General features: G+C 66.3%; 57 protein-coding genes (2 of these 57 only partly in view). 28 read left to right on the top strand and 29 right to left on the bottom strand.

Annotation, left to right across the window (positions count from 1 at the left end):
• Nucleotides 1-959: the 5' portion of a leucyl aminopeptidase gene (locus AABF56_RS03920; protein WP_272804987.1), read on the bottom strand. Its footprint begins 532 nt before the window's first position; the window shows 959 of its 1,491 coding nt (coding positions 1-959); its start codon is at nt 957-959; its stop codon lies off the left edge, out of view.
• A 267-nt stretch (nt 960-1,226) separates the two neighbouring features.
• On the opposite strand from AABF56_RS03920, the gene lptF reads away from it, so the two are divergent.
• The 6 genes from lptF to rsmA all read left to right on the top strand — a co-directional run bounded on the left by lptF (nt 1,227) and on the right by rsmA (nt 8,854).
• Nucleotides 1,227-2,411, top strand: a complete 1,185-nt coding sequence (gene lptF / locus AABF56_RS03915) for an LPS export ABC transporter permease LptF (RefSeq protein WP_272804986.1) — start codon at nt 1,227-1,229, stop codon at nt 2,409-2,411.
• Entirely contained in the window at nt 2,408-3,490 is a 1,083-nt protein-coding gene (gene lptG / locus AABF56_RS03910; RefSeq protein ID WP_272804985.1) for an LPS export ABC transporter permease LptG, read from the top strand. The genes lptF and lptG overlap by 4 nt, the downstream gene beginning before the upstream one ends.
• Nucleotides 3,490-5,826, top strand: coding sequence for an LPS-assembly protein LptD (locus AABF56_RS03905; protein ID WP_272804984.1), 2,337 nt, complete (start codon nt 3,490-3,492; stop codon nt 5,824-5,826). The genes lptG and AABF56_RS03905 overlap by 1 nt, the downstream gene beginning before the upstream one ends.
• Before the next feature lie 145 nt (nt 5,827-5,971).
• Nucleotides 5,972-6,910, top strand: a complete 939-nt coding sequence (locus AABF56_RS03900; RefSeq protein ID WP_244765970.1) for a SurA N-terminal domain-containing protein — start codon at nt 5,972-5,974, stop codon at nt 6,908-6,910.
• An 82-nt stretch (nt 6,911-6,992) separates the two neighbouring features.
• Nucleotides 6,993-8,027, top strand: a complete 1,035-nt coding sequence (gene pdxA, locus AABF56_RS03895; protein ID WP_272804983.1) for a 4-hydroxythreonine-4-phosphate dehydrogenase PdxA — start codon at nt 6,993-6,995, stop codon at nt 8,025-8,027.
• Nucleotides 8,027-8,854 carry a 16S rRNA (adenine(1518)-N(6)/adenine(1519)-N(6))-dimethyltransferase RsmA gene (gene rsmA, locus AABF56_RS03890; RefSeq protein WP_272804982.1) on the top strand — a complete coding sequence of 276 codons (828 nt, stop codon included), beginning with the start codon at nt 8,027-8,029 and terminating at the stop codon, nt 8,852-8,854. The genes pdxA and rsmA overlap by 1 nt, the downstream gene beginning before the upstream one ends.
• A 181-nt stretch (nt 8,855-9,035) precedes the next feature.
• On the opposite strand, the gene gmk is transcribed toward rsmA, so the two are convergent.
• The 7 genes from gmk to fabD all read right to left on the bottom strand — a co-directional run bounded on the left by gmk (nt 9,036) and on the right by fabD (nt 15,953).
• The gene (gene gmk, locus AABF56_RS03885) at nt 9,036-9,695 is read right to left on the bottom strand and encodes a guanylate kinase (RefSeq protein WP_244765973.1); all 660 of its coding nucleotides are present in this window, start codon (nt 9,693-9,695) and stop codon (nt 9,036-9,038) included.
• Between the two features lie 3 nt (nt 9,696-9,698).
• On the bottom strand, nt 9,699-10,586 hold the full coding sequence (locus AABF56_RS03880; RefSeq protein ID WP_272804981.1) for a YicC/YloC family endoribonuclease: 888 nt from the start codon (nt 10,584-10,586) through the stop codon (nt 9,699-9,701).
• 240 nt (nt 10,587-10,826) lie between these two features.
• Entirely contained in the window at nt 10,827-12,008 is a 1,182-nt protein-coding gene (gene mltG, locus AABF56_RS03875; RefSeq protein WP_244765975.1) for an endolytic transglycosylase MltG, read from the bottom strand.
• 235 nt (nt 12,009-12,243) lie between these two features.
• A complete protein-coding gene (gene fabF, locus AABF56_RS03870) occupies nt 12,244-13,503 on the bottom strand; it encodes a beta-ketoacyl-ACP synthase II (protein ID WP_272804980.1) in 1,260 nt (419 codons plus the stop codon).
• 106 nt (nt 13,504-13,609) lie between these two features.
• Nucleotides 13,610-13,846, bottom strand: a complete 237-nt coding sequence (locus tag AABF56_RS03865) for an acyl carrier protein (RefSeq protein WP_003531676.1) — start codon at nt 13,844-13,846, stop codon at nt 13,610-13,612.
• Between the two features lie 307 nt (nt 13,847-14,153).
• Nucleotides 14,154-14,891, bottom strand: a complete 738-nt coding sequence (gene fabG / locus AABF56_RS03860) for a 3-oxoacyl-[acyl-carrier-protein] reductase (protein WP_244765977.1) — start codon at nt 14,889-14,891, stop codon at nt 14,154-14,156.
• A 117-nt stretch (nt 14,892-15,008) separates the two neighbouring features.
• Nucleotides 15,009-15,953: an ACP S-malonyltransferase gene (fabD, locus tag AABF56_RS03855; RefSeq protein ID WP_272804979.1), complete on the bottom strand. Its 945-nt coding sequence runs from the start codon at nt 15,951-15,953 to the stop codon at nt 15,009-15,011.
• A 193-nt stretch (nt 15,954-16,146) separates the two neighbouring features.
• Here fabD and AABF56_RS03850 point away from each other — a divergent pair, with 193 nt between their 5' ends.
• Complete coding sequence (locus AABF56_RS03850) at nt 16,147-17,190, top strand: aldo/keto reductase (protein WP_272804978.1); 1,044 nt, start codon at nt 16,147-16,149, stop codon at nt 17,188-17,190.
• 117 nt (nt 17,191-17,307) lie between these two features.
• Here AABF56_RS03850 and AABF56_RS03845 read toward each other — a convergent pair whose 3' ends face one another.
• Complete coding sequence (locus AABF56_RS03845) at nt 17,308-17,610, bottom strand: hypothetical protein (protein WP_272804977.1); 303 nt, start codon at nt 17,608-17,610, stop codon at nt 17,308-17,310.
• A 424-nt stretch (nt 17,611-18,034) separates the two neighbouring features.
• Between AABF56_RS03845 and rpsF the strand changes: the two genes are divergently transcribed.
• From rpsF to AABF56_RS03815, 6 genes are all read left to right on the top strand, one after another.
• Complete coding sequence (gene rpsF, locus AABF56_RS03840) at nt 18,035-18,487, top strand: 30S ribosomal protein S6 (RefSeq protein ID WP_023515802.1); 453 nt, start codon at nt 18,035-18,037, stop codon at nt 18,485-18,487.
• A 24-nt stretch (nt 18,488-18,511) separates the two neighbouring features.
• Nucleotides 18,512-18,760, top strand: a complete 249-nt coding sequence (gene rpsR, locus AABF56_RS03835; RefSeq protein ID WP_023515801.1) for a 30S ribosomal protein S18 — start codon at nt 18,512-18,514, stop codon at nt 18,758-18,760.
• Nucleotides 18,761-18,972: 212 nt separating this feature from the next.
• Nucleotides 18,973-19,947, top strand: a complete 975-nt coding sequence (locus tag AABF56_RS03830) for a YybS family protein (RefSeq protein ID WP_245082793.1) — start codon at nt 18,973-18,975, stop codon at nt 19,945-19,947.
• A 20-nt stretch (nt 19,948-19,967) separates the two neighbouring features.
• Nucleotides 19,968-20,543 carry a 50S ribosomal protein L9 gene (gene rplI / locus AABF56_RS03825; protein WP_245082791.1) on the top strand — a complete coding sequence of 192 codons (576 nt, stop codon included), beginning with the start codon at nt 19,968-19,970 and terminating at the stop codon, nt 20,541-20,543.
• A gap of 224 nt (nt 20,544-20,767) precedes the next feature.
• On the top strand, nt 20,768-22,054 hold the full coding sequence (locus tag AABF56_RS03820) for an SAM-dependent methyltransferase (RefSeq protein ID WP_245082789.1): 1,287 nt from the start codon (nt 20,768-20,770) through the stop codon (nt 22,052-22,054).
• Nucleotides 22,055-22,241: 187 nt separating this feature from the next.
• Nucleotides 22,242-23,741 carry a replicative DNA helicase gene (locus AABF56_RS03815; RefSeq protein WP_245082787.1) on the top strand — a complete coding sequence of 500 codons (1,500 nt, stop codon included), beginning with the start codon at nt 22,242-22,244 and terminating at the stop codon, nt 23,739-23,741.
• A 157-nt stretch (nt 23,742-23,898) separates the two neighbouring features.
• On the opposite strand, the gene AABF56_RS03810 is transcribed toward AABF56_RS03815, so the two are convergent.
• Nucleotides 23,899-24,501 carry a hypothetical protein gene (locus AABF56_RS03810; protein WP_272804976.1) on the bottom strand — a complete coding sequence of 201 codons (603 nt, stop codon included), beginning with the start codon at nt 24,499-24,501 and terminating at the stop codon, nt 23,899-23,901.
• 104 nt (nt 24,502-24,605) lie between these two features.
• Here AABF56_RS03810 and alr point away from each other — a divergent pair, with 104 nt between their 5' ends.
• The 5 genes from alr (at nt 24,606) to AABF56_RS03785 (ending at nt 30,493) form a co-directional block, all read left to right on the top strand.
• On the top strand, nt 24,606-25,775 hold the full coding sequence (gene alr / locus AABF56_RS03805) for an alanine racemase (RefSeq protein WP_272804975.1): 1,170 nt from the start codon (nt 24,606-24,608) through the stop codon (nt 25,773-25,775).
• A 122-nt stretch (nt 25,776-25,897) separates the two neighbouring features.
• Entirely contained in the window at nt 25,898-27,301 is a 1,404-nt protein-coding gene (gene radA, locus AABF56_RS03800; protein WP_245082781.1) for a DNA repair protein RadA, read from the top strand.
• A gap of 143 nt (nt 27,302-27,444) precedes the next feature.
• Nucleotides 27,445-28,053 carry a CvpA family protein gene (locus AABF56_RS03795; protein ID WP_272804974.1) on the top strand — a complete coding sequence of 203 codons (609 nt, stop codon included), beginning with the start codon at nt 27,445-27,447 and terminating at the stop codon, nt 28,051-28,053.
• Nucleotides 28,054-28,247: 194 nt separating this feature from the next.
• The gene (gene purF, locus AABF56_RS03790) at nt 28,248-29,741 is read left to right on the top strand and encodes an amidophosphoribosyltransferase (protein ID WP_245082771.1); all 1,494 of its coding nucleotides are present in this window, start codon (nt 28,248-28,250) and stop codon (nt 29,739-29,741) included.
• A gap of 11 nt (nt 29,742-29,752) precedes the next feature.
• Complete coding sequence (locus AABF56_RS03785) at nt 29,753-30,493, top strand: SDR family NAD(P)-dependent oxidoreductase (RefSeq protein WP_245082768.1); 741 nt, start codon at nt 29,753-29,755, stop codon at nt 30,491-30,493.
• 332 nt (nt 30,494-30,825) lie between these two features.
• Here the strand turns inward: AABF56_RS03785 and AABF56_RS03780 are convergent, their stop codons facing one another.
• The 5 genes from AABF56_RS03780 to AABF56_RS03760 form a co-directional block, all read right to left on the bottom strand.
• Nucleotides 30,826-31,863, bottom strand: a complete 1,038-nt coding sequence (locus AABF56_RS03780) for an HlyD family secretion protein (protein ID WP_272804973.1) — start codon at nt 31,861-31,863, stop codon at nt 30,826-30,828.
• Nucleotides 31,864-31,868: 5 nt separating this feature from the next.
• The gene (locus AABF56_RS03775) at nt 31,869-33,443 is read right to left on the bottom strand and encodes an MFS transporter (RefSeq protein WP_272807431.1); all 1,575 of its coding nucleotides are present in this window, start codon (nt 33,441-33,443) and stop codon (nt 31,869-31,871) included.
• A 125-nt stretch (nt 33,444-33,568) separates the two neighbouring features.
• On the bottom strand, nt 33,569-34,024 hold the full coding sequence (locus tag AABF56_RS03770; RefSeq protein WP_245082762.1) for a MarR family winged helix-turn-helix transcriptional regulator: 456 nt from the start codon (nt 34,022-34,024) through the stop codon (nt 33,569-33,571).
• A 138-nt stretch (nt 34,025-34,162) separates the two neighbouring features.
• Nucleotides 34,163-35,014, bottom strand: a complete 852-nt coding sequence (pssA, locus tag AABF56_RS03765; protein WP_245082758.1) for a CDP-diacylglycerol--serine O-phosphatidyltransferase — start codon at nt 35,012-35,014, stop codon at nt 34,163-34,165.
• Between the two features lie 121 nt (nt 35,015-35,135).
• Nucleotides 35,136-35,834: a phosphatidylserine decarboxylase gene (locus AABF56_RS03760; RefSeq protein ID WP_272804972.1), complete on the bottom strand. Its 699-nt coding sequence runs from the start codon at nt 35,832-35,834 to the stop codon at nt 35,136-35,138.
• A gap of 274 nt (nt 35,835-36,108) precedes the next feature.
• Here AABF56_RS03760 and AABF56_RS03755 point away from each other — a divergent pair, with 274 nt between their 5' ends.
• Entirely contained in the window at nt 36,109-36,756 is a 648-nt protein-coding gene (locus AABF56_RS03755) for a VOC family protein (RefSeq protein WP_272804971.1), read from the top strand.
• On the opposite strand, the gene AABF56_RS03750 is transcribed toward AABF56_RS03755, so the two are convergent.
• Nucleotides 36,757-38,652 carry an ABCB family ABC transporter ATP-binding protein/permease gene (locus AABF56_RS03750; RefSeq protein WP_272804970.1) on the bottom strand — a complete coding sequence of 632 codons (1,896 nt, stop codon included), beginning with the start codon at nt 38,650-38,652 and terminating at the stop codon, nt 36,757-36,759.
• Between the two features lie 189 nt (nt 38,653-38,841).
• A complete protein-coding gene (locus tag AABF56_RS03745; protein WP_272804969.1) occupies nt 38,842-41,256 on the bottom strand; it encodes a LysM peptidoglycan-binding domain-containing protein in 2,415 nt (804 codons plus the stop codon).
• 159 nt (nt 41,257-41,415) lie between these two features.
• Between AABF56_RS03745 and AABF56_RS03740 the strand changes: the two genes are divergently transcribed.
• On the top strand, nt 41,416-42,036 hold the full coding sequence (locus AABF56_RS03740; protein WP_245082744.1) for an LOG family protein: 621 nt from the start codon (nt 41,416-41,418) through the stop codon (nt 42,034-42,036).
• A gap of 36 nt (nt 42,037-42,072) precedes the next feature.
• Here the strand turns inward: AABF56_RS03740 and AABF56_RS03735 are convergent, their stop codons facing one another.
• From AABF56_RS03735 to cysS, 10 genes are all read right to left on the bottom strand, one after another.
• Nucleotides 42,073-42,606, bottom strand: coding sequence for a GNAT family N-acetyltransferase (locus AABF56_RS03735; RefSeq protein ID WP_272804968.1), 534 nt, complete (start codon nt 42,604-42,606; stop codon nt 42,073-42,075).
• A 3-nt stretch (nt 42,607-42,609) separates the two neighbouring features.
• Nucleotides 42,610-43,554: an EamA family transporter RarD gene (gene rarD, locus AABF56_RS03730; protein WP_272804967.1), complete on the bottom strand. Its 945-nt coding sequence runs from the start codon at nt 43,552-43,554 to the stop codon at nt 42,610-42,612.
• A 108-nt stretch (nt 43,555-43,662) separates the two neighbouring features.
• Nucleotides 43,663-45,279, bottom strand: coding sequence for a citramalate synthase (gene cimA, locus AABF56_RS03725; protein ID WP_272804966.1), 1,617 nt, complete (start codon nt 45,277-45,279; stop codon nt 43,663-43,665).
• A gap of 182 nt (nt 45,280-45,461) precedes the next feature.
• On the bottom strand, nt 45,462-46,421 hold the full coding sequence (gene pip / locus AABF56_RS03720) for a prolyl aminopeptidase (protein ID WP_272804965.1): 960 nt from the start codon (nt 46,419-46,421) through the stop codon (nt 45,462-45,464).
• Nucleotides 46,418-46,900 (bottom strand): GFA family protein, encoded by a 483-nt coding sequence (locus AABF56_RS03715; protein ID WP_245082733.1) that lies wholly within the window; start codon nt 46,898-46,900, stop codon nt 46,418-46,420. Before AABF56_RS03715 ends, pip begins: the two co-directional genes overlap by 4 nt.
• Nucleotides 46,901-47,026: 126 nt before the next feature.
• Nucleotides 47,027-47,524, bottom strand: coding sequence for a GFA family protein (locus tag AABF56_RS03710; protein ID WP_272804964.1), 498 nt, complete (start codon nt 47,522-47,524; stop codon nt 47,027-47,029).
• Entirely contained in the window at nt 47,521-48,003 is a 483-nt protein-coding gene (locus AABF56_RS03705; protein ID WP_272804963.1) for a GFA family protein, read from the bottom strand. Before AABF56_RS03705 ends, AABF56_RS03710 begins: the two co-directional genes overlap by 4 nt.
• Nucleotides 48,000-48,413, bottom strand: coding sequence for a type II toxin-antitoxin system VapC family toxin (locus AABF56_RS03700; protein ID WP_272804962.1), 414 nt, complete (start codon nt 48,411-48,413; stop codon nt 48,000-48,002). The genes AABF56_RS03705 and AABF56_RS03700 overlap by 4 nt, the downstream gene beginning before the upstream one ends.
• Nucleotides 48,410-48,682, bottom strand: coding sequence for an antitoxin (locus tag AABF56_RS03695; protein ID WP_272804961.1), 273 nt, complete (start codon nt 48,680-48,682; stop codon nt 48,410-48,412). The genes AABF56_RS03700 and AABF56_RS03695 overlap by 4 nt, the downstream gene beginning before the upstream one ends.
• 63 nt (nt 48,683-48,745) lie before the next feature.
• Nucleotides 48,746-50,179 (bottom strand): cysteine--tRNA ligase, encoded by a 1,434-nt coding sequence (cysS, locus tag AABF56_RS03690; RefSeq protein WP_272804960.1) that lies wholly within the window; start codon nt 50,177-50,179, stop codon nt 48,746-48,748.
• A gap of 303 nt (nt 50,180-50,482) precedes the next feature.
• Between cysS and AABF56_RS03685 the strand changes: the two genes are divergently transcribed.
• Together AABF56_RS03685 and AABF56_RS03680 are read left to right on the top strand one after the other, a co-directional pair.
• On the top strand, nt 50,483-50,608 hold the full coding sequence (locus AABF56_RS03685) for a hypothetical protein (protein WP_272804959.1): 126 nt from the start codon (nt 50,483-50,485) through the stop codon (nt 50,606-50,608).
• Nucleotides 50,609-50,783: 175 nt separating this feature from the next.
• Nucleotides 50,784-50,966 carry a hypothetical protein gene (locus AABF56_RS03680; protein ID WP_245082718.1) on the top strand — a complete coding sequence of 61 codons (183 nt, stop codon included), beginning with the start codon at nt 50,784-50,786 and terminating at the stop codon, nt 50,964-50,966.
• Nucleotides 50,967-50,997: 31 nt separating this feature from the next.
• Here the strand turns inward: AABF56_RS03680 and AABF56_RS03675 are convergent, their stop codons facing one another.
• Complete coding sequence (locus AABF56_RS03675; RefSeq protein ID WP_272804958.1) at nt 50,998-51,777, bottom strand: SOS response-associated peptidase; 780 nt, start codon at nt 51,775-51,777, stop codon at nt 50,998-51,000.
• Between the two features lie 60 nt (nt 51,778-51,837).
• Here AABF56_RS03675 and AABF56_RS03670 point away from each other — a divergent pair, with 60 nt between their 5' ends.
• From AABF56_RS03670 to AABF56_RS03655, 4 genes are all read left to right on the top strand, one after another.
• Nucleotides 51,838-52,272: an NUDIX hydrolase gene (locus tag AABF56_RS03670; protein WP_272804957.1), complete on the top strand. Its 435-nt coding sequence runs from the start codon at nt 51,838-51,840 to the stop codon at nt 52,270-52,272.
• Nucleotides 52,269-52,691: a TIGR02301 family protein gene (locus AABF56_RS03665; RefSeq protein WP_272804956.1), complete on the top strand. Its 423-nt coding sequence runs from the start codon at nt 52,269-52,271 to the stop codon at nt 52,689-52,691. The genes AABF56_RS03670 and AABF56_RS03665 overlap by 4 nt, the downstream gene beginning before the upstream one ends.
• 92 nt (nt 52,692-52,783) lie before the next feature.
• Nucleotides 52,784-53,053 (top strand): hypothetical protein, encoded by a 270-nt coding sequence (locus tag AABF56_RS03660; RefSeq protein WP_245082708.1) that lies wholly within the window; start codon nt 52,784-52,786, stop codon nt 53,051-53,053.
• Between the two features lie 16 nt (nt 53,054-53,069).
• A complete protein-coding gene (locus tag AABF56_RS03655; RefSeq protein WP_272804955.1) occupies nt 53,070-53,852 on the top strand; it encodes a hypothetical protein in 783 nt (260 codons plus the stop codon).
• 3 nt (nt 53,853-53,855) lie between these two features.
• On the opposite strand, the gene AABF56_RS03650 is transcribed toward AABF56_RS03655, so the two are convergent.
• Nucleotides 53,856-54,461: a nucleotidyltransferase domain-containing protein gene (locus tag AABF56_RS03650; protein ID WP_272804954.1), complete on the bottom strand. Its 606-nt coding sequence runs from the start codon at nt 54,459-54,461 to the stop codon at nt 53,856-53,858.
• Nucleotides 54,462-54,632: 171 nt separating this feature from the next.
• On the opposite strand from AABF56_RS03650, the gene ygfZ reads away from it, so the two are divergent.
• On the top strand, nt 54,633-55,478 hold the full coding sequence (ygfZ, locus tag AABF56_RS03645; protein ID WP_272804953.1) for a CAF17-like 4Fe-4S cluster assembly/insertion protein YgfZ: 846 nt from the start codon (nt 54,633-54,635) through the stop codon (nt 55,476-55,478).
• A protein-coding gene (locus tag AABF56_RS03640; RefSeq protein ID WP_272804952.1) for an HD family hydrolase crosses the window boundary here: on the top strand, nt 55,475-55,485 show its 5' end (the start). The gene runs 619 nt beyond the window's last position; 11 of the gene's 630 nt are visible here — the first part of the coding sequence; its start codon is at nt 55,475-55,477; its stop codon lies off the right edge, out of view. The genes ygfZ and AABF56_RS03640 overlap by 4 nt, the downstream gene beginning before the upstream one ends.

The following is a 55,485-nucleotide window of genomic DNA, read 5'->3' as shown; positions in this document are numbered from 1 at the left end:
TCGGGCATGTTTTCCACAAGGCCGAGGATGCCGACGACATTCGCCTTCGCCTTGCGGGCGGCGAGCGTGTGCATCAGGCCGATGACGGCGGCCGCCCCGCCCATGTCGCCCTTCATGTCCTCCATGCCGGCGGCCGGCTTGATGGAGATGCCGCCCGTATCGAAGACGACGCCCTTGCCGATGAAGGCGATCGGCCGGTCCTTCTCCTTGCCGCCCTTCCAGTGCATGACGGCCAGGCGCGGCGGGCGCACGGAACCCTGCGCGACGCCGAGCAGCGCGGCCATGCCGAGCTTCTTCATCTCGCGCTCGGTGAGGATGTCCACCTCGACGCCGAGCTTTTCGAGCGCCTTGGCCTTGTCGGCGAATTCGACCGGGCCGAGCACGTTGGCCGGCTCGTTGACGAGGTTGCGGGCGAGAATCACGCCCTCGGCAACGGCATCGGACACCTCGTTCGCCTTCCTGGCGGCGCTGGCGACGGCGGTGACGATCGTCACCTTCACGGCCTTGCCGTTCTTCGCCTCGTCGTCCTCGTCCTTCTTCGTCTTGTAGGTGTCGAAGCTGTAGGCGCCGAGCTGCATGCCGAGGGCGAAGTCGGCGGCGTTCTTCGCCGTCACCGTTACGCCCGGCGCGTCGAGATAGACCGTCGCCTTCTCCGCGCGGCCGATCCTGGCGGCAGCGGCGCCGCCGGCCTTCAGCCAGTCGTGGGGGCCAAGCTTTTCCGCCTCGCCGAGGCCGAGCACGAGGATGCGGTCGGCCGGCGCCCCGTGCGGCGCCAGAACGTCGAGCGTCTTCAGGGCCTTGCCGGTGAACTTCGCGACATCGGCGGCGCGGGCGACGACACCTTCCGGATCGACCTCGCCAAGACCGGCCGCCGCCTGGCCGGCAATCTGCAGGAGAACCGCAAGGCCGCCCGAAGCGCGCGCCGTCTTTGCGAAACCGATGTCGAATCTGGAAGCCATGACCTACTCCGAATGTAATGCCGGCGGGCCTGCCGCCCGTCCGGGAGGCCGCCAATCTCATCAATTCCTTGTCGCTTTTGCGGCGCTTGGCAAGATGCGACACCTTGTTTACAGATGGTCGGGCATGCTTGTTCGCCATAAATTTTCCTTGGCCGGTGAGACTCCGGCCTATGGCATCGGCCTGCGGAAACCTTATATGCCCCTGGCCGCTCCGACGGGTGCCCCTGCACGAGACCGGAGCCATTTGTCGCAAACGCGGACGAAACGATGAAACTGATCGAGCGCTATATCCTGCGGCGGGCGTCGCTCATGTTCGTCGCCACGCTCGTTCCCCTGCTCGGTATCGTCTGGGTCACGCAGGCGCTCGGCAGCATCAACCTCGTCACCGACAGCGGCCAGTCGATCTTCGCCTTCCTGAAGCTCGCAACGCTGATCCTGCCTTCGGTGATCCCGATCATCCTGCCCTTCGCGTTCGTCATCGGCGTATCGCAGACGCTGACCGTCATGAACTCCGATTCGGAGCTGACCGTGCTGAACTCGGCCGGCGCCTCGCGCATGACGATCATCCGCCCGGTGATGATCCTCGCCGTGGCGATGAGCCTCGTCTCCTTCGCCGTCGACAATTTCATCGAACCCTATTCGCGCACCGCAGTGCGCAAGATGATCGCCACGGCCCATGCCGACATGCTCTCCTCCGTCGTGCAGGAGAACACCTTCCGCAAGATCACCGACGGCCTCTACGTGCAGGTGGCCGAGCGGCGCAATGGCGGCGTGCTCTCCGGCCTCTTCGTCGCCGATACGCGCGATCCGCGCTTCGAGCTCGTCTACTATGCCCGCGAGGGCGCGGTGGACGAGAACAGCTCGGCGCTCGTCATGAAGGACGGCGAGGTGCACCGCAAGCTGCCGGACGGCAACGTTTCGATCATCAAGTTCGATTCCTACGCCTTCGACCTTGCCGACCTCACCCAAAGCGTCGGCAAATCCAACGTGCGGGCCAAGGATCGCGACCTCATCTATCTCTTCGATCCAGACCCCAACGATCCGCAATACAAGAAGAACCCCGGGGCCTTCACGGCCGAGATCCACCGCCGCTTCACCGAATGGCTCTTCCCGGCGGTCTTCGGCCTTATCGCGCTCGTCGTCAGCGGCGATGCCCGCTCGCATCGCGAGGCGCGCGTGCATCCGATGATCACGGCGCTGGTGACCGCGCTCTTCGTGCGCTGGGCCAGCTTCTACGCGTCGAACAATGCGGAAGATTCCGGCTATTACATCCCGATCATGTATCTCATTCCCATCGTCACGGCGGCGCTGGCGATCCGCTACCTGCGGCGCAACAAGAGCCTCGACATTCCCGCGACGCTGGGCGAGCGGCTGACGGACCTGCGCGAGCGCGGGCTCGCGCGCCTCACCCGGATGGGCTCGACCTCCACCGGCGGGAGCGGCCAGCCATGATCCCCACGCTCGGCTTCTATTTCTTCCGCCGCTACATCACCACCACCATCTGGTTCCTGCTCGGCATCTTCTCGCTGATCTTCATCATCGATTTCAGCGAGATGTCGAACCGGGTCGGCGTGCTGCCGGGGTACACGCTGACGAGCGGCCTCATCGTCACGGCGCTGCGCATCCCGATGATCCTCATGCAGACCGTACCTTTCGTGGCGCTCTTTGCCGGCATGGCGGCGCTGATCTCGCTGAACCGGCGCTACGAGCTGGTCGTCACGCGCGCGGCCGGCATCTCCGTCTGGCAGTTCCTGCGCCCCTTCGTCATCGGCGCCTTCCTGTTCGGTGTCATGGCCGTGCTCGCCATCAACCCGATCGCCGCCTGGGGCGCCAAGAAGGCGGGGGAGCTGGAAGCGGGCTGGGGCGCCAGCAATGCCGCGCGCGCCGAGACCGCCGTGCCGTGGCTGCGGCAGATCCACGGCAACGACCAGGCGATCATCGGCGCCAAGGCCGTTCTCGACGGCGGCACGCGCCTTGCGAACGTCACCGTCATCCACTTCGATCCCGACGGCCGCATCGTGCTGCGTCAGGATGCCGATTCGGCAACCTTGGAAGATGGTTACTGGTTGCTTAAGAACGTGCACGAGACGCGCAACGGCGAACTGCCGGTCCGTCTCGATGAGGTACAGCTTCGTACCAACCTGAAACGGGAATTCGTCCAGGAGAGCCTCGAAAAGCCTGAATCCATTCCGTTTTTGAGCCTTGGACGGAAGATCGAGGCGGCAAAATCCTTCGGTTTCCCGACGGATGCGATGGAAACGCAGTTCCATTCCCTGCTGTCGCTGCCGCTGCTTCTGGTTGCCATGACGCTGATCGCAGCCTGTGTATCATTAAAATTTAGCCGGTTTAATCAATCGCGTGCGGTGATTCTGGGTGGAATCCTGTCGGGCTTCATGCTTTATGTCGTCACCGTGCTTGTGAAGGCATTCGGAAGCAGCGGTGTTGTTCCTCCGTTCGTTGCGGCCTGGCTCCCCGTGGTCGTCGCAATGTCCTTGGGTGCGACGATTCTTCTGCATCAGGAGGACGGCTAGTGGCGGCAGGCGACCGCAAAATGAACAGGTGGTCGAGAGCCGCCCTGCTTGCAGGTGCGGCCATCTGTGCCATCGTGTCCGCCTCCACGCTCCCCGCCCGGGCGCAGGCACCCGATATCCAGTCGATGGAGCCGAAGATCCCGGACGACGCCAAGCTCCTGCTGGCGGCCAACGAGCTCGTCTACAACAACGACACGGAGAAGGTGATCGCCCGCGGCGCGGTGCAGATCAACTATGGCGGCTACAAGCTCGTCGCCCGCCAGGTGGAATACAACCAGAATACCGGCCGGCTGACGGCGCATGGCAATATCGAGCTCATCGAGCCGACGGGCAACCGCGTCTATGCCGACGAGATGGACCTGTCGGACGATTTCGCCAACGGTTTCGTCAATGCGCTGCGCATCGAAACCACGGACCTCACCAAGCTGGCGGCGACCAGCGGCGAGCGCGTCAACGGCGAGGAGATGATCCTCAACCACGCCGTCTATACCGCCTGCACGCCCTGCGCCACCAACCCGACGCACCGCTCGCTCTGGCAGATCAAGGCCGAGCGCGTCGTGCAGAACGGCCGCACGAAGACGATCCGCCTCGAACGCGCCCGCTTCGAGATGTTCGGCAGGCCGATCGCCTATATTCCCGTGCTGGAGGTGCCGGACCATACGGTCAAGCGCAAGAGCGGCTTCCTCTTCCCGCAGTTCAGTTACGAGCAGAAGCTCGGCCTCGGCATCACGACGCCCTATTATTTCGCGATCGCGCCGGACATGGACGCGACGCTCTCGCCGACCGTCTTGACCCGCCAGGGTTTCCTCGTCGAGGGCGAGTTCCGCAAACGCTTCCACAACGGCCAGATCACCCTGCGCGCCGCCGGCATCGACCAGTGGAACCCGGGCGTCTTCACGGCCGGCACGAGCGACCGGCGCGACGACTTCCGCGGCATGGTCGCCTCCGAGGGCCGCTTCAGGATCAATCCGCGCTGGGCGTTCGGCTGGGATGTCATGGCGCAGACGGACAACAACTTCTCGCGCACCTATGACCTCGACGGCCTGGAAGACCGCATCCATGTCAACCAGATCTACCTGACGGGCCTCGGCGACCGGAACGTCTTCGACCTGCGCTCCTTCTATTTCGACGTGCAGGACGCGGACCCGCAGGACCGGCTGGAGCGCAAGCAGGCGATCGCCCAGACGCTCGACCACGAATATATCGTGCCGCAGCCCGTGCTCGGCGGCGAACTCTCGATCACCACGAACATCACCAATGTCGAGCGCGACCTTGCCGATGTCTACAGCGTGCGCGGCAACGAGCGGTTCCGCGGCCTTGCCGGCGGCACGACGCGGCTGACCAGCGAAGTCGAATGGCGGCGCCAGCTCATCGTGCCCGGCGGCCTCGTATTGACCCCCCTTCTGGCGGCGCGCGGCGATATCCACCGCCTCGACATGAGCAATCCCGGCCCCGGCTATGCCGGCAACTACGTGGACGACAACAGCACGACCCGCGCGATGCTGACCGCCGGGCTCGAGGCGCGCTACCCGATCCTCGCGACGACCGACTACAGCACCCATCTCTTCGAGCCGATCGCGCAGATCTACCTGCGCCCGGACGAGGACCATGCAGGCGGCCTGCCGAACGAGGACGCCCAGAGCTTCGTCTTCGACGCCACCAACCTTTTCGAACGCGACAAGTTCTCCGGCTTCGACCGGATCGAGGGCGGCTCGCGCGCCAATCTGGGCCTGCGCTATACCGGCACGTTCGACAACGGCCTGCGCCTGCGCTCGATCATCGGCCAGTCCTTCCATCTCGGCGGCGTGAACTCCTTCGCGACGCCCGACCTCGTCAATGCCGGCGCCAATTCCGGCCTGGAGACGGATTCGTCCGATTATGTCGGCATGGCCGGCATCGACCTGCCGAACGGCCTGTCGCTCGCCCACAGCGCCCGCCTCGACAAGGACGACCTGTCGCTGCGCCGCGCCGACACCTCGGTGCGCTTCGACGGCGCCCGTTTCGAGACCGAGATCACCTATACGCGCATCGCCGCGCAACCGGCCTACGGCCTGGAGAGGGACGCCAGCGAAATCCAGAGCGCCGCGGCCTTCAAGTTCGAGGACTACTGGTCGGTGTTCGGGTCATTGACCTACGACATCAACAGCCAGAGCCTCTCGCGCAACGGCATCGGCTTCTCCTACGACGACCGCGACACGGTCTTCTCGATCGTCTACGAGCAGACGCGCGACAAATCCCGCACGACGGCGAACGACTGGTCGATCGGCGCGCGGCTGATGTTCCGCACGCTCGGCGACATCAATGTCGGCGACACGACGCTGACCGGCTTCGAGTAAGCGCTGCCGCGCTCTTGTCATCGTTTGGCCGCATGTATTATGCACATCCGGGAGAAACGCCCGCCGATGAATGCCGCCTGCAGGGACGGCATTCCCGCACGAACGACACCGGCGCGCGCGAAATGGGTTTGGGAAAGGGACTGGCATGACGGGCAGACACTCTCTGGTTCGCTCCATGATGATGGGCGTGGCGCTTGCCGCTGCGGCGACGATCGCGGCTCCGGCCGGCACGGTCCAGGCCGCAAGCGGGATCGTGGCCGTCGTCAACAACACGCCGGTGACCTCCGGCGAGATCGAGCGCCGCGCCGCCTTCCTTCGGCTGCAGCGCGCCGGCGGCAACCTGCGTGCCAAGGCCCGCGAGCAGATGATCGACGAAGTGCTGAAGCGTGGGGAAATCCTGCGCCTCAAGATGTCCGTCAGCAGCGCCGAGGTGGATGCCGCCTATGCCCGCTTTGCCGCCTCCAACAAGATGTCGACCCAGCAGCTCGGCGAGATCCTGAGCCGCGCCGGCGTCGGTTCGGACCACTTCAAGCAGTACATCGCCATCCAGATGAGCTGGCCGCGCGTCGTCAACGCCCGCTACGGCGCTGCCAAGGACAGCAAGACGCTGGTCCAGCGCATGCAGGAGAACGGCGGCAAGAAGCCGGTCACCACCGAATATTTCCTCAAGCAGGTCATCTTCGTCGTGCCGGAGAAGCGCCGCAACGCCATTCTCGGCAAGCGCAAGCAGGAGGCGGAGGCCTCGCGCTCGAAGTTCCCCGGCTGCGAACAGGCCAAGGTCTTCGCCGCGACCATGCGCGACGTCTCGATCCGCGACCTCGGCCGCGTGCTGGCGCCGGAAATGCCGGAGGACTGGAAGCCGCTTATCGAGAAGGCGAACGGCATGACGACGGGCACGCGCGTCACCGAACGCGGCGTCGAATATCTCGCCATCTGCAAGAAGCGCGAGGTCAACGACGACGTGGCGGCCGAGATGGTCTTCCGCGCCGAGGACCTCAGCAAGGCCAAGGGCAACGAGGGCGACGCGAACAGCCAGAAGTACCTCGCCGAACTGCGCAAGAAGGCGACGATCACCGAACGCTGATGCCGGAACCGCGGCCCGCGCCCGCTCACGGGCGCCGCGGCCGGGACGTTTCCCCCTTCCAACCCGCTGACGGCAGGGTCCCATGACGACGACAAGTTTTCCCCCGCTGGCGCTCACCATGGGCGACCCGGCGGGGATCGGGCCGGATATCACGCTCGCCCTGTGGTCGGCCCGCAAGACGCTCTCCCTGCCGCCCTTCCTCTTCATCGGCGATGCCGCGGTATTGCGCGCGCGCGCCGTCGCCCTCGGGCTCGATGTTCCCGTCGCGGCGGCGGAGCCGGAGATGGCGGCCGCCCTCTTCCCGGACGCCCTGCCGGTGCTCGCCTGCGATTGCGCCGTGCCGGCCGTGGCCGGTTCACCCGATTCCCGCAACGCCGCCGCCATCACCGGCGCGATCGAGACCGCGGTCGCCCTGACATTCGCCGACCGCACCGCCGCCGTGGTGACGAACCCGATCGCCAAGGCCGTGCTCTACGACGCCGGCTTCGGCTTTCCCGGCCACACGGAGTTCCTCGCCGACCTCGCCGCCCGGGCGACGGGCCGGCAAGCTTTGCCCGTCATGCTGCTGGCCGGGCCGAAGCTGCGCAGCGTTCCCGTCACCATCCACATTCCCCTGAAGGACGTGCCGGAGGCGCTGACGGAAGAGCTGATCGTGGAGACGGCCACCATCACCGAACGGGACCTGCGCCAGCGCTTCGGCATCGCCCGCCCGCGCCTTGCCCTTGCCGGGCTCAACCCGCATGCCGGCGAAGGCGGTGCGCTGGGCCTGGAGGACGACGCCGTCGTGCGCCCGGCCGTGGAGCGGCTCAAGGCAGCCGGCATCGACGCGGTCGGCCCGCTGCCGGCCGACACGATGTTCCACGACGCCGCCCGCGCCGCCTATGACGTGGCGCTCTGCATGTATCACGACCAGGCGCTGATCCCCGCCAAGGCGCTCGGCTTCGACGATTCCGTCAATGCCACGCTGGGCCTGCCCTTCATCCGCACCTCGCCGGACCACGGCACGGCCTTTTCGCTTGCCGGCAAGGGCGTCGCCAGGCCCGACAGCCTGCTTGCCGCCCTCCGTCTTGCCCACGACCTTGCCCGGCATGAGCGGGCCGCAAAGGAGACCGCCTGATGGCCGCACTCGACGGGCTGCCGCCGCTCCGCGACGTCATCCAGCGCCATGGGCTCGACGCGAAGAAGGCGCTCGGCCAGAACTTCCTGCTCGACCTCAACCTTACCCAGAAGATCGCCCGCACCGCCGGCCCGATCGAGGACCATACGGTGATCGAGGTCGGCCCCGGACCGGGCGGCCTGACGCGCGCCATCCTGGCGCTCGGCGCCAAGCGGGTGATCGCCATCGAGCGCGACGCGCGCTGCCTGCCGGCGCTGGTGGAGATTTCGGAGCATTATCCGGGCCGCCTGACGGTTATCGAAGGGGATGCGCTGAAGACGGATTTCGAGGCGCTGGCGCCGGGCGAGCCGGTGCGCATCATCGCCAACCTGCCCTACAATGTCGGCACGCAGCTCCTCGTCAACTGGCTGCTGCCGAAGGCCTGGCCGCCCTTCTGGGACTCGCTGACGCTGATGTTCCAGCGCGAGGTCGGCCTGCGCATCGTGGCGGAGGAGAATGACGACCACTACGGCCGGCTCGGCGTGCTCGCGGGCTGGCGCAGCCATGCCCGCATGGCCTTCGACGTGCCGCCCCAGGCCTTCACGCCGCCCCCGAAGGTCACCTCGTCCGTCGTGCATCTGGAGCCGGTGGCAAACCCCTTGCCCTGCGACGTCGCCGCGCTGGAGCGCGTCACCCATGCCGCCTTCGGCCAGCGCCGCAAGATGCTGCGCCAGAGCGTCAAGTCGCTCGGCGGCGAGGCGCTGCTGGCGCGCGCGGAGATCGATCCGCAGCGGCGGGCGGAGACGCTGAGCGTGGAAGAGTTCGTGCGGCTGGCGAACGCGTTGTAAGGTTTAAGCGGCCCCTCATCCGGCCTGCCGGCCACCTTCTCCCCGCAGGCGGGGCGAAGGGGATATGCCGTTCCGGTTTCCCCAAACAAGACCCGTTCGTGGGGCAAGTCCCCTCTCCCCGCCTGCGGGGAGAGGGTTAGGGTGAGGGGCAATCCCGCGGAAAGAGGATGCGGACGAACGCCTACAAAACCGGCTTCTCCGTCACCAGCTTCGTCACGAACTCGAACAGCCCGTGCCGCCGGTCGCGGCGCAGGCGTTCGGCCTTGACGATGCTCTGCACAGCGTCGAAGGCGACGGAGAGGTCGTCGTTGAGGATGACATAGTCGTATTCCCGCCAGTGTTCGATCTCGGCGCGGGAATTGGCAAGGCGCGTCTGGATGACCTCCTCCGTATCCTCGGCGCGGCGATGCAGGCGCGACTGCAATTCGGTCATCGACGGCGGCAGGATGAAGATCGAGACGACGTCGGCCGGCATCTTCTCCTGCAGCTGCTGGGCGCCCTGCCAGTCGATGTCGAACAGCATGTCGCGGCCGGCGGACATCGCCTCTTCCACCGGCTCGCGCGGCGTGCCGTAGAAATTGCCGTGCACCTCGGCCCACTCGAGCAGCGCTTCGCTGTCGCGCAGCCGCTCGAATTCCTTGTGGTTGATGAAGTGGTAGTGGCGGCCGGCGATCTCGCTCGCCCGGCGCTGGCGCGTGGTGACGCTGACCGACAGGCTGAGGCCGGGATCGGCTTCCAGGAGGTTGCGGGCGATGGTCGACTTGCCGGCGCCCGACGGCGAGGAGATGACGAGCATGAGCCCGCGGCGTTCGATATGGATATGCTTCGACGGCTCGGCCATGGCCTACTCCAGATTCTGGACCTGTTCCCTGAACTGGTCGATGACGACCTTCAGTTCGATACCCGCAGCCGTTACAGCAGCGGCGTTCGACTTGGAACAGATCGTATTCGATTCCCGGTTAAATTCCTGTGCGAGAAAATCGAGCTTGCGGCCGATCGGCCCGCCTTCGGCGATCAGCTCGCGCGCCGCCGCGACATGCGCCTTCAGCCGGTCGATCTCCTCGCGCAGATCCGCCTTGGTGGCGATCAGCGCCGCTTCCTGGTGCAGGCGGTCGCGGTCGAGCGCCGTCGTTCCCTGCAGGAGCATGGCGACCTGCGCGGAAAGCCGCTCGGCAATGGCGAAGACGCTGCGCGAGGGATCGGCCTCGACGGTTGCCGTCAGCGCCTCGATGCGGGCGATCTGGCCGAGCAGCACCCCGGCGAGCGCCACCCCTTCCTTGCGGCGCATCTCGGCAAGACAGCGGATCGCCTCGGACAGCCCCGCGCGGATATCGGCGTCGCGCGCCGCGCGCTCGGCCTCGCTCTCGTCCGCCTCGCGGAAATCGACGACGCCGCGCACGGCAAGCAGCGTGTCGAGCTTGAGCGGCGCCGGATCGACCATGCCGGCCAGCTGTTCGCGCAGCGCCAGCACGGCGGCAAGCGCGCCCTGGTTCACCACCGCCTCGACCTGCGCCTCGCTGACGCTCACGGAAAGCCCGATCTGGAGATTGCCGCGCGCAAGCGTTTCGCCGGCAAGGCGCCGCACGTCGCCCTCCAGCGCCTCGAAGCCGGGCGGCAGCCGCAGCCTGATGTCCAGGCCCTTGCCATTGACCGAGCGCAGCTCCCACGCCCAGCGCGTACGCCCGCTGGTTCCCTCGACCCGCGCAAAACCGGTCATCGATTGCAATGTCATGTCGTCCTCCAGTGGCGCCCGGCGACGGCAGGTCGAACCGGAAGGCGGGGCAGCCGAAACGCGCGGCGCGCGCGCAAAACCGTCCCCCAAAGTGGAGCAGTTTCACGGGGTTGGGAACGGGGCAGCGTCTGGAACGGTGCGCGATCCACATCAAAGGTGAAGATAAGCCGGGCAGAAGCCTCTTGAAAAGCAAAAGGCCCCGGAAATGCCGGGGCCTTTTGCAGGGAATGGCGGGCGTTCCTACTGCGACCCCGCGGCTTCCGCCTCTTTCGCGGCCTCGGCCGCCTTCTCCGCCTCCAGCTTGCGCCAGCGGCGGACGTTCTGGTTGTGCTCTTCGAGCGTCTCGGCAAAGACATGGCCGCCGGTGCCGTCGGCGACGAAGTAGAGGTCCGGCGTGCGCGAGGGGTTGGCGACCGCCTCCAGGGCGGCCCGGCCCGGATTGGCGATCGGCGTCGGCGGCAGGCCCTTGATGATATAGGTGTTGAACGGCGTCTGCTTTTCCAGATCCGACTGGAAGATCGGGCGGTTGGCCGGCTTGCCGTCGCCGCCGAAGATGCCGTAGATGATCGTCGGGTCGGATTGCAGGCGCATGCCCTTGTCCAGGCGGTTGAGGAAGACCGAGGCGACGCGCGGCCGCTCGTCGGCCCGGCCCGTCTCCTTCTCGACGATCGAGGCGAGCGTGACGAATTCCTCGCGCGTGGCGATCGGCAGATCGTCGTCGCGGCGCTCCCATATCTGGTCGATCAGCGCCTTCTGCGCGTCCTGCATCTGGTGGAGGATATCGGCGCGCTTGGTGCCGCGCGAGAACTTGTAGGTGTCGGGCATCAGCGAGCCCTCGACCGGCAGGTCCGCCGGCAGGTCGCCTTCGAGCACGGGATCGTCCTGCAGGCGCTTGAAGACCTGCTTGACCGTCAGCCCCTCCGGCACGGAGACGCTATAGAGGATCGACTTGCCGGATTTCAGGAGCTCGACGATCTCGCGCATCGTCGCGCCGGCCTTGATCTCGTATTCGCCGGCCTTCAGCGTCTCGCCGTCGAGATAGATGCGCGAGAGCACGCGGAAGACGCGGCTGTCGGTGATGATGTTGTTGCGCTCGAGATTGGCCGCGATCTCGTTCGTGCCGGCGCCGGCGCGCACGATGAAGTTCGTGTTGGCCGTCAGCGGGCCGGGCTCCTCATAGCTCTTCACGCCGTAGTAGAAGATGCCGATGCCAATGATCGTCGCGAAGACGACCACGGTCATGACGAAGTTCAGGAAGATGACGATCTGGCTGCGCGCCTTGCGCGAGCGCCGCCGGCTCGGCGGCTGCGGCACCTGCTCCGGCCGAAGGGCCTCGCTGGCGGATTTGGGGATGATGCGCGACTGGCCGGAGGCCTCGCCGCGGCCAAACTGCGTCTCGCCGGGTTCGTTCGTGTCGCTCACGGACTGTCCTCATGTTCGGGCATTGCTCGATGCTATCGATCAGAGCAATACGGCAAAAGCGGGATGAACCCGCTGCATATCGATGATCCGAGCCTCCCCCCTCATCCGGCCCTTCGGGCCACCGTCTCCCCGCGGGGGAGAAGGGAGGGAGGATGCGACGTTTCGGTTCTCCCCTTCCCCCCGCGGGGAGAAGGTGCCGGCAGGCGGATGAGAGGGCTTGCCGGCGGAAGGATGGTCAGGCGTAGCGCTTGAGAACCAGCGACGCGTTCGTCCCGCCGAAGCCGAACGAATTGGACAGCGCCACGTTGATCTCGCGCTTGCGGGCCTTGTGCGGCACCAGGTCGATCGCCGTCTCGACGTCGGGATTGTCGAGGTTCAGCGTCGGCGGGGCGATATTGTCACGAATCGCCAGCGCGGTGAAGATCGCCTCGACCGCACCGGCGGCCCCCAGGAGATGGCCGATCGCCGACTTGGTGGACGACATGGAGATGCGCGAGGCGGCATCGCCGACAAGGCGTTCCACCGCGCCGAGCTCGATCGTGTCGGCCATGGTGGAGGTGCCGTGCGCGTTGATGTAGTCGAGCTCGCTCGCCGGGATGCCGGCGCGCTTCAGCGCCATCTGCATGCAGCGATAGGCGCCGTCGCCGTCCTCGGACGGGGCGGTGATGTGATAGGCGTCGCCGGAAAGGCCGTAGCCGACCACTTCCGCATAGATCTTCGCGCCGCGCGCCTTGGCGTGTTCCAGCTCCTCCAGGACGACGATGCCGGCGCCCTCGCCCATGACGAAGCCGTCGCGGTCGCGATCATAGGGGCGCGAGGCGGCGGTCGGGTCGTCGTTGCGGGCGGTGGAGAGTGCCTTGCAGGCGGAGAAGCCGGCAAGCGCGATGCGGCAGATCGGCGATTCGGCGCCGCCCGCCACCATGACGTCGGCATCGCCGAGCGCAATCAGACGGCTGGCATCGCCGATGGCGTGCGCGCCCGTCGAACAGGCCGTGACGACGGAATGGTTCGGGCCGCGCAGCTTGTGCTTGATGGAGACCTGGCCGGAGGCGAGGTTGATCAGGCGGCCGGGAATGAAGAAGGGCGAGACGCGGCGCGGGCCCTTGTCGCGCAGCGTGTAGCCGGCCTCCACGATACCGTCGAGGCCGCCGATGCCGGAGCCGATGAGCACGCCGGTGGCGATCTGGTCCTCGTCGGTCTTCGGGTGCCAGCCGGCATCGGCCAGCGCCATGTCGGCCGCGGCGACGGCATAGACGATGAAGGGATCGACCTTGCGCTGTTCCTTGGGCTCCATCCACTGGTCGGCATTGTAGGTGCCGTCGGAACCATCGCCGAGCGGAATGGAGCAGGCGATCTTTGCGGGAAGGTCCTCGACCTCGAAGGTGGTTACCCTGGCGGCACCGCTGCGGCCTTCGAGAAGCCGGCTCCAGGTAACTTCGGTGCCACAGCCAAGCGGGGATACCATGCCGGTACCCGTGATAACGACACGCCTCATCGTCCGTGATCCACCCTTATGTATTCTATGTCTATTGCTCCAGGAGGAGGTGTGGTCCCGGCGGGACCGGGACGGGCCGCCCGAAGGCGGCCCGCCGGAATTCAGATCAGGCCTGGGCCTTCTCGATGAACTTGACGGCGTCGCCGACCGTCAGGATCGAGTCGGCGGCATCGTCCGGGATCTCGACGCCGAATTCTTCTTCGAACGCCATGACCAGTTCGACGGTGTCGAGCGAGTCCGCGCCAAGATCATCGATGAAGCTTGCGCCTTCGCTGACCTTTTCGGCGTCAACGCCCAGATGATCAATGACAATTTTCTTTACGCGTTCTGCGATATCGCTCATGTCGGATTCCTCGACCTTTGTTTTTGATCGGCGCCTGTCACGGCACCGGACACTCAACACGCCCGATGTGCCTCAAGAACACATCCGGCAATCCCTTCAACCGGGCCATTCAACTGGCAATGCGGCATCGGCGATATTGTTGCATACCGCCCGATCGCTCTGGCATTTACCGGTCGACTGCTGACAGTCATGGCCCGATTAACACGGTTTAAGTCTGCCGCAAAGTCCGAAAATGCCCGGTACGCCAGCGGTCAACATGCTATTCATGCTGCAACGCCGGACACTTGGGCCGGGCACCTGGCCTTCGTCAGATCATCGCCATGCCGCCGTTCACATGCAGCGTCTGGCCCGTCATGTAGGAGGCTTCCGACGAGGCGAGATAGGCGACGGCGGAGGCGACTTCCGCGCCGGTGCCCATGCGCTTCATCGGGATGGCGCCCATGATCGCCTCCTTCTGCTTGTCGTTCAGCTTGCCGGTCATGGCGCTTTCGATGAAACCGGGGGCGACGCAGTTGACGGTGACGTTACGCGTCGCGATCTCCTGTGCCAGCGACTTGGTGAAGCCGATCATGCCGGCCTTGGAGGCGCAGTAGTTCGCCTGGCCCGGATTGCCGGTGACGCCGACGACGGAGGTGATGTTGATGATGCGGCCGTAGCGGCGGCGCATCATCGGGTGGGTGAGCTCGCGCGTCAGGCGGAAGACGGCCGTGAGGTTGACTTCCAGAACCGCATCCCAGTCGTCGTCGCTCATGCGCACGAACAGGCCGTCCTTGGTGATGCCGGCATTGTTGACGAGGATGTCGACGCCGCCGAGCTCGGCCTCGGCCTTCTCGCCGAGCGCCTTGACCTCGGCGCGGTCGGAAAGGTTGGCCGGGAAGATGTGGACGCGCTCGCCGAGTTCATTGGCCAGCGTTTCCAGCTTCTCGACGCGCGTGCCGTGCAGGCCGACGGTGGCGCCCTGGGCATGGAGGATGCGGGCGATCTCCTCGCCGATGCCGCCGGAAGCGCCGGTAACGAGAGCCTTGCGGCCGGAAAGATCAAACATGGGGTGGTCCTCTTCTGGAGCGAATAGGGCAGGGAGTCGGGAATTAGGCAGTAGGAATTAGGCAGTAGGTTTGTGGCGGGCTGGAGGTCGGCTTTCAGTCCCCTACTGCCTACTTCCTCATCCAATGAGCGCCGCAAGCGCGCTGTCGATATCGGCGGGCGTGTTGATGGCGATGCCGGTGACGGACTTGTCGATGCGGCGGGCAAGGCCGGTCAGCACCTTGCCGGAGCCGACTTCGTAAAGCGTGGTGACGTTGTTTGCGGCGAACCATTCGACCGTCTCGCGCCAGCGCACCTGGCCGGTGACCTGCTCGACGAGCAGGCGGACGATCTCGTCGGGGTCGCTCACCGGCGCGGCGCGGACATTGGCAACGACCGGCACGACCGGCGCCTTCGCCGAAACGCCTGCCAGCGCCTCGCGCATGGCATCGGCGGCCGGGCCCATCAGGGCGGAATGGAACGGAGCGGAGACGGAGAGCATCAGCGCGCGCTTGGCGCCCTTTTCCGTCGCGAGCCGCGCGGCGACCTCGACGGCCGGCTTGGAGCCGGAGATGACGAGCTGGCCGCCGCCATTGTCGTTGGCGATCTGGCAGCTGCCGCCGGTGGAGGCTTCCTTGCAGATGGCTTCGACATCCGCCTGTTCCAGGCCGATGATGGCAGCCATGGCGCCCTCGCCCACCGGCACGGCGGACTGCATGGCATTGCCGCGGATGCGCAGGAGCCGCGCGGTATCGGCCAGCGAGAAGGTCCCGGCGGCACAGAGCGCCGAATATTCGCCGAGCGAATGGCCGGCGACATAGGAGACCTGGTCCTTCAGCGACAGGCCGCGCGCCTCGAGCACGCGCATGACGGCGATAGACACGGCCATCAGCGCCGGCTGGGCGTTCGCCGTCAGCGTCAGCGTCTCTTCCGGTCCCTCGAACATGATGGCGGAAAGCTTCTGGCCGAGGGCCTCGTCGACCTCCGCGAAAACGGCGCGCGCCTCCGGAAAGGTTTCGGCGAGATCCTTGCCCATGCCGACGGCCTGGCTGCCCTGGCCGGGGAAGGTGAATGCTACGCTCATAGGGGTCTCTCCCGTCTCATGTTTTCTTTTCCATTCACATTCCGGCACGGCGAGTCAAGGCGTGCGCCGGGCCTCCGCCGTCCCGAAGCCGGCATTTCCAAGGCCTTCGCACAGGGAAAAGGCGCTTTCCGTCTTGCGCTTCGCGGGAAGCCGCCTACAGTCGCGCCGTTTCCACAACAGGATTTCTCCTCCCATGAAATACAATCCGCTTGGCCGGACCGGCATCAGCGTGTCGGAGATCTGCCTCGGCACGATGACCTGGGGTTCGCAGAACAGCGAGAAGGACGCGCACGACCAGCTCGACTATGCGTTCGCCCAGGGCGTGAACTTTATCGATACGGCCGAACTCTACCCGACGACCCCGCTTTCCGCCGAGACCTACGGCGATACCGAACGCTTCATCGGGACCTGGCTGCAGGCGCGCGGCAACCGCGACCGGGTCGTCCTCGCCACCAAGGTCGCCGGCCCCGGCCGCCCCTATATCCGCGGCGGCGCGCCGATGAGCCGCGCCAGCATCCTTTCGGCGATCGACGGCAGCCTCCAGCGCCTGAAGACCGACTATGTCGACCTCTATCAGCTGCACTGGCCGAACCGCGGGCACTATCATTTCCGCAATGCCTGGAGCTACGACCCGTCGAAGCAGGATCGCGAGAAGGCCGCCGCCGAACTGACGGAGGCCCTCGACACCGTCGGTGAGCTCGTCAAGGCCGGCAAGGTGCGGGCACTCGGGCTTTCCAACGAGACGGCCTGGGGCACGATGCAGTTCCTGAAGCGCGCCGAGGAAAAGGGCCTGCCCCGCGTCGCCTCGATCCAGAACGAATACAACCTGCTCTACCGGGCCTACGACCTCGACCTTGCCGAGGTCTCGCACCACGAGGATATCGGCCTTCTCGCCTATTCGCCGCTCGCCGCGGGGCTCCTGACCGGCAAATATCTCGACGGCGCCCGGCCGGAGGGCTCGCGCCTGACGAAGAACGGCGACCTCGGCGGCCGCTACCAGCCGCTGCAGGAGCCGGCCGTGCGCGCCTACGTGGACCTTGCGAAGGAGCACGGGCTCGACCCCGCCCAGATGGCCCTCGCCTTCTGCCTGACGCGGCCCTTCATGGCCTCCGTCATCATCGGCGCGACGACGATGGAGCAGTTGAAGACGGATATCGGCGCTGCGGAGGTCACGCTCCCGCCCGACGTGCTGAACGGCATCCGCCGCATCCACCGGCTCTATCCCGCGCCGATGTGACGCGAGCGCCTGCCCCGTAAAGCACGGGAGTGCCGAGCACCTACCCGGCAGGCTCGACCAAAGATCAAAAAACCCGCCGTTTCCGGCGGGTTTTTCGTTTGCCCCATGCGGGTGACGTTACGGGTTTGTGGTGGTTGCACCACCCTCGGCACCGCCAGCGTCCGGCTGGCTTTCCAGCGGCTGCGTGCCGGTGGCACCGCCCGCCTGGCCATCCGTGGCCGTGCCGCCGGCGGGCGCCGTATCCGTCGTGCCGATGGCCGACGTGTTGGCGTTCGGGTCGACGTCGTCACCCGGCGTTCCGCTGCCGACGAAATAGAAGATGCCCACCGCGACGAGGACTGCGAGGATCACGGCGACGGCCCAGCCGCCCGTACCGCTCCCGCCGCTCTGGTTCACGACGGTCGGTCCGCGGTCATCCACCGGACGCGTCGTACGATCTTCCGGGGGACGATTGACAAGGTTCGGGTCTTGCATTTCGGTCACTCCATCTGGTTGGATCGGGATGAACAACGCGGCGTCTCGATTTTGGTTCCCGCCCTGTCGCAAAACGAGGCAGCGCGCATTTCCGGCCCGGGATCCTGTATTTGGCCCCGGGTCTTGCTTTCGGCCGGAAAATCCGTATAAGGCGCGCTGTTCAACACACCCGGTCAATCGGCTGGTGGCTGAACGGAGGGCCGGCGATCCGAAAGACCGCCGTTTGGAGCCAAGGGCTCCGGCCTCCCGTGTCTCCGCTCTCGACCGTCTGGATTAACGCTTTTCTTGCTTCGGCTTCTTGAAGCCCTTGGGAACTGTCGTTGAGGCTTGGCGCCGGTTTCGGGTGTAAACGCAAGAAAGGCAAAGCCACATGGCTCTTTACGAACATGTCTTCCTGGCCCGCCAGGACGTGTCCGCCCAGCAGGTCGACGCTCTCGTCGAACAGTACAAGGGTGTAATCGAATCGCTCGGCGGCAAGGTCGGCCGGGTCGAGAACTGGGGCCTCAAGTCCCTCACCTACCGCATCAAGAAGAACCGCAAGGCGCACTACGCGCTGATGGACATCGACGCTCCTGCCGCCGCCATCCACGAGATGGAACGCCAGATGCGCATCAACGAAGACGTTCTTCGTTACATGACCATCGCCGTGGAAGCCCACGAGGAAGGCCCGTCGGCCATGATGCAGAAGCGCGACCGCGACGACCGTCCGCGTCGTGATGGCGACGACCGCGGCCCGCGCCGCGATTTCGGCGACCGTCCGCGCCGCGACTTCGGCGACCGCCCGCCGCGTGGCGACCGTCCGGCTCGCGAAGACCGCGCGTAATCGAAGCAGAAGGAGTTTATTACAATGGCTGATGTTTCTTCCGCTCCGGCACGCCGTCCGTTCCACCGCCGCCGCAAGACCTGCCCCTTCTCGGGCGCGAACGCTCCGAAGATCGACTACAAGGACGTCCGTCTCCTGTCGCGCTACATTTCCGAGCGCGGCAAGATCGTCCCGTCCCGCATCACGGCCGTTTCCCAGAAGAAGCAGCGCGAACTCGCCAAGGCGATCAAGCGCGCCCGCTTCCTCGGCCTGCTGCCCTACGTCGTAGCGTAAGGACGTTACTCTGCGGCCTGACTCGACGTCGGGCCGGGATGCTTGACTCAAGGGGAAGACGGTCCGCCGCCTTCCCCATTTCCCTTCCGCGTTGGGCGCGGATCGGAGCCGCCGACCTTGAAAGAGGTCAAAATCCCATGTTGGGGAGACGGTCCTGAACAGGTTTGTCAGGAAACTCCTCTAACTGTCTGACCGGACAGGACAGCGAAGCCGTGAAGACCCTGACGCCGACATCGATTGCGACCGGCCTGATTGCCGGTGTGACCGCCGCTCTGCTTTCGCTGAGCGCGAATGCGCAGTCGACTCTCGCGATCGTGCTTTACGCCGCGTCCGCCCTTCCCATTCTCATTGCCGGCCTAGGCTGGGGCAATGCCAGCGCGCTGATCGCCGTCCTTGCCGGCGGTGCGACCGCCTCCATGCTGGTCTCCTCGCATTTCGCGCTTCTGATCGTCATCATTACGCTGATCCCGGCCGGCTGGCTTTCCAACCTCGCGAACCTCGCCCGTCCCGCCTCCGAACTCGGCGGCCCGGAAGACGCGCTCGCCTGGTATCCCCTGTCCAACATCCTCGCGCATCTCGCCGTCATGGTCACGCTCGGCATGATCGCCGTCGGTGCGATCGTCGGCTACGACAGCGCCATGGCGAGCCAGCTCGTCGACATCGTCATCCAGACGCTGAAGGCGCAGGAGCCGCTCTACAACCCCGACGCCGCCGCCGTCGCGCAGCTGAAGGCCATCTTCGCGCTGGCCCTGCCGCTGGTGCAGGGCGCGCTCTGGGTCTTCCTGCTGTTTGCGGCCTATTACATCGCGACCTTCATCGTGCGCGTCTCCGGCCGGGGCCTTCGCCCGCGCGAGGACATGCCCTCGACGCTGCGCATGCACCGCAACGCGATCTTCTTCTTCCTCGCCGGCCTTGTCCTCGCCTTCATGGGCGGCGTGCCGGCGATCATCGGCGCGCTCGTCTGCGGTACCTTCGGGGCCGGTTTCGTGCTTGCCGGCTTCGCGAGCCTGCACTTCAGGACGCGCGGCAAGCCGTGGCGGCTGTTTGCCCTGTGGTTCGCCTATCTCTCGGTATTGCTCTTCACGATACCGGTCTTCGCCATCCTCATTCTGGGCCTGATGGACACGCGGCGCACCATCGCGCTGACGCCCGCCGGCCCGGCAGAGAAGAAAAACCAGAACACCTGACATTCAGAAAGGAACTCGAAATGGACGTCATTCTCCTCGAACGCATCGCCAAGCTTGGCCAGATGGGCGAAACCGTGAAGGTTCGCGACGGCTTTGCCCGTAACTACCTGCTGCCGCTCGGCAAGGCGCTGCGCGCCAACGAAGCCAACAAGAAGCGCTTCGAATCCGAGCGTGCGACGCTCGAAGCCCGCAACCTCGAGCGCAAGTCGGAAGCCCAGTCGGTCGCCGAGAAGCTCGACGGCAAGTCCTTCGTCATCGTCCGCTCCGCCGGCGAAACCGGCCAGCTCTACGGCTCGGTCGCTGCCCGCGACATCATCGAGGCACTGGCTGCCGAAGGCTTCAACGTCGGCCGCAACCAGGTCGAGCTCAACACCCCGATCAAGGCGATCGGCCTGCACAAGGTCGTCCTGCACCTGCATGCCGAAGTCGAGATCACCATCGAAATCAACGTCGCCCGCTCCGCCGACGAAGCCGAGCGCCAGGCAAAGGGCGAAAGCCTGACCTCCGCCGACGCCATCTACGGCGTGGACGAGGACGCCCTGAAGCCGGAAGACTTCTTCGATCCGGAAGCCGACGGCGAAGACGACGAAGCCTGATATCGGATGTGGGCCGGCCCTGCCGGCTCCCCAATTGACAGCCTGACGGGCCGGCTCTGCCGGCCCGTTGTTTTTTCGATGGCCAAAAAGCACGGCTTGAAATCCGGCTTTTCACATCAATATTTATAGGTCGTTAGACTGGATTGGCGGTCGGGCCGCTTCCCAGGCCGGTTTCCGACCAGACCCGTTCCGCCAGATTTTTTAAGCGCGACGGAGTTTAGCGAATGAAATTCATTGTACAGGCTCTCGTTTCCCGCCTCGTCGAGACTGGAAATCTGACGATCACCTATCCGGACGGCACCCGCCAGCGCTTCGGCGACGGCACCGGAAACCCCGTCCATATGCGTCTCAACACGAAGAAAGCGGTCTGGGGCCTTGCCTTCGACCCTGCCTATTATCTCGGGCACCATTATGGCACCGGCGATATCGACATCGTGGAGGGCGACATCTACGGCCTCCTGAAGACCGTCTTTACCGGCAATCCCGACTTCAAATATTACGACAGCCGCTGGAACCGTCTCCTGGAGCGGGTGCGCTATCTCTTCCGCTGGGCGCGGGAGAAGAACAGCATCGTGCGCTCGCGCAGGAACGTCCAGCACCACTATGACCTCACCGGCGCGCTCTACGACCTCTTCCTCGATCAGGACCGGCAATATTCCTGCGCCTATTTCGAGCGGCCGGACCAGACGCTCGACGAGGCGCAGCTCGCCAAGAAGCGCCACATCGCGGCCAAGCTCAACATCAACCGCCCGGGCCAGAGCGTGCTCGACATCGGCAGCGGCTGGGGCGGCATGGCGCTCTACCTCGCCCGCCAGCTCGGCGCCAAGGTGACGGGCGTGACGCTCTCCGACGAACAGCACGCCCTTTCGGAAAAGCGGGCGCGCGAGGCCGGATTGACGGGCGAGGTGAACTTCCTGCTGCAGGATTACCGCAACACGGAAGGTCCGTTCGACCGCATCGTGTCCGTGGGCATGTTCGAGCATGTCGGCCGGCCGAACTATCTCACCTTCTTCAGGAAGAGCGCCGCGCTCCTGAAGCGGGACGGCGTGATGCTGCTGCACACGATCGGCCGCACGGATCGCCCCTCGGCCAACAATCCTTTCATCGAGAAGTACATCTTCCCCGGCGGCTATATCCCGGCCCTCTCGGAGGTCATGCAGGCTGTGGAAAAGAGCGGCCTTGCCGTGACGGACGTGGAGATCCTGCGCCTGCATTATGCCGAAACGCTGCGCCATTGGCGGGAACGCTTCATGGCCCGGCGCGAGGAGGCAAAGGCGCTCTACGACGAGAAGTTCTGCCGGATCTGGGAGTTCTATCTCGCCGCCTCCGAGAGCGCCTTCCGCTGGCAGAACCTCGTCGTCTTCCAGCTCCAGCTGGCGCACGACCAGCAGGCCGTGCCGCTGACGCGCGAATATATCGGGCGCGGCGAGGATTGCCTCAAGGCGCATGAAGGCAATCCGAAGGGCGAACGGCGCGGCGCGCGGCAATTCCCCCAGGAGGCCTCGCTCTGAGATTCGGAAGCGGTGTCAACCGAAAGCCAGCAGGCCCGGCGGAATCCGGGCTTGCTGTGTCCCTGCCGCCTGTGGAAAAGTCTAAGACCGGGCTTAATGGACGGGGTGAGTCGGAAGCGCTTGACCCCCGGCGGCAAAGCAACCAAACCAGCGGCCTTCGCAAACAGGGATGGGGAGATTCGGGACGATGAACGACGCCGTGCGCAAGCTCAGCCAGGCCGGCCGCGACAATGCGGAGCTGCATCACCGCGAGGCGCCCAGCAACATCGAGGCGGAGCAGGCGCTGCTCGGCGCGATCCTCGTCAACAACGATGCCTATTACCGCGTCTCGGACTTCCTGAAGCCCATGCACTTCAACGAGCCGCTGCACCGCAAGATCTACGAGCTTGCCGGCGACACGATCCGCATGGGCAAGATCGCGACGACGATCACGCTGAAGACGCACCTGCCGGCCGACGGCAAGGTGGGGGATCTCACGATCCCGCAATATCTCGCGCGCCTTGCCGCCGAGGCCGTGACGATCATCAACGCGGAGGACTATGGCCGGGCGATCTACGACCTGGCGCTGCGCCGCTCGCTGATCAATATCGGCGAGGACATGGTCAACATCGCCTATGACGCGCCGCTCGACATGCCGCCGCAGACCCAGATCGAGGATGCCGAACGGCGCCTGTTCGAGCTGGCCGAGACGGGCCGCTACGACGGCGGCTTCCAGTCCTTCAACGATGCCGTCGCGCTGGCGATCGACATGGCCGGCGCCGCCTTCGAGCGTGACGGCTCGCTGTCGGGCATCTCGACCGGCATCCACTCGCTCGACGCCCGCATGGGCGGCCTGCAGCGTTCGGACCTGATCGTGCTCGCCGGCCGTCCCGGCATGGGCAAGACCTCGCTTGCCACCAACATCGCCTACAACATCGCCGCCGCCTATGAGCCGGAAGTCCAGGCGGACGGCTCGTTCAAGGCGAAGAACGGCGGCGTCGTCGGCTTCTACTCGCTCGAAATGTCCTCCGAGCAGCTCGCCACCCGCATCATCTCCGAGCAGACGGAAGTCTCGTCCTCAAAGATCCGCCGCGGCGACATTTCCGAGGCCGACTTCGAAAAGCTCGTCGCCTGCAGCCAAATGATGCAGAAGGTCCCGCTCTATATCGACCAGACCGGCGGCATCTCCATCGCCCAGCTCTCCGCCCGCGCGCGGCGCCTGAAGCGCCAGCGCGGCCTAGATTGCCTGGTGGTGGACTATATCCAGCTGATGACCGGCTCCGGCAAATCGAGCGACAACCGCGTGCAGGAGATCACCCAGATCACCACGGGCCTGAAAGCGCTCGGCAAGGAGCTGAACGTGCCGATCATCGCGCTCTCCCAGCTTTCCCGTCAGGTGGAAAGCCGCGAGGACAAGCGCCCGCAGCTCTCCGACCTTCGCGAATCGGGCTCGATCGAGCAGGACGCCGACGTGGTGCTCTTCGTGTTCCGCGAGGAATATTACGTGAAGAACTTGGAGCCGCGCGACGAGTTCGACCCGAAATACGAAGAATGGAAGATGCAGTTCGAGAAGGTGAAGGGCACGGCGGACGTCATCATCGCCAAGCAGCGCCACGGACCGACCGGCACGGTGAAACTCGCCTTCCAGTCGGAATACACCCGCTTCACCGACCTCGCCGACCCGTCCTTCAGCCAGTACGAGCACTGACGGACGGGGCGCTTGCCCCTCACCCCGCAAGCGGGGAGAGGGGACCTGCCCCACGAGCGGTCATTGATCGGGGAAACCGGCACAGGCACATCCTCTTCCCCGTTTACGGGGAGAAGATGGCCGGCAGGCCGGATGAGGGGCGTTTCCCTGTCGCCCGTCACTTCCCTTCGAAGGCCGGGGCCTTGCAGAAGTCCGCCACGATGGCCAGCACCTGCCGGCCGCGTGCCTTCTGCTCCTCGTCCATCATCGGCAGATCCAGCCTGTCCGTGCAGGTTTCGTCCGCGGCATCGCTCCTGCCGGAGAGCGACAGGCGGCTCGAACAGTAAAGTCCCGCTCCGGTCAGCACGACCTGCTCCGCTTCGGGCGAAGCGAGCGGAACAGGCCTGGCCTCCGCGATCATGTCGTCGACGGAGGCATAGGCGATGGCCGTCGTCACGCGGCTGAGGTCGATGAGGCCGATCGTCAGCGTCGCCCATCTTTCCGGGAACTGCAGGGCGGAGATCGTGCGGGCGCGGCAGGGCGCGCCGGAGACTTCCAGCCGCGTCACCAGCCGCGGCGCGTTGGGATTGTCGACGATCGAATAGTAGATGTCCGCGCCGGCCTCGCGCACCGGCGCCACGCCGTCCTGGGCAAGGCCGAGCAGCACGGCATGCGCCTCGCGCATGCCGGCATCCGTGGGAGCGTCCTGCGCCGCCGCCGAGGCCTGGCCCGCAAGGACGGTCGCCATCGCTCCCAAGGCCGCCTTCATCCCTCCCCGCATGATGCTCTCCCTTTCGGCGCGGCACCATAGAGGCGGCCCCGCCCCGCGGCAATGCGGCAGGCGAGCGTATTGCCGCCATGGTCCACAGGCTGTATTTCAGGAAGATGAGCACGCACCACACGCACGCCCGATCCACCCTGCCCGTCGCCGGCGAGGACCATGCCCGCCTGACCATCGACCTTTCGGCACTTGCCGACAACTGGCGCGCGATGGCGCGGCGCTCGGGCGCCGCCCGCACCGCCGCGGTGCTGAAGGCCGACGCCTACGGCATCGGGCTGGAGCCGGCCGCCAGGACCTTTCACATGGCGGGCGCGCGCGACTTCTTCGTCGCCACGCCTACGGAAGGCGCGGCGCTGCGCGCCGTATTGCCGGATGTGCGCCTCTATGTGCTGTCGGGCATGTGGGCCGGTTCCGAGCGGCTGTTCTTCGAATTCGACCTCGTGCCCGTCATCGCCTCGGAGGAACAGCTCGCCGTCTTCATGGCCGCCGTTTCCGACGGACGCGACCATCCCTGCGTGCTGCATGTCGATACCGGCATGAGCCGGCTCGGCCTGCGCGTTGAGGATGCGCTGGCGCTTGCCGGCGACGTCGCGCGGCCGGCGAGCTTTTCGCCGATCATGCTGCTCAGCCACCTCGCCTGCGCGGATGACCCGAACCACCCGCTCAACCGCCAGCAGCTCCAGCGTTTCCGCACCGCCGTCGACGCCTTCGACGGCATCGATGCGACGCTCGCCAACTCGGCCGGCATCTTCCTCGGCGAGGACTATCACTTCACCCTCACCCGCCCCGGCATTTCGCTCTATGGCGGGGCGGCCGTCAACGACGTGCCGAACCCGATGAAACCCGTCGTCACCGCCGAGGCGCGCATCCTGCAGGTGCGCGAGGCGAAGGCCGGCGAAAGCGTCAGCTACGGCGCCACCACCGTCTTTTCCCGCGACACGCGCATCGCCGTCGCCGCGGTCGGCTATGCGGACGGCTACATGCGGGCGCTTTCCGGCTCCGGCGTGCCGCTGCGCAAGACGAACATCCCGGGCGCCAGCGGCGTGCTGCACGGCCGCATGGTGCCGCTGATCGGCCGCGTCACCATGGACCTCACGCATTTCGACGTGACGGACCTGCCGCAGGGCAGCGTCCGGGCCGGCGATTTCATCGAGCTCTTCGGCCGCAACATGCCCATCGAGGACGTGGCCCGCGCCGGCGGCACGATCGACTACGAACTCCTGACCAGCCTCGGCAGCCGCTACGAACGGCGCTACGAGGCCGCGAAAAAATAGGACACGTTCCTGTTTTGTGCTAATGGCTTGCGGAGCGATTCCCAAAGCAGTTCCAAGAAGAGGGCGAAGCGGTTTTCCGCCCGGGATTGCGTCAGACACAGCATTTCGCAAAGCGAGACCCGATGGCGAAAGCCCGCACCCAATTCGTCTGCCAGAACTGCGGCACCGCGCATTCCCGCTGGGTCGGGAAATGCGAGGGCTGCGGCGAGTGGAACACCGTCGTCGAGGAAGACCCGATGGGCGGCATCGGCTCCGGCCCCGGCAAGGTGCCGAAGAAGGGCCGGCCCGTCGCGCTGACCGCCCTGTCGGGCGAAATCGAGGAGGCGCCGCGCATCCACACCGGCATCGGCGAACTCGACCGGGCGACCGGCGGCGGTTTCGTGCGCGGCTCGGCCGTCCTGATCGGCGGCGATCCCGGCATCGGCAAGTCGACCCTCCTCATGCAGGCCGCCGCCGCCCTCTCCCGCCGCGGCCACCGCATCATCTACGTCTCGGGCGAAGAGGCGGTGGCGCAGGTGCGCCTGCGCGCCCAGCGCCTGCAGGCCGCCGAGACCGACGTGCTGCTCGCCGCCGAGACCAATGTCGAGGACATCCTCGCCACCGTCGGCGAAGGCAAGCGGCCGGACCTCGTCATCATCGATTCGATCCAGACGCTGTGGAGCGATACAGCCGAGGCCGCGCCCGGGACAGTGACGCAGGTGCGCACCGGCGTGCAGGCGATGATCCGCTTCGCCAAGCAGACCGGCGCCGCCATGGTGCTGGTCGGCCATGTCACCAAGGAGGGACAGATCGCCGGCCCGCGCGTCGTCGAGCACATGGTCGACGCCGTGCTCTATTTCGAGGGCGACCGCGGCCACCACTACCGCATCCTGCGCACGGTCAAGAACCGCTTCGGCCCGACGGACGAGATCGGCGTCTTCGAAATGTCCGACAAGGGCCTGCGCGAGGTCTCCAACCCCTCCGAGCTCTTCCTCGGCGAGCGCAATGCCAAATCGCCGGGTGCCGCTGTCTTCGCCGGCATGGAGGGCACACGGCCGGTGCTGGTCGAGGTGCAGGCGCTCGTCGCCCCAACCTCGCTCGGCACGCCGCGCCGGGCGGTCGTCGGCTGGGATTCGGCGCGGCTCTCGATGATCCTCGCCGTGCTGGAGGCCCATTGCGGCGTCCGGCTCGGGCAGCACGACGTCTACCTCAACGTGGCGGGCGGCTATCGCATCTCGGAACCGGCGGCGGACCTTGCTGTCGCCTCGGCGCTGGTTTCCTCGCTTGCCGGTCTTGCCCTTCCGGCCGATTGCGTCTATTTCGGCGAAGTCAGCCTGTCGGGCGCCATTCGCCCGGTGGCGCACACCGCCCAGCGCCTCAAGGAGGCGGAAAAGCTGGGTTTTTCGCAGGCCGTGCTCCCTGCCGGCTCCGCCGATCTGCCCAAGGGCGCCGGCGGCCGCTGGAACGAGATAGACAGCCTGCCGGATCTGGTGGCGCGCATTGCCGGATCGAAAAGCGCCCTGAAGCGGGAGGACGAGGACGTTTGACGCCCCGGCGGTCGACAAAGCCTTGTGGGAAACATGGGGCGGCATCGCGCCGAACTGAGACGACGGACACGCCTTCCGCTAAGGTGCCCCCCGCTTGAGCGGTACGGGGCCCGACGACATTTCGGGTTTGGAGTAGGACGAACATGCCCATCACAATTCTCGACGGTATCGTCATCGGCGTCGCGCTGTTCTCCGCCGTGCTGGCGATGGTGCGCGGCTTCTCGCGCGAGGTGCTTTCCGTCGCCAGCTGGGTGGGTGCCGCGGCAGCCGCCTATTTCCTCTATCCGGTCCTCCTGCCCTATGCGAAGGACTATACGACGAGCGACACGGTCGCGATGGTCGGCTCGGCCGCCGCCGTCTTCCTCGTCGCGCTCATCGTGATCTCCTTCATCACCATGCGGATTGCCGATTTCATCATCGACAGCCGCATCGGCGCGCTCGACCGCACGCTCGGCTTCCTGTTCGGCGCGGCCCGCGGCATCCTGCTCGTCGTCGTCGCCATGCTGTTCTTCAACTGGCTGGTCGCCCCGCAGCAGCAGCCCTCCTGGGTCACCACGGCGAAGTCCAAGCCGCTGCTCGACAATCTCGGCTCGCGCCTCGTGGCGCTCCTGCCGGAGGACGCCGACGCGACGATCCTCGACCGCCTGCGCGGCAAGCCGGCCGAGGGCGAAGGCGGCACGGAGGATCCGGACGGCGCCACCGGCGGCACGAACCAGACGCCCGCCGAAGAGACGCCCGCCACAAACGGATGACAAGCGATCAGGGGAGCCGACACTCGCGAGAAATGGCGAAGGCAGGCTCCCCGATTTTTTGATAGGATAGATCATCAGCCACTGACGCTTCCGGGCCTCGGTGGCAAATGCTTTCGGCAATGCCCATATGGGCCTTGCCGAACGACCCAGAACCCCGTGCAACCTCTTACGGTCCCGAGCAAAGGCTTGCAGCAATGAGCGACTTCCAGTTTCCCGGCCGCCACGACGACGATCTCGACGGCGACACGCTTCACGAGGAGTGCGGCGTCTTCGGCATTCTCGGCCATCCGGAAGCCGCGACGCTGACGGCGCTCGGCCTGCACGCGCTGCAGCACCGTGGCCAGGAAGCCGCCGGCATCGTCTCCTTCGACGGCAAGCAGTTCCACACGGAAAAGCATATGGGCCTTGTCGGCGACCACTATACGAACCCGGTGACGCTCGCAAAGCTCCCCGGCAACATGGCGATCGGCCACACCCGCTATTCCACCACCGGGGAAGTGGCGCTGCGCAACGTACAGCCGCTCTTTGCAGAACTGGAAGTCGGCGGCATCGCCGTCGCCCATAACGGCAACTTCACCAACGGCCTGACGCTGCGCCGGCAGATCATCGCCGGCGGCGCGATCTGTCAGTCGACCTCGGACACGGAGGTCGTGCTCCACCTCATCGCCCGCTCGCGCTACACCTCCACGACGGACCGCTTCATCGACGCCATCCGCCAGATGGAAGGCGGCTATTCGATGCTCGGCATCACCCGCACCAAGCTGATCGCCGCGCGCGACCCCACGGGCATCCGCCCGCTCGTCATGGGCGAGCTCGACGGCAAGCCGATCTTCGCCTCGGAAACCTGCGCGCTCGACATCATCGGCGCGAAATACATCCGTGACGTCGAGAACGGCGAGATCATCGTCTGCGAGATCCAGCCGGACGGCTCGATCACCATCGAGGCCAAGAAATCGGGCAACCCGCAGCCGGAGCGCCTCTGCCTCTTCGAATATGTCTATTTCGCCCGCCCCGATTCCGTCGTCGGCGGCCGCTCGGTCTATGTGGCGCGCAAGAACATGGGCATGAACCTTGCCAAGGAGCACCCGGTCGAGGGCGACGTCGTCGTTCCGGTGCCGGACGGCGGCACGCCCGCCGCGCTCGGCTATGCGCAGGAGAGCGGCATCCCGTTCGAATACGGCATCATCCGCAACCACTATGTGGGCCGCACCTTCATCGAGCCAACGCAGCAGATCCGCGCCTTCGGCGTCAAGCTGAAGCACTCGGCCAACCGCGCGATGATCGCCGGCAAGCGCGTCATCCTCGTCGACGATTCGATCGTGCGCGGCACGACGTCGCTGAAGATCGTGCAGATGATCCGCGATGCGGGCGCGAAGGAAGTGCATATCCGCGTCGCCAGCCCGATGATCTTCTACCCCGACTTCTACGGCATCGACACGCCCGACCGGGACAAGCTGCTCGCCAACCAGTACAACGACGTCAAGGCGATGGCGAAGTATATCGGCGCGGATTCGCTGGAATTCCTCTCCATCGACGGGCTCTACCGCGCCGTCGGCGGCGAGGACCGCAACCCGGCCCGTCCGCAGTTCACCGACCACTACTTCACCGGCGACTATCCGACGCGCCTCCTTGACAAGGAAGGCGAGACGATGGGACGGAAGGTCTCGGTTCTGGCAAGCAACGGATAATTGAAGACATCATGAGCATCGACCTGAAAGGCCGCCTCGCGCTGGTCACCGGCGCGTCGCGCGGCATCGGCTATTTCACCGCCCTCGAACTCGCGAAGGCCGGTGCGCATGTCATCGCCTGCGCCCGCACGGTCGGCGGCCTGGAAGAACTGGACGATGCGATCAAGGCGGCCGGCGGCGCGGCGACGCTGGTGCCCTTCGACCTCGCCGACATGCCGGCGATCGACAAGCTCGGCGGATCGATCTTCGAGCGCTGGGGCAAGCTCGACATCCTCGTGGCGAATGCCGGCGTGCTCGGCACGATCTCGCCGATCGGCCATGTCGAGGCGAAGGTGTTCGAGAGGGTGATGACGATCAACGTCACGTCCACCTGGCGGCTCATCCGCTCGGTCGAGCCGCTGCTCTTGAAGTCGGACGCCGGCCGCGCCGTCATCCTCTCGTCCAGCGCCGCGCACAAGTGCAAGCCCTTCTGGGGGCCCTACTCGGCCTCCAAGGCCGCCGTCGAGGCGCTGGCGCGCACCTGGGCCGGCGAGACGCAGCGCACGGCGCTCCGCATCACCGCGCTCGATCCCGGCGCCACCCGCACCGCCATGCGCGCCCAGGCGATCCCCGGCGAGGACCCGTCGACCGTGCAGCATCCCTCGGAAGTCGCCAGGGCCATCCTGCCGCTGGTCGCGCCGGATTATGCCGAGACGGGGAAGTTGTTCGACATGCGCCAGGGACGTCTGCTGGACTATCGTTTGCCGGAGTGATTCCGGCGGGCTTTCACGCCACTTCGAGACCGCCGGACCGTTCCATCTCAACCATTCGAGCCGTGTGTGCCGCGTGGATGGTCGGGTCAAGCCCGACCATGACGGAGGGTGGGTGAAGGTTGGCAGGCAAGCCATTGGTGCTATTGGACAAGGGGCCTCCGGCATTCTTGACGGTGGAGCGGCTGGCGCTGTCGGCTGAAGAGCCATCGACGCCGCCTTCTCTCCCGTCATGTTCCACCGCCCTCTCCCCCATTGTTACCCTCCGCCCTCTCCTCCGTCATGGTCGGGCTTGACCCGACCATCCACGCCACGCCCGCGAACAGCGGCTTTCCTTACTTCCCCACCACCGTCGTCACCACCACCGAAAGCCCCGGCGCAAGGTATTTCGCCAACGCCTGCCCGTCGTCGATGGCGATGCGCACGGGCACGCGCTGGGCGACCTTCGTGAAATTGCCGGTGGCGTTGTCCGGCTTGATCACGCTGAACTCCGAGCCGGTGGCGGGCGAGAAGCGCTCGACACGGCCGGTCAGCGTGGCGTGCTTCAGCGCATCGACGCTGACCTCGACCTTCTGGCCCGGCTTGATATAGGCGAGCTGCGTTTCCTTGAAATTGGCGATGACCCAGGTGTCGTGTGGAACGACGGCCATGAGCTGCGTGCCGGCGGCAACATACTGGCCGAGCTTGACGCCCACCTCGCCCACTGCACCGTCGCGCGGAGCCGTGATGACGGTGTTGGAGAGGTCGATCTTGGCAAGCTCCACCGAGGCTTCCGCGCCCGCCACCGCGGCACGCAGGGAATCGCGGCCGACGATGATCGTCTGCAGGTCCTGCCGGGAGACCTCAAGGTTCGCCTGCGCCTGCGCGATGGCGGCCTCCGCCTGGTCGAGCGTGGTGCGGCTCTGCTCGCGGTCGCTCTGGGTGGCGATGCCCTTGTTCGACAATTCCTCGATGCGGTTCCAGCTTTCCTCCGCCCGGCGCTTGGCGTAGGTCGCGCTGTCGAGCGCCGCCTCGCTGGCGCCGATGCGGGCCCTGGCGGCGTTCTCCTGCTGCTCGGAATTGGCGAGCGCCGCCTTCTGGCTGGCAAGCGTGGCATTGGCCTGCTCGACCTTCTGGCGGAAGATGCGGTCGTCGAGACGGGCGAGCACGGCGCCGGCCTTGACCATCTCGTAGTCCTTCACGGACACCTCGGTGACGTAACCGGCGAGCTGCGGGCTGATCAGCGTCACGTAGCCGCGCACATAGGCGTTGTCCGTCGTCTGGACCTCGCTGGCAAAGGGCGGCAGCTGCCAGGCGTAGAGCACCGCGCCGATGCCGGCCACGCCGAGGACGAGGGCGAGAGCGGTGGCGGTGTTGCGGATGTAAGTCTTCATTTCGGTCAACCTTCAACGGCCGCCGGCCCGCCGCTGCGGGCGCCGGCCTCTCTGATACGGATGTAAAGCATGTGGATGGCCAGCGCCGTCGCGGCACCGACGGCGAGCAGCGCGATGACGAGGAAGGCATCGTTGTGGGCGAGCACATTGGCCTCCCGCGTCACCTGCTGGCCGAGCAGCGCGACGCCCTCCGCCTTCAGCACGGCCGGATCGGTGATCGTGTGGCCATAGGCCGCGGAAAGCTGCGCCACACGGCCCGAGACCAGCGGATCGGCCAGTGTCATCGCCTCGGCGAGGATGTTCGAGTGGAATTTCTCGCGCAGCGTGATGAAGGAGCCGAACAGCGCCGAGCCGGCAAGGCCGCCGAGGCTCTGCGTCACCAGGAAGACAACGATGAAGCTGAGGATGTATTGCGGCCCCTTGCGCAGCGCCAGCGTGAAGCCCGAGGCGATGGCCGGCGGCAGGAACAGGCTGCCGCCGGCGGCGATCATCGCCTGGCTCAGATACATCTGCTCCGGCCGCGTCAGGTTCGTCGCCCGGCTGTCGAGAAAGGCGCCGACACCGATCAGGAGAAGCGCCGCCATGTGGATGCCGGGCTCCCGGCCGGGCTTCAGGATGGCCGCGCAGAGAAGGCCGCCCGCGGCGGTGGCGAGCGCCACCATGCCGTAGAGCCCGGTGAGCTGGTCGTTCTGCAGGCCGGTGATCTGGAAGAAATTGCCGGCGACGGCGGTCTGCTCGGCGAGCATCAGCCGGAACAGCACCAGCACGGCGGCGAAGTGCAGCATCTCGCGGCTGAGCAGCCAGCGCAGGTCGATCAGCGGCCTCTCCCGGTTGAGCTCGATGACGGCGGCGATGGTGAGCGCGCCGATCATGACGACAAGCAGCTCGCCGATCCAGCGGGCCTCCAGCCACCAATATTGCCGGCCGAGCACGAGCACGACGGCGCCCGCGCCGAAGCCGACGGCGATGAACAGATAGCTGACGATATCGATCTTCTCGATGACCTTCACCCGCGGCGGCGGCGTGAGCGGCAGGAGATAGATCGCCGCGAAGGACAGCATGGCGAGCGCCAGCTCGAAATGCAGCAGCGCCCGCACGCCGCCGAGATCGATGAGCGCCGGCGAGACGAAGCGGGTGAGCGGGGCGGCGAGGCCGATATTGGTCAGCGCGAGCGAGATGCCAATCGTCAGCTTGCGCGCCGGGCTGAAGGCCTCCAGCATGTAGAGGAAGCCGAGCGAGGAGAGCGGCGCGGCCGCGATGCCGGCGAAGAAGCGCAGCACGAGGGCGGAGTGCAGGTCCGTGATGAAGATATGCGCCACCGACACGAGGAGGAAGACGGCGATGCCGAGCTCGGCGAAGGGACGCAGGCCGTACTGGTTTCGGATCTTGATGAGCGCCAGCGAGAGCGAGGCGTTGGGGGCCATGTAGGCGGCCATCAGCCAGGTCGCCTCGGCGGTGGTGGCGCCGAACGGGCCCTGGAGCTGCGGGATGTTGGCGGCCACGAGGTTCATGCCGAAGCCCTGCGTCATGGCAAGCAGGGTGGAGGCGGCCATGTAGGCGGCGGCGCGCGGCGGCGCCATGGGCGGTGGCGGGGGCGGAGCGGCGGCAGGCGTCTCCCCGGCCGGTTTCTCGCCGGCCGGCTCCTCCGCGCCGGATTGCGGCGGTTCGCCCTCTCCCTTGCGCCCGCCTTGGGCGGGACCGGTGCTCATGCCTCGACGCTCTCCCGACAGCTCTTCGCGATATTGTCGGACATCGCGGCGAAGACCTTGACGGTGGTCGACATGTCATGGGCCGAGATGCTCCTCAGCACGTCGGCGCGTAGCGAGCGGGCAAGATCCAGCACCTCCTCGGCGACCTTGGCGCCGCGCGGCGTCATGACGATCTGCTTGGCGCGGCGATCGCCTTCCACTGACTGGCGCTCGATGAAGCCCTGCTTCTCCATGCCGTCGAGCAGGCGCACGAGCGTCGGCGTCTCGATGTCGAGCTCGTCGGCCAACTCGCGCTGGTTGAGATTGACGCCGCGGCCGAGGATCAGAAGCGCGCGGGCGCGCGGCAGCGTCAGCCCCCGCTCCTTCACGCGGGCATCGAACAGGGCGCGCATCTTGCGCTGCACGCGGGAAAGGTCGTCGAGGATACGCTCGTGCGGATCGGATATGCTCATCTCGGTAGCCCAAAAACAATTAGCTTGCTATCTATTTGAAGGCTAGTTAGTCGACCTACAGCAGGAAATCAAGCCCCGCCCGCGACGAGCGGACAGGGCTTGGGCAAGGCTCACGCGGATGTGACGGCCGGGCGAGGACTATTGCCCGTCGGGCTCCTCGGGGAACTCGCTGGCGCCGTGCGTCACCGGCGCGGTCCAGCCGCCATATTTGCGCTGCCAGGAACGGGCGCCGAACGGCAGGGTCGCCAGGTAGGCGACGACCGTCACCACCATGGTCTCCCAGGTGAAGCTCATCAGGGTCGCGACATAGAGCACGACGAGCAGGATGCCCGGCAGCACGAGATCGCGGCGGATGCGGCTGCCTTCCGACTTGCCGGACCAGACCGGCAGGCGGCTGACCAGCAGGAAGCCGATCAGCACCGTGTAGCCGGAGGCGAGGTAGGCGAAGAGCGGGCTCGGCGCAAGGCCGAGAAAGCCGAGATAGACCGGCAGCAGCACCAGCATGCCGCCCGCGGGGGCCGGCACGCCGACGAAATATTCCGTCTGCCATTTGGCCTTGGTCTCGCGCTCGGCCATGACGTTGAAGCGCGCAAGGCGCAGGCCCGCGGCGATGGTGTAGATCAACGCCGCGATCCAGCCGAAGGAGCGCGCCTGGTCGAGGATGAAGACATAGAGCACGAGCGCCGGGGCAACGCCGAAATTGATGATGTCGGCGAGCGAATCCATCTGGCCGCCGAATTTCGAGGTAGCCTTCAGGAGGCGCGCGACGCGCCCGTCGATGCCATCCAGAAAGGCCGCGAGCAGCACCATGCCGACGGCGAGCTCATAGCGGTTCTCGAAGGCGAGCCTGATGCCCGTGAGGCCCGCGCAGATGGCAAGCACCGTGATGACGTTCGGAATGATGACGCGCAGCGGGATCTCCCGCAGGCGCGGGCCCCGCGCCTCGTCGTTCGGTCCATTCGGCTCATAGGGCGGAAAGGGTGTGTCCATCGCTTTTCGCTTCGCTGTTTTCAGGCAGTAGGCAGTAGGCAGTAGGCAGTAGGCAGTAGGCAGTAGAAGATAGTTTCTCGAACCCTATTGCCTACTGCCTACTGCCTACATCCTCGTTTCCTCATCCCCTGCGGCTGATCACCGGCCCCTTGGCCGAGCCGAATTCCGCCAGCACCGTCTCGCCGGCGATCGCCGTCTGGCCGACGCTGACGCGCGGCTGGGCGCCGGCCGGCAGGAAGACGTCGAGGCGCGAGCCGAAGCGGATGAGGCCGAAACGCTCGCCGGCCTCCAGGCTGTCGTTCATGTTGGTCCAGCACAGGATGCGGCGGGCGACGAGACCAGCGATCTGCACGACGCCGATCGGCCCGTGCGCGCTCTCGATGACGAGGCCGTTGCGCTCGTTCTCCTGGCTCGCCTTGTCGAGGTCGGCATTCAGGAACTTGCCGGCGCGATAGGCGACGCGCGCAACGCGGCCGCGCATCGGCGCGCGGTTCACATGGCAGTTGAAGACGTTCATGAAGACCGAGATGCGCAGCATCGGCTGGTCGCCGAGCTCCAGTTCGGCCGGCGGCGTCACCATGGCGACGGCCGAGACGCGGCCATCGGCCGGGCTGATCACAAGATCGTCATCCTGCGGCGTCAGGCGCTCGGGGTCGCGGAAGAAATAGGCGCACCAGGCGGTGAGCACGAAGCCGATCCACATCAGCGGTTCCCAGGCCGCGCCGAGCAGCAGCGAGGCGACGAAGAAGCCGGCCACGAACTTCCAGCCCTCCCGATGGATCGGCACCAGGGTGCTGCGTATCGTATCGACCAAACTCATCTTCCGACATCTCCTGATGATTTCACGCCATCGACCTAGCGTGAAATGGCGATGGGAGCAATGCGGCGTGGCGATTAGCCCCCAGCGGGCGGCCCTTCCCGGGGCTCAACCCGGCGGGCGCGGAAAAGGTTCCGCGGCCGTCCGATGCCCGGTCCCCGGCCCTCTGGTTGACAAGCGCCGGCCGGTGCGGGCACACTTTCACTGTTGCTGTAGGGCGCATCGGCGGGAGCCGAAGGGGCAATGCCCACCTACGACCGAAACCTTAGCCGCGCCCATGCCGAACCTCGAAAACCTCCGCAAGCAGGCCAAGCAATATCTGCGCTGGCATCGCGAGCGACACCATCCGGTGGCGGCGGTCATCCGCGCCACCCTGCCCCGCTTCCGGCATCTGACGGATCGGGAGGTACTGGATGCCTCGTTCTCGCTTGCCGATGCGCAGGCGCTCGTCGCCCGCCAGAACGGTTTTCCGGATTGGCCGGCGCTCAGGACAGGAGCCCCCACCGTGCGCAGCACGACTGAAAACATGCCGCAAGGCCCGATCCTCAGCGGAGCGGAGCCGGTGCTCTATGTGACCGATTTCGCCGCCTCCCTCGCCTTCTTCACGGAAAAACTCGGCTTTACCGTCGATTTTACCTACGGCGATCCGCCGTTCTACGGGGTCGTCGCGCGCGACCGGGCACGGCTCTGCCTGCGGCTGGTGCGCGAGCCCGTCTTCCTCGGCGATGTCCGCCGACGGGAGGACCTGCTGTCAGCCTCGATCACACTCGACAGCGCGGCGGCGATCAAGACGCTTTTCCTCGACTATCAGACGGCCGGCGTGACCTTCCACAGCACGCTGATGACGCAGCCCTGGGGCACGCGCACCTTCATCCTGCTCGACCCCGACGGCAACCTGATCCTCTTTGCCGCACCCGGGGAGTGATCACTCGGCCGCCGGCGCGCCGCGCAGGATGACGCCGAGCTCGTCGCTCTCGCGCACCTGCTTCAGGCGCTCCTCGGCCTGCACGGCCTCGCGCTGGCGGTTCCACATGGAGGCGTAGAGGCCGTCGTCGCGCTGCATCAGCTCGCTGTGCGTGCCCCGCTCGGCGATGCCGCCGTCCTTCAGCACGATGATCTCGTCCGCCGAAATGACGGTGGAGAGGCGGTGGGCGATGACGAGCGTGGTGCGGTTCTTCGACACGACGTCGAGCGCGGCCTGGATCTCCTGCTCCGTGCGGGTGTCGAGCGCCGAGGTCGCCTCGTCGAGGATGAGGATCGGCGGGCTCTTCAGGATGGTACGGGCGATGGCGACGCGCTGCTTCTCGCCGCCGGAAAGCTTCAGCCCGCGCTCGCCGACCATCGCCTTGAAGCCTTCCGGCAGGTGGCGGATGAAGGGGCCGATCTGCGCCGCCTCGGCAGCGGCGGCCACGTCCGCATCGCTCGCGTCCGGCCGGCCGTAGCGGATGTTGTAGGCGATCGTGTCGTTGAACAGCACGGTATCCTGCGGCACCATGCCGATCACCGCGCGCAGGCTCTTCTGCGTGACGTCGCGCACATCCTGCCCGTCGATGGTGATCGCCCCCTCCTGCACGTCGTAGAAGCGGTAGAGCAGCCGCGAGAGCGTCGATTTCCCCGCGCCGGACGGGCCGACGACGGCGACGGTCTTGCCGGCGGGCACGTCGAAGGAGACGCCCTTGAGGATCGGCCGGGCCGGATCATAGGCGAAGTGCACATCCTTGAAGGAGATCGCGCCGTCGGCGACGACGAGGTCGGCGGCGCCGGGCTTGTCCTGCACCTCCTCCTCCACCTCGAGCAGGTCGAACATCTGCTCGATATCCGTCAGGCCCTGGCGGATTTCGCGGTAGACGAAGCCGATGAAGTTGAGCGGGATGGCGAGCTGGATCAGCATGGCGTTGATGAAGACGAAATCGCCGACCGTCTGCTCGCCGCGCTGCACGGCAAGCGCCGACATTGCCATCATCACCGCCATGCCGACGCCGAAGATCAGCGCCTGGCCGAAGTTGAGCCAGCCGAGCGAGGTCCAGACCTGCGTCGCCGCCTTCTCGTAGCGCGCCATGGACTGGTCGAAGCGGCGGGCCTCCATCTCCTCGTTGCCGAAATACTTGACCGTCTCGAAGTTCAGCAGCGAATCGATCGCCTTGGTGTTGGCCTCGGTGTCGCTGTCGTTCATCGAGCGGCGGATGGAGATGCGCCAGTCGCTCGCCCTGACCGTGAACCAGATGTAGAGCCAGACGGTGGCGGCGGTGACGAGGAGATATTGCAGACCGTAGCCCCACCAGAAGACGGCGGCGGTGAGCAGGAACTCGATGAAGGTCGGCACGCTGTTGAGGATCGTGAAGCGCACGATCGTCTCGATGCCCTTGGTGCCGCGCTCGATGACGCGCGAAAGCCCTCCGGTGCGCCGCTCCAGATGGAAGCGCAGCGACAGGCGGTGCAGGTGCACGAAGGTGCGGTAGGCGAGCTGGCGCACGGCATATTGCCCGACGCTGGCAAAGAGCGCGTCGCGCAACTGGTTGAGGCCGGCCTGCAGGATGCGCGCGCCGTTATAGGCGAAGACCAGCATGACCGCGCCGAGCAGGAAAGCGGGCAGAAGCGAGACGGCATCCGCCTTACCGTTCAGCGCATCGGTCGCCCATTTGAAGAAATAGGGCACCAGCAGCAGCACGATCTTGGAGAGAAGCAGGAAGACCGAGGCCCAGACGACGCGCATCTTCAGGTCCGGCCGATCGGAGGGCCACATATAGGGCCAGAGGTTCACCAGCGTGTGGAGGGGATTGCTGCTGTCGGCCGAAACCGTCTTCTTTCTGGTCGTCGCCACGCTGGCCTCCGCCGGATCGCCGTCACGCCCCGGCCTTCGTTTTGTCCTGGACTGCCGAATGAAAATGCGGCGCCCGGTGGGGCGCCGCATGGGGGAGATAGGTCCTTGCCGGCCGCTTCGCAACAGCCGGCCGGAAATTGTCCTTGCGCAATTCCGGCAAAACCGCTTCGGCGCCGGACTTGCCGAGGATCAATCGCCGCGAACGCGCTTGCGGTGCAGTTCCTCCGCCTCCGCGTCGCTTTCCACGGTCTTGTCCGGCACGCCGAAGACCTGGCCGGGGATGATGCGGTCCGGATCGGTGATCTGGTCCTCGTTGGCGAGGTAGATCGTCGTGTAGCGCACGCCCTTGCCGTAGATGCGGCGGGAGATCTGCCAGAGCGTATCGCCGCGGCGGATGATGACCGAGGTCTTGCTCTCTTGCAGCGGGGCCTGCTCCACCGTTTCCGGCTCCTCGGCCACCGCCTGGCCGCTGCCCGTCGCGGCGGCTTCGCCCGTGGCGGCGGTGCCGCTCTCGCCGCCGGTCGCCGCCGGCGTGCCTTCGGCGCTGGCCGTACCGTTGTCCGCTGTCGCGGTTTCGGCCGTCGATGCGGCACCGGTCGCCGAGGCGGCGCCTTCGCCCGCAGCCGCCACGGCACTGGCCGCGGCGGTCAGCGAGGGCATGCCCTCGAGCGCCACGAGCGCCTGCTGGTAGGCCTCCTTGCCGGCGCCGGCCGGAACCGCGGCAAGGCGGTCGAGCGCGGTCGAGGCCCAGCCCTTCAGCTTCTCGATCGCCGCCGTCACATCCGCGGCCGTGCCGGCCGGCGGCGTGAAACCGGTAATGCCCTTGAGGGCCCCTTCAAGCGCGGTGCGGGCAGTCTGGATCTCCGCCGTCGTCGCATTGCGGCCATCGGAGAACAGCGCCACGAACTGCTGCTGGAGCGCGGTCGCCTGGCCGGCCAGCGCCTCGATGGAGCTGTCCGCCGCAGCCGAGGCAGCGCCCACCACGGCCTCCGCCTTCTCGATAGCCGGTGCCAGCGCATCGGCGACGGCAGTCTCGATCGACGCAAGGGCACCGCCGACAGCGGCGGCATCCTTCGGCAGGGCCTGGAGACGGGCCAGCGCCGAAGCGGCGGCGGCCGACGCCCTGGCCGCCATGTCGCGGGCCGCCTCGCCCTCTTCGAGGCCGGGCTTGAACTCGGCCAGCGATTTCAGCGCGATCTCGGTCGCGGAACGGGCAGCCGCCAGTTCCTCGGCGGTCGGCACGCGGCCGTCGGCATAAAGGCCCTTGAGCAGGGCCACCGCCTTGTCGGCCTCGGCACGCAGCCTGTCGAACGTGCCGCCGCCGATGAGGCCGAGCGCCGGGCCGGTATCGCCCGCGGCATCCTCCTGCGCCACCACGGCGACCTGCTCGCCTTCCGGCCGATCGAACGGAACGGAGGCGCGAAATTCGACCTTGCCGCCGTCGGGGCTCATCACATCGGCGCGGATCGTGTGGCGGCCGACCGAAAGGTCGATCGTGCCGTCGGCCACGTAGCGGCCTTCGCCATCCGCCTTCGCCTCGCCGACGAGCTTGTCGTCGGCATAGATGCGCACCAGCGCGCCCGGCTTGGCGGTGCCGGCGATGAACATGCGCTCGCCTTCCAGCTCGACAGCAGAAACGCGCGCCTGGGGCTTGGCCGCCGTTTCCGTCGCCGCGGTGCCGGCCGTGCCGTTCGCGGTCTCCGTCGCGGCGGCACCGGCGGTTGCCGCCTCGCCGGTGGTCGCGGCGGTCTCGCCGGCGGCTTCCGCCGTTTCGCTCGCGGCCGGCTTCTCGTCCGCCACGGTACCGGCAGCGCCCGTGTCACTGGCCGTCGCGGTCTCGCCGGCGGGCTGGTCGATCGTCTTTTCCGCCGCGCCGGCAGTCTCGCCGGCCGCCTTCTCCGCGGCCTCCGGCACCGTGATCAGGCGGCTCGCCTCGCCGGGCCTGGAGACCATGGCAAGGAGATCGCCGCCGGCGTCCTTCGGCACGGAGACGGTTGCCACCTCTTCCGAGGTCTTCGAGGCGCCCTTGTCGTCCTTCGTGCTCAAGGTGAGCTGGTAGTCGCCGGCAGCAAGCGGCTGCTCGAAGACGGCGGCGAAATCGCCGGACGGGCCGATGTCGGCCGTTGCGACGACGGTCTCGCCGTTCCTGATCTCCAGTGTGGTGTTCGGCTGGCCGCGGCCGGCGATCACGGTGGAGCCGTCCGGCTCGACACGCAGCAGATCGAAGGCGGGCGTGACCCAGCCGGCGGCCGGATCGGCCGGCGTCGTTTCCGCCTTGGCGATCTCTTGGGTCGCCGTTGCCGTCTTGCCCGCCGTGGCGTCGGCCGGCTTCTCGCCCTCGGTGCCAGCCTCGGTGCCGGCGGCCGCATCGCCTGTCGCGCCGTCACCCGTCGCCGCCTCGCCGGTTGCAGTTGTCGAACGGGCCTGCTTGCCGTCGGCCGTCGTGGTCTCGCCGCCGCCTTGCGTCGTCGTCGTGGTAAGGGTTGCGACCGGGGTTTCCGCCGGCTTGTCCTTGTTCATGTTGGGCAGCACGAAGAAGACCATGAGCAGCGTTGCCGCCGCCAGCACGATCAAGGCCACCAGACCGGTCTTGTTCTTCATCATCAACTCTCTCTCTGTCCCGGTTTCCCGGGGGTCCCCTCCTGAAATTGCTATCGATTCCCAATGTTCTGCACAAGGTTCCCGGGACGTTCCGGGGCGTGTGCCCCGTGCTTTTTCGTCATTATCCTTGACGGGCTGCCGGCCGGATGGCTGAATCCCGTCATGAGCGAACAAACCCTGCCGATTCGATCCGTCTGCGTCTACTGCGGCTCCCAGCCGGGCCGCGAAACCGCCTATGTCGCCGCCGGGCGCCGCCTTGGCCAGGCGATGGCGGAAAACCATCTCCGCCTCGTCTACGGCGGCGGCACGAAGGGCATCATGGGGGCGGTCGCCAGCGGCGTGCTTTCGCATGGCGGCCGCGTCACCGGCATCATACCGCAATTCCTCGTGGATATGGAGGCCACCCGCCATTCGCTCGGCCAGCTCAGCGAGCTGATCGTCACGCCCGACATGCACGAGCGCAAACACAAGATGTTCGAGCGCGCGGACGCCTTCGTGGCGCTGCCGGGCGGCATCGGCACGCTGGAGGAGATCGTCGAGGTGATGACCTGGGCGCAGCTCGGCCGCCACCGCAAGCCGATGATCTTCGCCAATATCGGCGGCTTCTGGGACCCGATGCTGAAACTCATCCGGCATATGGCGGACGAAGGCTTCATCCACACCGCCCATCTCGTCCAGCCGATGGTGATCGACGAGCCGGAGGAGATCGTCGCCGCCCTCGTCGACCATTGGGCGGGCCATGTCGACCGCGAGGGCGAAGCGGACATCATCGCCCGCCTCTGATTTATCGAGAGCCGTGAAAGCCCGCGCGGCGGGCGCTCATTCGCCGCGCTGTTGCGAGCCTTCGATCTCGTACCATACCTCGCCATGCTCGCTGCCCGGGATCGGATCGGGAAAGTCGCCGGAAACCGTTCGGGCGTGCCGCATGCCGATCTTTTCCATTACGCGGCGCGAGGCATGGTTCACCGCCATCGTGGTCGCCACGATCTTTTGATAGCCGGCATGGGCGAAGCCCCAGGAAACGAGCGCGGACGCCCCTTCCGAGGCCAGCCCCCGGCCCCATTCCGCCCGGCGCAGGCGATAGCCGAGCTCCGCCAGCGTCTCGCTTTCCGGCCACAGGCAGAACCACCCGACAAAGACGCCGTCAGCCGTCCGGCACGCCGTCCAGACATAGGGTTCCGTGCCCGTCGGCATGAGGAAGGTCGCGTTCGGGTCGGCCGTTTCGCGATCGACGGCATATCCCCCGTTCAGAAAGCGCATGACCTGCGGATCACGCTCCAGATCGATGAAATCCGCGCGGTCGCCAGGGCGGCAGGGACGGAGCGTCAGGCGCGTCGTCTGCAAGACGGCCATCGTCTATTCCGCCGGCTTGAGCTCAGCCGCCGCAAGGCGCCTTGCCCGCGCCGTGCGCAGCATGGAGCTGGAATAGAGGATAAGCGCGGCCCAGATGAAGGCGAAGGCGATGAGCTTCGTCGTGCCGAAGGGTTCGTCGAAGGCGAAGACGGCGACGATGAAGATCATCGTCGGCGCGATGTACTGCATGATGCCGATGGTGGAAAGGCGCAGCAGTTTCGCGCCATTGGCATAGATCATCAGCGGGACGGCGGTGACGACCCCGGAGGCTAGAAGCCAGAGCACGTCCGCAACGCCCGTATCGCCGAAATGGCCCTGCCCCGAGGATTCGAGCCAGAGGATATAGCCGATCGCGGGGACGCTCAGCAGCAGCACCTCCAGGAAGAAGCCCTGGTTCGGGCCGACCGGCAGCGTCTTGCGGAAGAAGGCGTAGAACCCCCAGGAGATGCAGAGGCCGATGGACACCCACGGCAGGCCGCCGGCATCGAACGCGAGGATCGCCACCGCCAAGGCGGCAAGCCCGATCGCCACCATCTGCGCACGGTCGGGCTTCTCCTTCAGGAGGACGGCGCCGAGGAAGATCGAGAAGAGCGGGTTGATATAGTAGCCGAGCGCCGTCTCGATCGCGCGGCCGGCGCCGATCGCCCAGACATAGATGCCCCAGTTGAAGGTGATGAGCGTCGCCGTCAGCGTCGCCATGGCCAGCATGCGCGGCGAGCGCAGCGCCGCCTTGATATCGGCGGTGCGGCCGAGCCAGACGAGCACCAGGCCGGCAAGCGGCACGGACCAGACGATGCGGTGCGCCACCACCTCGGAGGCGGGAATGTGGGCAACGGCCTTCATGAAGAAGGGCAGGAACCCCCAGAGCACATAGGCCGTCAAGGCGAAGGCGAAACCGCGCGGCGAATCGCCGGTCTCGAGGCCGCTGGTGGATTTTGCATCGGCCATGGTGTGGCATCCCGTTATTTTATGGATTTTCCGTCGGGATACTCCAAAGGACGGTTATGCACCAATTCATTCCGGTGAAGGGACGATGAGTGCCGCTGAACCTTGCCCCTACTCCGCCGCCGCGCGCCCCGCCTCGCCACGGTTCTTCATGAGCTTGTAGACGATGGAATCCATCAGCGCCTGGAAGGAGGCGTCGATGATGTTGTCGGAAACGCCGACCGTCCACCAGCGTGCACCCGTCGCATCGGTCGATTCGATCAGCACGCGGGTGATGGCCTCGGTGCCGCCATTGAGGATGCGCACCTTGTAGTCCGCCAGTTCCAGATCGGCGATCTCGGCCTGGAACTTGCCGAGGTCCTTGCGCAGCGCAAGGTCGAGCGCGTTGACCGGGCCATGCCCTTCCGCGACCGACATCATCGTCTCGCCGTCGACGATGACGCGCACGACCGCCTCCGACACGGTCTTGAGCTGGCCGTTGGCGTCGTAGCGGCGCTCGACCATCACGCGGAAGCTCTCGACGTGGAAGAAATCCGGCACCGTGCCGAGCGTGCGGTAGGCGAGCAGCGCGAAGCTCGCATCCGCGCCCTCATAGGCATAGCCCGTCGCTTCGCGCTCCTTGACGATCTGGATGAGGCGGTCGAGCTTCGGATCGTCCTTGCCGACGGCGATGCCGCGCAGCTTCAGCGCATTGATGAAATTAGCCTTGCCGCCCTGGTCGGACACCATGACCTTGCGCAGGTTGCCGACGCTTTCCGGCGTCACATGCTCGTAGGTGCGCGGGTCCTTCAGGAGCGCCGAGGCGTGGATGCCGGCCTTGGTGGCGAAGGCGGACGCCCCGACATAGGGCGCCTGATGGTCCGGCGAACGGTTCAGCAGCTCGTCGAAGGTATGCGCCAGCTTGGTGAGGCCGGTGAGGTCCTCCGTGTCGATGCCGATCGAAAAGCGCTCCGCATAGGCTTCCTTCAGCGCCAGCGTCGGGATCAGCGTCACCAGATTGGCATTGCCGCAGCGCTCGCCGATGCCGTTCAGCGTGCCCTGGATCTGGCGCACGCCGGCCTCGACGGCGGCCAGCGAATTGGCGACGGCCTGTCCCGTGTCGTTGTGGGCGTGGATGCCGAGGTTCTCGCCCGGCACGCCGGCGGCGATCACCGCCCCGACAATCGCCTGCACCTCGGAGGGCTGCGTGCCGCCATTGGTGTCGCACAGCACCACCCAGCGGGCGCCGGAGGCATAGGCCGTGGTGGCACAGGCCAGCGCATAGTCCGGGTTGGCCTTGTAGCCGTCGAAGAAATGCTCGCAGTCGACCATGGCTTCGCGGCCGGAGGCGACGACGGCCTTCACCGATTCGGCGATGCTCGTCAGGTTCTCCTCGTTGGAACAGCCGAGCGCCACGCGCACATGATAGTCCCAGCTCTTGGCGACAAGACAGATCGCGTCGCTCTTCGAATCGAGGAGCGCGGCAAGGCCCGGATCGTTCGAGGCCGAGATACCGGCACGCTTCGTCATGCCGAAGGCGACGAATTTCGCGCGGCCGGTGCGCTTCTTGGCGAAGAAAGCCGTATCCGTCGGGTTGGCGCCCGGATAACCGCCCTCGACATAGTCCAGGCCGAACGCATCCAGCAGGCCGGCAATGGCGATCTTGTCCTCGACGGAAAAGTCGATGCCGGGCGTCTGCTGGCCGTCACGAAGCGTGGTGTCGAAAAGGTAGATACGGTCTTTTTTCATCTGTTCCCTCCCTGGGAACCCATTGAACATGTCAGGTCCGCCCCTCATCCGGCTGCCGCCACCTTCTCCCCGCAAGCGGGGAGAAGGAATATGCCGCACCGGTTTCCTCCAGCCCGAATCTCGCGTTCGGCACGTCCCCTCTCCCCGCCTGCAGTGAGAGGGTCAGGGTGAGGGGCAGCCTCTCAGATCTTCCCCGCGAACTTGTCCGTCGCGTAGATCAGCCGGTCGAGGATGCCGGGCTCCGAATAGGCGTGGCCTGCCCCCTCGATGAGGTAGAACTCCGCCTCCGGCCAGGCCTTGTGCAAGGCCCAGGCCTGCTTTGCCGGGCATGGCATGTCGTAGCGCCCGTGCACGATGAGGCCGGGAATGCCCTGCAGCCTGTGCGCGTCGCGCAGGAGCTGCCCCTCCTCCAGCCAGCCGGCATTGACGAAGAAGTGGTTCTCGATGCGGGCGAAGGCATGGGCGAACTCGTCCTCGCCGAACTTGTCGCTCGTCGAAGGCTCCGGCAGCAGCGTGATGGTTTCGCCTTCCCACAGGCTCCAGGCCCTGGCGGCGGCGATGCGCGTCGCCTTGTCGTCGCTCGTCAGGCGGCGATGATAGGCATGCATCATCTCGTGCCGCTCTTCCGGCGGGATGGGCGCGATGAAGCGCTCCCACTTGTCCGGGAACATCTCCGAGACGCCGAACTGGTAGTACCAGTCGAGCTCGGCCCTGGTGAGGGTATAGATGCCGCGCACCACGAGCTCCGACACCCGCTCCGGGTATTTTTCCGCATAGGCGAGCGCCAGCGTCGAGCCCCAGGAGCCGCCGAAGACCAGCCACTTTTCCGCCCCGGCCATGACGCGCAGCCGCTCGATATCGGAAACGAGATGCCAGGTCGTGTTGGCCTCCAGTTCCGCATGCGGCGTGGACTTGCCGCAGCCGCGCTGGTCGAACAGCGTCACGTCGTAGAGTTTGGGATCGAACAGGCGGCGGTGGCTCGGCGAGATCGTGCCGCCCGGGCCGCCATGCAGGAAGACGGCCGGCTTGGCGCCGGGCGTTCCGACGCGTTCCCAGTAGATGCTGTGCCCATCGCCGACATCGAGATGGCCGCAGGCATAGGGTTCGATTTCGGAATAGAGGCTACGCAGGGTCTCGCTCATAATTTCATTCCGTGGGCAGGCCAGTTTTCGGTTTCATGGTCGGGGTGCTGGAAGGAGATGATCTTTTCCTGCTGGCTGTAATAGTCCGGGTCCTGGTGAACGGGCGCGGAAAAGATCGTGTCGACCCAGGCAAGCCGTGCGTCGAAATTCACCTGGATCTGCGGGGCGAGGTCGTCGCGCTTGTCGAAGGCGCCGATGGCGATCTCCAGCCCGCCGGGATGTCTGTAGGTGAGAGGCGTGCCGCATTGCCTGCAGAAGCCGCGGTCGATGTTGATCGAGGACTGGAAATAGGCCGGCTCGTCGCGCGGCCATTCCACCTCGCCCTTGACGGTGACGAGCGGGCCGAAGAAGCCGCCGAACTGCTTCTGGCACATGCGGCAATGGCAGATCGACGGGCGGCCGAGTCCGCCCTTGATGCGGAAACGCACGGCGCCGCACTGGCAGCCCCCGGTTCTTGTCTCTTCCTGTTCGACGCTCATGACGGCTCCTTCAACGATAGGCGGAATAGACGACGACGGCGACCACCACGGCGGTGATCAGGATCAGCTTGCCGGCGATGAGATAGAGCCACTTGCGGGGAAAGCCGAGTTCCGGCCGGGGCGCGGTCATGGAATGTCCTCCGGCGGCCAATGGTCCGTGTCATAGTCGGGATGCTGGCGGTTGGAGGCGCGAACAACGATATGGCGCGCCGCGCCGAACTCCCCTTCGTCGCTCTCGCTCTCGGGCAGCTTCGCCAGTTGCGCGAACCAGACGAGGCGCGATTCGACGCCCGCCTGGGCGATCGGGCGCACGTCGTCCGGGTCGTCGAGCGAGCCGAGCGTCACGTTGATATGGTCGGCGGCGAGCGCATCGTAGAACAGCGGCGTGCCGCAATCGCGACAGAAGCCGCGGCGCACGATCTCCGAGGACTGGAACCAGCCGGCCTCGCCGCGCGTCATGGAGAAACGGTCGCGCGGCGCATTGGCGAGTGGCAGGAAATAGTTGCCGGCCGCCTTCTGGCACATGCGGCAATGGCAAAGATGCGGATCGCCGAGCGTGCCCTCGACCCGGTAGCGCACCGCGCCGCACTGGCAGCCACCGGTATAGATGCGTGAAATGCTCATGGCTCGCGCTCCGGCGGCCATGCTTCCGTGTCATGGTCCGGGTGCTGGTAGGAGACGAGGTCGGCGAGGAAGGACGCCGCATCCTGGTCCGCCATCGTCTCCTCGCCCGGCAGTCCGGAGATCGCGTCCACATAGGGCAGCTTGGCCTCGATGCCCCACTGGATGCGCGGGGCGATCCCGGCCGGATCGTCGAAGGCGGCGATGGTCAGCGCCACGCCGTCCGGCGCCTCGTAGGTCAGCGGCGTGCCGCAATCGCCGCAGAAGCCGCGATAGCCGTGGTTCGACGAGCGGAACCGCTTCGGCTCCCCCCGCGTCCAGGTGAGCTTCGCCTGCCGCACCGAGACCAGCGGCAGATAGAAATTGCCGCTCGCCTTCTGGCACATGCGGCAATGGCAGACCGACGCATCGCCAAGCGTCCCCTCGACATGAAAGCGCACGGCACCGCACTGGCAGCCGCCTGTATAGAAGGGTGTGGTCATGGACCTGCCTCTAGCCAGTTCTCGACCTTCAGGCCCTCGACACGCGAGAATTCACGGACATTGGCGGTGACGAGCGTGAGTTCCAGCGAGAGAGCATGGGCGGCGATGAAAAGGTCCGTATAGCCAATCGGCTGGCCTCTTCTCTCCAGTGCATCGCGCGTTTGCGCATAAGCGAAGGAAACGGGCGTATCATAGGGGAGGATCGCGATCTCCCCTAGAACGGCCTCGACACGACGGGCGAGCGAAACCGCTCCCCTTTTCCGCAGACCGTAACGCAGCTCCGAAACCACGATGGCGCTTGTGCACAATGCGTCCGGCGCGGCCTTCACCCGGTCAGCGAGCGTCCCATCAGGATTGCGGACCATCTCCGAGATGGCATTCGTATCGAGCATGTAGCGAAAGGCCGTCACAGCTCGACATCCTCCGGCGGCGGCTGGGTCTCGTCGAGTTCCGGAAAGTCCCCTTCCCAGGTTTCGAAGGTCGCCAACAACGCGGCGAGCCCCATTTTCTTCGGCTTTGGCTCGATGATGAGACGGTCACCTTCCTTGTGCATGACCGCCTCGTTTCCCGGCAGTTCGAATTCCACCGGAATCCGGACGGCCTGGTTGCGGCCGTTACGGAAGAGCTTCACCTCCCGCCCCTGCACCGCATCAGGCGCTTCCTTAGGTCTTGCATTCATCGTGACCTCCATCATCCAAAGGCATAGGCCTAAGCATATGCCTCTACCAAAGCAGACACAACCTCACCGCTTCACCTCCCACGTCGTCACGCGCTCGCCCGTCCCGGGATCCTTGCCGTCCTTCAGCTGGATGCCCTTTTCGGCGAGGTCGTCGCGGATCTTGTCCGCTTCGGCGAAGTTCTTCGCCTTCAGCATTTCGAGGCGGAGCTGGATGAGCGTTTCGATACTGTCCTCGAGCGCCTTGGAAACCTCGGCCTTCTTCGGCAGGACGCCGAGCAGCTCGGCGCTGGCGGCGAAGACCGGCAGCATCAGCGGATCGGCATTGGCGCACTGGGCGAGCGCGTGCAGCGCCTGCACGGCCGCGACGGTGTTGAGATCGTCGAGGAGCGGCGCGCGCACGCTTTCGTCCACGCGGCCCTCGGCCGGATTGCCGCCGGCGGGCCATTTGGCGAGCAGGCGTTCGGCCTCCTCCAGCCGCTTGACGCTGAAATCGATCGGCTCGCGATAGTGCGTCATCAGCATGGCGAGGCGCAGCACCTCGCCGGGCCACTTGCGGCCACCGAACTTCTCCTCGTGCAGGAGTTCCGAGATCGTGAAGAAATTGCCCTCGGACTTCGACATCTTGCGGCCCTCGACCTGCAGGAAGCCGTTGTGCATCCAGACATTCGACATGACCGGCGTGCCATGCGCGCAGCGCGACTGGGCGATCTCGTTCTCGTGATGCGGGAAGATGAGATCGAGGCCGCCGCCGTGGATGTCGAAGGTCTCGCCGAGATAGGCGGCGGACATGGCGGAGCACTCGATGTGCCAGCCCGGGCGGCCGCGGCCCCAAGGGCTTTCCCAGCCGGGCTCCTCCGGCGAGGAGAGCTTCCAGAGCACGAAATCGCCGGGATTCCTCTTGTGCGCGTCGACGGCGACGCGGGCGCCCGCCTGCTGTTCGTCGAGATTGCGCTTGGAAAGCTGGCCGTAGTCGGCCATGGATTGCGTGTCGAACAGCACCTCGCCGCCCGCCTGGTAGGCGTGGCCGCGCTCGATGAGGCGCTCGATCAGCGTGATCATGTCCACCTTGCCGTCGCCGCGCGGCTGGACGAACTCGGTGGCGCGCGGCTCGTGCGTCGGCTGCATGGCGCTGAGCGCGGCGATGTCCGCGTGGAACTGGTTCGCCGTCTTCTCCGTCACCCGGCGGATCGCCTCGTTGAGCGAGAGCCTGCCGTCCTCGATCTCCTTTCCGAAATCGCGCAGCGCCCGGGCGTTGATCTTGTCGTCGACGTCGGTGATGTTGCGGGCATAGGTGACGTGGTCCTCGCCGTAGACATGGCGCAGGAGGCGGAACAGCACGTCGAAGACGATGACCGGCCGCGCATTGCCGATATGGGCGAAGTCGTAGACCGTCGGGCCGCAGACATACATGCGCACATTGTCGGGATCGATGGGAGCGAAGGGCTCCTTCGAGCGCGTGAGCGTGTTGTACAGCGTCAGGACCGGCTTTTCGGCCATAGAAATCTCCCCAAAGGCGTAGACCCGGCTGGCCGGGGCGTTGTCATCCGGGGATTTTGAGGGACGAAAACGGCCGGGCCAGCGCGTGCGCTAGCGAATAATGCTCCAGCGAATGCAGAGTACCGTTTTCATGGCCTGCTTTATCGCGCCGCGCGTGCGTCCGGTCAAGCGGGCGCGGCGCCTTCCGGGACGAAATTCTCGCCGAGGCTCCACTGTTCCCGCGGTGACACACCCGCCCCTGCCGGCATGGGAAAAGAAGGACGAGGCCGGCATAACCCGCCGGCGGACAGAAGGGACAGGACCATGAAGACCCGAAAGACAGACATGCGCCCCGAGACCGACCTTGCCACCCGCTACAATCCGATCGGCATCCGCGCCGTCGCCGCAGCCACACTGATGGCAAGGGGTCGGCCGGCCCCGAGGAAATGAATGTTTGCGGCCGTCACAATATTTGATCGTGAAAACCTGTCTTTTCAGTCGCTTGCCGCAGAGCGATCAAAGTTTGAGCAGAATTTGGCCGAATGGGTCGCGTAAATGCATAGCGCATTGGGGGTAGCAACCGGGGGAAACAGACGGGGCTGCCTGACACTTCAGGAGAAAGACGATGTCGACCGTAAGGAAGCAGCCGCTGCAGAACCCTGCAGCAAACGAAAACCTGCAGGCGCGCTACAAGCCGCTCGGCCTGCCCGCCGTGGTGGCTGCCACGCGCTGCAAGCCCGAAGCGAAGACCGAGGTCAAGCGTCCCAAGCGCGATATCCCGGCCGTGCTTCAGCCGCTCTACGACTGAGCCGCTTCGAGGCCACTTCGCCGGTATGAAATCAGAACAGCGAAAGCTGGTCGGATGACGATGGGGGCGCGTCCGCGCCCTTTTTCTTTTCCGCAGGCGCCTCTTCGGCCCGCTCTTCCACCGGCTCCAGGATATCCGGCCCCATATTGGCGACCTTGCCCACCTTGTCGGACACCGGGATCGCCTCGAAGAAGCCGTCGTCGATCGGCTTCATCAGATCGGTCACGTCGCGCGGCTCCTGCGTCTTGCAGTCGAGCCAGCGCGAAAAATCCTCCCGGCGGATGACGACGGGCATGCGGTCGTGGATGCGGGCGATGTCGTTGTTCGCCGCCGTCGTCAGGATCGCGCCGGTATCGACCTCCGAGCCGTCGGCGGACGACCATGTCTCCACCAGCCCGGCAAAGGCGAGGATCTCGCCTTTCTTCGGGCGGATCCAGTAGGCCTGCGCCTTGCCGCCCTTGCCCTCCGGCCGGCGCCATTCGAAGAAACCGGAGGCCGGCACGAGGACGCGGCGATGGCGCATGGCGGCGCGGAAGGAGGCCTTGCCGATCGCCGTCTCGGCACGCGCATTGATGAGCAGCGGGAAGTCGCGCGGGTCCTTCACCCAGCCGGGCATGAAGCCCCAGCGCACCAGCATGGCCTTGCGCTCCGGCAGGTTGCTGCCGGGCTGTTGCCGTTCGCCCGCGACGATGACCAGGATCGGCTGCGTCGGGGCGATGTTGTAGCGCTCCGGCAGGTCGTCCAGTTCGGCGAGGTCGAAATAGTCGCGCGCAAGATCCCGCTTGGCCAGCAATGCAAATCGTCCACACATGGCATCGTCATCGCACTTTGCCTATAAGGGGTCAATCGAGCGCAACCGGACCGGACCGCGATGAAGATATCCAAGACGCCCCAGCCCGCCTCCTCCGCCATCATCGAGCGCGACGGACGCTATCTCCTGGTCCTGCGCAGCAACCCGCCCTCGGCCGACATGTACGCCTTTCCCGGCGGACGCGGCGAAGAGGGCGAGACGCCGGCCGAGACGGCGCTGCGCGAACTCTTCGAGGAGACCGGCATCCGCGCCGAAAAACCCAAGCTTTTCGCGACCTACGACCTGCCCGGCCGCGAGGACGGCCCCGGCAGCCCGTCGTTCCGCCTCTCGGTCTTCAAGGTGGAGGCGGATGCCACGGCCATCGCCGTCGCTTCGGACGATGCGGCGGCGGTCGGCTGGTATACGGCCGAGGAAATAAAGACGCTGCCGGCGCCGGACAGCGTGCGCGAGTGCATCCGGCGGCTCGAGGCGGAACGGACGGGGCAGGACGCATGACGGTGATTCGGCTCGCCCTCCTCCTCGGCCTGGCGCTTGCCGCGCCCGCCTTTGCCCAGCAGGCGAAGGGCGACGCGAAGGAAACGCCGCCGGCAGCGGCCGTCGAGGAAAAGCCGGCGCCCTATGACGAACGGCTGGAACGGCTCTCGGAAATCCTCGGCGCCGTGCACTACCTGCGCAATCTGTGCATGGACAAGCCGGAGGACGGCTGGCGGGCCTCCATGCAGCGCCTCATCGAGCTGGAAGCTGCCAACGAGCCGAAAAGACAGGAAAAACTGACCGCGGCATTCAACCGTGGATATCGTTCCTTCGCCGCCATCTATACCGCTTGCACCGACTCGGCCGTTGTCGCAGAAGAGAGATACCGTAACGAAGGTGCAACACTTGCCACAGAAATTACCGCGCGCTTCGGAAATTAGCGGTTAATTAACCTCTTTTTACAGGACCCAGTGCCGTTTTGGGAAAAGGCTGCTAAGGTCGTTAACAGTCAAGTAAGAACTGAATGCCTCGCATGGACCGATCAATGGAACCTACTCTCAACGATATCGACGAGATGATCGTGCACGAGAAGATGCAGGCCGCTCTGGAACACCAGAACGAGGCTTGGGCCGACGGCATGGCTGATGGCATCGAACCGGAAATCATCGCCGATGCCGCGATCGCGCTTGCCATGCGCGAAACGATCCGCATCCATGGCGAACGTGGCGCGGAGGCGATGCTCGAATCGCTGCGCGAGCGCATGCTGGCCGGAGAATTCTCCCCCGAGCGCATCCTGCAATAGGCTGGAAAGACAGGTCATGCAGACGTCGACTGGCGGCAAAACGCTGTTTCGCAGCAGCCTCATCGTATTGTCGGTGCTTTTCACGACGGCGGCGCTGGTGGCGCCCGCCCGGCCCGCCTTCGCCCTCAGCGAACTGAAGAACGAGCAGGGCCAGGTGCAGCAGAAGCCGGCCGAGGGCAGCGAGACACCGCCCGTCGAGGAGGAGCAGGAAGAAACCGACCCCCTCGAACTGCCGATGCCCGACCCGCTGATTCGCCGCAACGAAGCCGTGACCGAACCCTCGGACGGCACGCCCGCCGCGGACGACAAGGCCGCCGACGAGCCCGAGGTTCCGGTCGAGTTCCTTTCCGACATCGCCAAGGCGCCGGAGCCCGTGCGCCGCATGCGCGAGCTCATCGTGGAGGCCGCCGCCTCCGGCGATATCGAGCGCCTGCGCCCCCTGCTCGGCAAGGGCATGACGGAAACGCAGGTCTCCATCGTCGAGACCGACGAAGGCCCTGTCGAGACCCTCAAGGGCCAGTCGGGCGACGACGAAGGCATCGAGGTGCTGGCGATCCTGCTCGACGTGCTGGCGACCGGCTTCGTGCATGTCGGCAAGGGCACGGCGGACGAGCTTTATGTCTGGCCCTACTTCGCCGAAAAGCCGCTCGCAACGCTGACGCCACCGGAAAAGGTGGATCTGCTGCGCATCGTGACGGCCGGCGATTTCGCCGACATGAAGGAATTCGGCAGCTACAATTTCTACCGCGTCGGCATCACACCGGATGGCCAGTGGAAGTTCTTCGTCACCGGCGACTGAGCCTTACAGGGCCTTGCTCCAGGCATGATCGGGATGGGCCAGCGCGAGGCCGGCCTTCAGCCAGCGCCGCTCGGCCGCGTCAAGCCGCGGCAGCGCCCTTGCGAAATCCGCCTCGTCCTTGCCGCGCCGGTACTTTGCCTTGAAGAGCAGGATGATCTCGGGCGCGAGATAGGCGATGCCATCGGCGGTCCTGCGCACGGCCTCGGCGCGCGGCCGGCGGATCGACGGGTCGCGCTTGTAGACCCAGGTCTCCGGCGTGCCGTCCTCCAGCATCATGTCGACACGCCAGCAGCCCGCCGCCACATCCTCGCACCAGACCTGCGCGATGCCTGACGGCGGCATCTCGTCCGGACCGAGCGGCTCGACATGGCCATCGCCGGCCGCATGAAGGCGCAGGCCCGGCAAGGCCGCGCGGAAATGGATGAAGTCGGCGCGCAGGATAGTGAATTCGAGGTCCTCGTGCGGGCGCGTCTCCTCCCCGTGCCAGAGATCGAGCGCCCAGCCGCCCGCGACGCACCAGGGCCGCGCGATGCCGGCAAGCCGGCGGGCGAGCTCCCGCGGATGCCAGGCGGCCCATGCATCGTGGGGAAGTGCCGTTGCGGCGGTCATGGCGGAGCCCCTGTCCTCTCGTGGCCGTCCTTCTCCCCCATCCGGAAGCAGGGGGCAAGACGGCACGACCTTGCGAAAGGCGCCCGGTCGTTCTACCTCTGTTTCAACGGGTGCGATCATGCACCGCCCGCTGCCGCATGGTGCCGGCGGGCGCAAACCCTGGATCGAATCATGCCTTCCGTCACGCTTTCCGGCCGCGCCTTCCTCCGCATTTCCGGTGCCGATGCCGAAACCTTCCTGCAATCGCTCATCACCACCAACCTGCCCGACCTCTCGGCCGGCGAGATCCGTCCCGGCGCCCTTTTGACGCCGCAGGGCAAGATCCTGTTCGACTTCCTGATAAGCCGCGACGGCGACGGCGCCTTCCTGGTCGAGACGGCGGACGAGCAGCGCGATGCGCTTCTGAAGCGGCTGACCATGTACAAGCTGCGCGCCGCGGTCGATCTCGCCGCCGTCGAGGGGAACGCGGTGACGACAAGCTGGGACGCCGCCGAGGCGGATGCCCCGCAGGACGGCCGCTTCGCGAAGGCAGGCCTTGCCGTCTCCCGCCGCCCGGGCACGGGCGGCAGCGACGACCCGGCGCTTTACGAAACCCTGCGCATCGGCGCCGGGCTCGTCGAAGCCGGCCGCGACTATGCGCTCGGCGATGCCTTCCCGCACGACGTGCTGCTTGACCTCACCGGCGGCCTTTCCTTCCGCCAGGGCTGCTATGTCGGCCAGGAGGTCGTCTCCCGCATGCAGCACCGCGGCACAGCGCGCCGCCGCCCCGTCATCGTCAGCGGCGAGACCGCCCTTCCCGCCACGGGCACCGAGCTTCTGGCCGGCGGCAAGCCGATCGGCACGCTCGGCAGCGTGTCCGGCACGCGCGGCCTTGCCATCGTGCGCATCGACCGCGCGGCCGACGCCATCCATGGCGGCACGCCGATCACCGCCGACGGCATGCCCGTCACCGTCGCCCTGCCGCAGTGGACGGGCCTTGCCTTCCCGCAGGAAACCGCCGAGGTGCCGGCGCAATGAGCGGAGC

Origin of the sequence: Shinella sp. WSC3-e (assembly GCF_945994535.1) — a bacterium.
GTDB classification, from domain to species: domain Bacteria; phylum Pseudomonadota; class Alphaproteobacteria; order Rhizobiales; family Rhizobiaceae; genus Shinella; species Shinella yambaruensis.
Note: the sequence above shows the minus strand (reverse complement) of the source record. Positions and strands in the feature narration are given on the sequence as shown.

Excerpts from the sequence above, each read along its gene's own strand:
- AABF56_RS03745 (WP_272804969.1), bottom strand. The coding sequence starts at position 41,256 with ATGATGAAGAACAAGACCGGTCTGGTGGCCTTGATCGTGCTGGCGGCG.
- AABF56_RS03815 (WP_245082787.1), top strand. The coding sequence starts at position 22,242 with ATGAACGACGCCGTGCGCAAGCTCAGCCAGGCCGGCCGCGACAATGCG.
- AABF56_RS03760 (WP_272804972.1), bottom strand. The coding sequence starts at position 35,834 with ATGAGTTTGGTCGATACGATACGCAGCACCCTGGTGCCGATCCATCGG.
- pip (WP_272804965.1), bottom strand. The coding sequence starts at position 46,421 with ATGAGCGAGACCCTGCGTAGCCTCTATTCCGAAATCGAACCCTATGCC.
- cimA (WP_272804966.1), bottom strand. The coding sequence starts at position 45,279 with ATGAAAAAAGACCGTATCTACCTTTTCGACACCACGCTTCGTGACGGC.
- AABF56_RS03670 (WP_272804957.1), top strand. The coding sequence starts at position 51,838 with ATGAAGATATCCAAGACGCCCCAGCCCGCCTCCTCCGCCATCATCGAG.
- lptG (WP_272804985.1), top strand. The coding sequence starts at position 2,408 with ATGATCCCCACGCTCGGCTTCTATTTCTTCCGCCGCTACATCACCACC.
- rpsR (WP_023515801.1), top strand. The coding sequence starts at position 18,512 with ATGGCTGATGTTTCTTCCGCTCCGGCACGCCGTCCGTTCCACCGCCGC.
- alr (WP_272804975.1), top strand. The coding sequence starts at position 24,606 with ATGAGCACGCACCACACGCACGCCCGATCCACCCTGCCCGTCGCCGGC.
- AABF56_RS03755 (WP_272804971.1), top strand. The coding sequence starts at position 36,109 with ATGCCGAACCTCGAAAACCTCCGCAAGCAGGCCAAGCAATATCTGCGC.
- rarD (WP_272804967.1), bottom strand. The coding sequence starts at position 43,554 with ATGGCCGATGCAAAATCCACCAGCGGCCTCGAGACCGGCGATTCGCCG.
- AABF56_RS03680 (WP_245082718.1), top strand. The coding sequence starts at position 50,784 with ATGTCGACCGTAAGGAAGCAGCCGCTGCAGAACCCTGCAGCAAACGAA.
- fabF (WP_272804980.1), bottom strand. The coding sequence starts at position 13,503 with ATGAGGCGTGTCGTTATCACGGGTACCGGCATGGTATCCCCGCTTGGC.
- AABF56_RS03850 (WP_272804978.1), top strand. The coding sequence starts at position 16,147 with ATGAAATACAATCCGCTTGGCCGGACCGGCATCAGCGTGTCGGAGATC.
- AABF56_RS03665 (WP_272804956.1), top strand. The coding sequence starts at position 52,269 with ATGACGGTGATTCGGCTCGCCCTCCTCCTCGGCCTGGCGCTTGCCGCG.
- AABF56_RS03770 (WP_245082762.1), bottom strand. The coding sequence starts at position 34,024 with ATGAGCATATCCGATCCGCACGAGCGTATCCTCGACGACCTTTCCCGC.
- pdxA (WP_272804983.1), top strand. The coding sequence starts at position 6,993 with ATGACGACGACAAGTTTTCCCCCGCTGGCGCTCACCATGGGCGACCCG.
- AABF56_RS03710 (WP_272804964.1), bottom strand. The coding sequence starts at position 47,524 with ATGAGCATTTCACGCATCTATACCGGTGGCTGCCAGTGCGGCGCGGTG.
- AABF56_RS03660 (WP_245082708.1), top strand. The coding sequence starts at position 52,784 with ATGGACCGATCAATGGAACCTACTCTCAACGATATCGACGAGATGATC.
- AABF56_RS03735 (WP_272804968.1), bottom strand. The coding sequence starts at position 42,606 with ATGGCCGTCTTGCAGACGACGCGCCTGACGCTCCGTCCCTGCCGCCCT.
- AABF56_RS03880 (WP_272804981.1), bottom strand. The coding sequence starts at position 10,586 with ATGACATTGCAATCGATGACCGGTTTTGCGCGGGTCGAGGGAACCAGC.
- AABF56_RS03780 (WP_272804973.1), bottom strand. The coding sequence starts at position 31,863 with ATGAAGACTTACATCCGCAACACCGCCACCGCTCTCGCCCTCGTCCTC.
- AABF56_RS03785 (WP_245082768.1), top strand. The coding sequence starts at position 29,753 with ATGAGCATCGACCTGAAAGGCCGCCTCGCGCTGGTCACCGGCGCGTCG.
- AABF56_RS03705 (WP_272804963.1), bottom strand. The coding sequence starts at position 48,003 with ATGACCACACCCTTCTATACAGGCGGCTGCCAGTGCGGTGCCGTGCGC.
- AABF56_RS03820 (WP_245082789.1), top strand. The coding sequence starts at position 20,768 with ATGAAATTCATTGTACAGGCTCTCGTTTCCCGCCTCGTCGAGACTGGA.
- purF (WP_245082771.1), top strand. The coding sequence starts at position 28,248 with ATGAGCGACTTCCAGTTTCCCGGCCGCCACGACGACGATCTCGACGGC.
- AABF56_RS03740 (WP_245082744.1), top strand. The coding sequence starts at position 41,416 with ATGAGCGAACAAACCCTGCCGATTCGATCCGTCTGCGTCTACTGCGGC.
- cysS (WP_272804960.1), bottom strand. The coding sequence starts at position 50,179 with ATGGCCGAAAAGCCGGTCCTGACGCTGTACAACACGCTCACGCGCTCG.
- AABF56_RS03675 (WP_272804958.1), bottom strand. The coding sequence starts at position 51,777 with ATGTGTGGACGATTTGCATTGCTGGCCAAGCGGGATCTTGCGCGCGAC.
- rpsF (WP_023515802.1), top strand. The coding sequence starts at position 18,035 with ATGGCTCTTTACGAACATGTCTTCCTGGCCCGCCAGGACGTGTCCGCC.
- AABF56_RS03795 (WP_272804974.1), top strand. The coding sequence starts at position 27,445 with ATGCCCATCACAATTCTCGACGGTATCGTCATCGGCGTCGCGCTGTTC.
- gmk (WP_244765973.1), bottom strand. The coding sequence starts at position 9,695 with ATGGCCGAGCCGTCGAAGCATATCCATATCGAACGCCGCGGGCTCATG.
- lptF (WP_272804986.1), top strand. The coding sequence starts at position 1,227 with ATGAAACTGATCGAGCGCTATATCCTGCGGCGGGCGTCGCTCATGTTC.
- AABF56_RS03655 (WP_272804955.1), top strand. The coding sequence starts at position 53,070 with ATGCAGACGTCGACTGGCGGCAAAACGCTGTTTCGCAGCAGCCTCATC.
- AABF56_RS03775 (WP_272807431.1), bottom strand. The coding sequence starts at position 33,443 with ATGGCGCCGCCGCGCGCCGCCGCCTACATGGCCGCCTCCACCCTGCTT.
- rplI (WP_245082791.1), top strand. The coding sequence starts at position 19,968 with ATGGACGTCATTCTCCTCGAACGCATCGCCAAGCTTGGCCAGATGGGC.
- AABF56_RS03685 (WP_272804959.1), top strand. The coding sequence starts at position 50,483 with ATGAAGACCCGAAAGACAGACATGCGCCCCGAGACCGACCTTGCCACC.
- AABF56_RS03865 (WP_003531676.1), bottom strand. The coding sequence starts at position 13,846 with ATGAGCGATATCGCAGAACGCGTAAAGAAAATTGTCATTGATCATCTG.
- radA (WP_245082781.1), top strand. The coding sequence starts at position 25,898 with ATGGCGAAAGCCCGCACCCAATTCGTCTGCCAGAACTGCGGCACCGCG.
- ygfZ (WP_272804953.1), top strand. The coding sequence starts at position 54,633 with ATGCCTTCCGTCACGCTTTCCGGCCGCGCCTTCCTCCGCATTTCCGGT.
- pssA (WP_245082758.1), bottom strand. The coding sequence starts at position 35,014 with ATGGACACACCCTTTCCGCCCTATGAGCCGAATGGACCGAACGACGAG.
- AABF56_RS03900 (WP_244765970.1), top strand. The coding sequence starts at position 5,972 with ATGACGGGCAGACACTCTCTGGTTCGCTCCATGATGATGGGCGTGGCG.
- fabG (WP_244765977.1), bottom strand. The coding sequence starts at position 14,891 with ATGTTTGATCTTTCCGGCCGCAAGGCTCTCGTTACCGGCGCTTCCGGC.
- AABF56_RS03810 (WP_272804976.1), bottom strand. The coding sequence starts at position 24,501 with ATGCGGGGAGGGATGAAGGCGGCCTTGGGAGCGATGGCGACCGTCCTT.
- rsmA (WP_272804982.1), top strand. The coding sequence starts at position 8,027 with ATGGCCGCACTCGACGGGCTGCCGCCGCTCCGCGACGTCATCCAGCGC.
- AABF56_RS03715 (WP_245082733.1), bottom strand. The coding sequence starts at position 46,900 with ATGAGCGTCGAACAGGAAGAGACAAGAACCGGGGGCTGCCAGTGCGGC.
- AABF56_RS03695 (WP_272804961.1), bottom strand. The coding sequence starts at position 48,682 with ATGAATGCAAGACCTAAGGAAGCGCCTGATGCGGTGCAGGGGCGGGAG.
- AABF56_RS03650 (WP_272804954.1), bottom strand. The coding sequence starts at position 54,461 with ATGACCGCCGCAACGGCACTTCCCCACGATGCATGGGCCGCCTGGCAT.
- fabD (WP_272804979.1), bottom strand. The coding sequence starts at position 15,953 with ATGAGCGTAGCATTCACCTTCCCCGGCCAGGGCAGCCAGGCCGTCGGC.